The 57,393-nt window shown below is 44.0% G+C and carries 62 protein-coding genes (1 of these 62 only partly in view); 14 read left to right on the forward strand and 48 right to left on the reverse strand.

Translation table 11 applies throughout. The features are described from left to right. The 5 genes from ODZ53_RS09465 to ODZ53_RS09485 form a co-directional block, all read right to left on the reverse strand. Positions 1–170, reverse strand: the beginning of a protein-coding gene (locus tag ODZ53_RS09465; RefSeq protein WP_372676773.1) for a hypothetical protein. The gene continues 244 nt to the left of window position 1, outside the view; 170 of the gene's 414 nt are visible here — the first part of the coding sequence; the start codon lies at positions 168–170; the stop codon falls past the left edge of the window. Positions 171–198: 28 nt separating this feature from the next. Then, entirely contained in the window at positions 199–717 is a 519-nt protein-coding gene (locus tag ODZ53_RS09470; RefSeq protein ID WP_372676774.1) for a DUF4303 domain-containing protein, read from the reverse strand. Between the two features lie 135 nt (positions 718–852). Beyond that, the gene (locus ODZ53_RS09475; protein ID WP_372676775.1) at positions 853–1,350 is read right to left on the reverse strand and encodes an imm68 putative immunity domain-containing protein; all 498 of its coding nucleotides are present in this window, start codon (positions 1,348–1,350) and stop codon (positions 853–855) included. Positions 1,351–1,446: 96 nt separating this feature from the next. Beyond that, entirely contained in the window at positions 1,447–3,126 is a 1,680-nt protein-coding gene (locus ODZ53_RS09480; RefSeq protein WP_372676776.1) for a DUF6138 family protein, read from the reverse strand. 745 nt (positions 3,127–3,871) lie between these two features. Next, positions 3,872–4,654, reverse strand: coding sequence for a hypothetical protein (locus tag ODZ53_RS09485; protein ID WP_372676777.1), 783 nt, complete (start codon positions 4,652–4,654; stop codon positions 3,872–3,874). 223 nt (positions 4,655–4,877) lie between these two features. Here ODZ53_RS09485 and ODZ53_RS09490 point away from each other — a divergent pair, with 223 nt between their 5' ends. From ODZ53_RS09490 to ODZ53_RS09515, 6 genes are all read left to right on the forward strand, one after another. Beyond that, positions 4,878–5,768, forward strand: a complete 891-nt coding sequence (locus tag ODZ53_RS09490) for a hypothetical protein (protein ID WP_372676778.1) — start codon at positions 4,878–4,880, stop codon at positions 5,766–5,768. A 76-nt stretch (positions 5,769–5,844) separates the two neighbouring features. Next, complete coding sequence (locus ODZ53_RS09495; protein ID WP_372676779.1) at positions 5,845–6,456, forward strand: hypothetical protein; 612 nt, start codon at positions 5,845–5,847, stop codon at positions 6,454–6,456. Positions 6,457–6,536: 80 nt separating this feature from the next. After that, positions 6,537–7,004, forward strand: a complete 468-nt coding sequence (locus tag ODZ53_RS09500) for a BglII/BstYI family type II restriction endonuclease (RefSeq protein WP_372676780.1) — start codon at positions 6,537–6,539, stop codon at positions 7,002–7,004. Then, on the forward strand, positions 7,005–8,300 hold the full coding sequence (locus tag ODZ53_RS09505; protein ID WP_372676781.1) for a hypothetical protein: 1,296 nt from the start codon (positions 7,005–7,007) through the stop codon (positions 8,298–8,300). It abuts the gene before it with no gap. Next, entirely contained in the window at positions 8,294–10,090 is a 1,797-nt protein-coding gene (locus ODZ53_RS09510) for a DEAD/DEAH box helicase (RefSeq protein WP_372676782.1), read from the forward strand. The genes ODZ53_RS09505 and ODZ53_RS09510 overlap by 7 nt, the downstream gene beginning before the upstream one ends. After that, entirely contained in the window at positions 10,087–10,938 is an 852-nt protein-coding gene (locus tag ODZ53_RS09515; protein WP_372676783.1) for a protein NO VEIN domain-containing protein, read from the forward strand. The genes ODZ53_RS09510 and ODZ53_RS09515 overlap by 4 nt, the downstream gene beginning before the upstream one ends. Before the next feature lie 98 nt (positions 10,939–11,036). Here ODZ53_RS09515 and ODZ53_RS09520 read toward each other — a convergent pair whose 3' ends face one another. The 4 genes from ODZ53_RS09520 to ODZ53_RS09535 form a co-directional block, all read right to left on the reverse strand. After that, entirely contained in the window at positions 11,037–11,954 is a 918-nt protein-coding gene (locus tag ODZ53_RS09520) for a DNA-methyltransferase (protein WP_372676784.1), read from the reverse strand. A 45-nt stretch (positions 11,955–11,999) separates the two neighbouring features. After that, on the reverse strand, positions 12,000–12,479 hold the full coding sequence (locus ODZ53_RS09525; protein ID WP_372676785.1) for a hypothetical protein: 480 nt from the start codon (positions 12,477–12,479) through the stop codon (positions 12,000–12,002). A gap of 79 nt (positions 12,480–12,558) precedes the next feature. Further along, positions 12,559–13,605: a hypothetical protein gene (locus ODZ53_RS09530; protein ID WP_372676786.1), complete on the reverse strand. Its 1,047-nt coding sequence runs from the start codon at positions 13,603–13,605 to the stop codon at positions 12,559–12,561. A gap of 73 nt (positions 13,606–13,678) precedes the next feature. Further along, a complete protein-coding gene (locus ODZ53_RS09535; protein ID WP_372676787.1) occupies positions 13,679–14,695 on the reverse strand; it encodes a tetratricopeptide repeat protein in 1,017 nt (338 codons plus the stop codon). A 197-nt stretch (positions 14,696–14,892) separates the two neighbouring features. Between ODZ53_RS09535 and ODZ53_RS09540 the strand changes: the two genes are divergently transcribed. Then, on the forward strand, positions 14,893–15,234 hold the full coding sequence (locus ODZ53_RS09540) for a helix-turn-helix domain-containing protein (RefSeq protein WP_106657646.1): 342 nt from the start codon (positions 14,893–14,895) through the stop codon (positions 15,232–15,234). A gap of 129 nt (positions 15,235–15,363) precedes the next feature. Then, positions 15,364–15,636, forward strand: a complete 273-nt coding sequence (locus ODZ53_RS09545) for a hypothetical protein (protein WP_372676788.1) — start codon at positions 15,364–15,366, stop codon at positions 15,634–15,636. Positions 15,637–15,639: 3 nt separating this feature from the next. On the opposite strand, the gene ODZ53_RS09550 is transcribed toward ODZ53_RS09545, so the two are convergent. From ODZ53_RS09550 to ODZ53_RS09590, 9 genes are all read right to left on the reverse strand, one after another. Further along, positions 15,640–17,301, reverse strand: a complete 1,662-nt coding sequence (locus tag ODZ53_RS09550) for a recombinase family protein (RefSeq protein WP_372676789.1) — start codon at positions 17,299–17,301, stop codon at positions 15,640–15,642. A 15-nt stretch (positions 17,302–17,316) separates the two neighbouring features. Continuing rightward, positions 17,317–18,855, reverse strand: a complete 1,539-nt coding sequence (locus ODZ53_RS09555) for a recombinase family protein (protein ID WP_372676790.1) — start codon at positions 18,853–18,855, stop codon at positions 17,317–17,319. Then, complete coding sequence (locus tag ODZ53_RS09560) at positions 18,855–19,088, reverse strand: hypothetical protein (RefSeq protein WP_372676791.1); 234 nt, start codon at positions 19,086–19,088, stop codon at positions 18,855–18,857. The genes ODZ53_RS09555 and ODZ53_RS09560 overlap by 1 nt, the downstream gene beginning before the upstream one ends. Before the next feature lie 152 nt (positions 19,089–19,240). After that, the gene (locus ODZ53_RS09565) at positions 19,241–19,564 is read right to left on the reverse strand and encodes a DUF960 family protein (protein ID WP_372676792.1); all 324 of its coding nucleotides are present in this window, start codon (positions 19,562–19,564) and stop codon (positions 19,241–19,243) included. 3 nt (positions 19,565–19,567) lie between these two features. Beyond that, on the reverse strand, positions 19,568–20,197 hold the full coding sequence (gene radC, locus ODZ53_RS09570) for a RadC family protein (RefSeq protein ID WP_372676793.1): 630 nt from the start codon (positions 20,195–20,197) through the stop codon (positions 19,568–19,570). Continuing rightward, positions 20,184–20,600 carry a hypothetical protein gene (locus tag ODZ53_RS09575; RefSeq protein WP_372676794.1) on the reverse strand — a complete coding sequence of 139 codons (417 nt, stop codon included), beginning with the start codon at positions 20,598–20,600 and terminating at the stop codon, positions 20,184–20,186. The genes radC and ODZ53_RS09575 overlap by 14 nt, the downstream gene beginning before the upstream one ends. Positions 20,601–20,859: 259 nt before the next feature. Next, positions 20,860–21,318: a hypothetical protein gene (locus tag ODZ53_RS09580; protein WP_372676795.1), complete on the reverse strand. Its 459-nt coding sequence runs from the start codon at positions 21,316–21,318 to the stop codon at positions 20,860–20,862. A gap of 342 nt (positions 21,319–21,660) precedes the next feature. Continuing rightward, entirely contained in the window at positions 21,661–23,391 is a 1,731-nt protein-coding gene (locus ODZ53_RS09585; protein WP_372676796.1) for a DUF927 domain-containing protein, read from the reverse strand. Positions 23,392–23,457: 66 nt separating this feature from the next. Next, complete coding sequence (locus ODZ53_RS09590) at positions 23,458–24,135, reverse strand: hypothetical protein (RefSeq protein ID WP_372676797.1); 678 nt, start codon at positions 24,133–24,135, stop codon at positions 23,458–23,460. 132 nt (positions 24,136–24,267) lie between these two features. Here ODZ53_RS09590 and ODZ53_RS09595 point away from each other — a divergent pair, with 132 nt between their 5' ends. After that, entirely contained in the window at positions 24,268–24,777 is a 510-nt protein-coding gene (locus ODZ53_RS09595) for a hypothetical protein (RefSeq protein WP_372676798.1), read from the forward strand. 150 nt (positions 24,778–24,927) lie between these two features. On the opposite strand, the gene rlmH is transcribed toward ODZ53_RS09595, so the two are convergent. From rlmH to ODZ53_RS09610, 3 genes are all read right to left on the reverse strand, one after another. Beyond that, positions 24,928–25,407: a 23S rRNA (pseudouridine(1915)-N(3))-methyltransferase RlmH gene (gene rlmH, locus ODZ53_RS09600; RefSeq protein WP_372676799.1), complete on the reverse strand. Its 480-nt coding sequence runs from the start codon at positions 25,405–25,407 to the stop codon at positions 24,928–24,930. A gap of 4 nt (positions 25,408–25,411) precedes the next feature. Beyond that, a complete protein-coding gene (locus ODZ53_RS09605) occupies positions 25,412–25,678 on the reverse strand; it encodes a CxxH/CxxC protein (protein ID WP_372676800.1) in 267 nt (88 codons plus the stop codon). A gap of 543 nt (positions 25,679–26,221) precedes the next feature. Beyond that, positions 26,222–27,460 (reverse strand): S1C family serine protease, encoded by a 1,239-nt coding sequence (locus ODZ53_RS09610; RefSeq protein ID WP_372676801.1) that lies wholly within the window; start codon positions 27,458–27,460, stop codon positions 26,222–26,224. A 265-nt stretch (positions 27,461–27,725) separates the two neighbouring features. Here ODZ53_RS09610 and ODZ53_RS09615 point away from each other — a divergent pair, with 265 nt between their 5' ends. After that, on the forward strand, positions 27,726–27,962 hold the full coding sequence (locus ODZ53_RS09615; RefSeq protein ID WP_015894069.1) for a hypothetical protein: 237 nt from the start codon (positions 27,726–27,728) through the stop codon (positions 27,960–27,962). Here the strand turns inward: ODZ53_RS09615 and ODZ53_RS09620 are convergent. From ODZ53_RS09620 to ODZ53_RS09645, 6 genes are all read right to left on the reverse strand, one after another. Further along, on the reverse strand, positions 27,957–28,745 hold the full coding sequence (locus ODZ53_RS09620) for an MBL fold metallo-hydrolase (protein ID WP_087350570.1): 789 nt from the start codon (positions 28,743–28,745) through the stop codon (positions 27,957–27,959). The genes ODZ53_RS09615 and ODZ53_RS09620 overlap by 6 nt on opposite strands. A gap of 43 nt (positions 28,746–28,788) precedes the next feature. Beyond that, positions 28,789–29,562 (reverse strand): two-component system regulatory protein YycI, encoded by a 774-nt coding sequence (locus ODZ53_RS09625; protein ID WP_015894071.1) that lies wholly within the window; start codon positions 29,560–29,562, stop codon positions 28,789–28,791. Beyond that, positions 29,549–30,931, reverse strand: coding sequence for a YycH family regulatory protein (locus tag ODZ53_RS09630; protein ID WP_064202766.1), 1,383 nt, complete (start codon positions 30,929–30,931; stop codon positions 29,549–29,551). The genes ODZ53_RS09625 and ODZ53_RS09630 overlap by 14 nt, the downstream gene beginning before the upstream one ends. Beyond that, positions 30,928–32,751, reverse strand: coding sequence for a cell wall metabolism sensor histidine kinase WalK (gene walK, locus ODZ53_RS09635; RefSeq protein WP_372676802.1), 1,824 nt, complete (start codon positions 32,749–32,751; stop codon positions 30,928–30,930). Before walK ends, ODZ53_RS09630 begins: the two co-directional genes overlap by 4 nt. Then, positions 32,748–33,458, reverse strand: coding sequence for a response regulator YycF (gene yycF, locus ODZ53_RS09640; protein WP_007720203.1), 711 nt, complete (start codon positions 33,456–33,458; stop codon positions 32,748–32,750). Before yycF ends, walK begins: the two co-directional genes overlap by 4 nt. A 207-nt stretch (positions 33,459–33,665) precedes the next feature. Then, positions 33,666–35,162 carry a LysM peptidoglycan-binding domain-containing M23 family metallopeptidase gene (locus ODZ53_RS09645; protein ID WP_015894074.1) on the reverse strand — a complete coding sequence of 499 codons (1,497 nt, stop codon included), beginning with the start codon at positions 35,160–35,162 and terminating at the stop codon, positions 33,666–33,668. 173 nt (positions 35,163–35,335) lie between these two features. Between ODZ53_RS09645 and ODZ53_RS09650 the strand changes: the two genes are divergently transcribed. Then, positions 35,336–35,791 carry a hypothetical protein gene (locus ODZ53_RS09650; RefSeq protein ID WP_372676803.1) on the forward strand — a complete coding sequence of 152 codons (456 nt, stop codon included), beginning with the start codon at positions 35,336–35,338 and terminating at the stop codon, positions 35,789–35,791. A gap of 68 nt (positions 35,792–35,859) precedes the next feature. Here ODZ53_RS09650 and ODZ53_RS09655 read toward each other — a convergent pair whose 3' ends face one another. The 10 genes from ODZ53_RS09655 to ychF form a co-directional block, all read right to left on the reverse strand. Then, on the reverse strand, positions 35,860–36,075 hold the full coding sequence (locus ODZ53_RS09655; protein ID WP_007720197.1) for a hypothetical protein: 216 nt from the start codon (positions 36,073–36,075) through the stop codon (positions 35,860–35,862). Positions 36,076–36,206: 131 nt separating this feature from the next. Then, positions 36,207–37,493 (reverse strand): adenylosuccinate synthase, encoded by a 1,287-nt coding sequence (locus ODZ53_RS09660; protein ID WP_015894077.1) that lies wholly within the window; start codon positions 37,491–37,493, stop codon positions 36,207–36,209. Positions 37,494–37,674: 181 nt separating this feature from the next. Beyond that, positions 37,675–39,024: a replicative DNA helicase gene (gene dnaB, locus ODZ53_RS09665; protein ID WP_015894078.1), complete on the reverse strand. Its 1,350-nt coding sequence runs from the start codon at positions 39,022–39,024 to the stop codon at positions 37,675–37,677. A gap of 24 nt (positions 39,025–39,048) precedes the next feature. Further along, a complete protein-coding gene (gene rplI, locus ODZ53_RS09670) occupies positions 39,049–39,492 on the reverse strand; it encodes a 50S ribosomal protein L9 (protein ID WP_015894079.1) in 444 nt (147 codons plus the stop codon). A gap of 26 nt (positions 39,493–39,518) precedes the next feature. Continuing rightward, a complete protein-coding gene (locus ODZ53_RS09675; RefSeq protein ID WP_015894080.1) occupies positions 39,519–41,456 on the reverse strand; it encodes a DHH family phosphoesterase in 1,938 nt (645 codons plus the stop codon). Positions 41,457–41,460: 4 nt separating this feature from the next. After that, entirely contained in the window at positions 41,461–42,369 is a 909-nt protein-coding gene (locus ODZ53_RS09680; protein WP_199929696.1) for a DUF2232 domain-containing protein, read from the reverse strand. Between the two features lie 101 nt (positions 42,370–42,470). Continuing rightward, on the reverse strand, positions 42,471–42,701 hold the full coding sequence (gene rpsR / locus ODZ53_RS09685; protein ID WP_007720187.1) for a 30S ribosomal protein S18: 231 nt from the start codon (positions 42,699–42,701) through the stop codon (positions 42,471–42,473). A gap of 40 nt (positions 42,702–42,741) precedes the next feature. Then, positions 42,742–43,221: a single-stranded DNA-binding protein gene (locus ODZ53_RS09690; protein ID WP_064202761.1), complete on the reverse strand. Its 480-nt coding sequence runs from the start codon at positions 43,219–43,221 to the stop codon at positions 42,742–42,744. Between the two features lie 29 nt (positions 43,222–43,250). Then, the gene (gene rpsF / locus ODZ53_RS09695; RefSeq protein ID WP_064202760.1) at positions 43,251–43,538 is read right to left on the reverse strand and encodes a 30S ribosomal protein S6; all 288 of its coding nucleotides are present in this window, start codon (positions 43,536–43,538) and stop codon (positions 43,251–43,253) included. Between the two features lie 143 nt (positions 43,539–43,681). Continuing rightward, positions 43,682–44,782: a redox-regulated ATPase YchF gene (ychF, locus tag ODZ53_RS09700; protein ID WP_015894083.1), complete on the reverse strand. Its 1,101-nt coding sequence runs from the start codon at positions 44,780–44,782 to the stop codon at positions 43,682–43,684. 215 nt (positions 44,783–44,997) lie between these two features. On the opposite strand from ychF, the gene ODZ53_RS09705 reads away from it, so the two are divergent. After that, positions 44,998–45,621 (forward strand): NAD(P)-dependent oxidoreductase, encoded by a 624-nt coding sequence (locus ODZ53_RS09705; RefSeq protein WP_372676804.1) that lies wholly within the window; start codon positions 44,998–45,000, stop codon positions 45,619–45,621. 63 nt (positions 45,622–45,684) lie between these two features. Here the strand turns inward: ODZ53_RS09705 and pepF are convergent, their stop codons facing one another. Then, positions 45,685–47,595 carry an oligoendopeptidase F gene (gene pepF / locus ODZ53_RS09710; protein ID WP_372676805.1) on the reverse strand — a complete coding sequence of 637 codons (1,911 nt, stop codon included), beginning with the start codon at positions 47,593–47,595 and terminating at the stop codon, positions 45,685–45,687. Positions 47,596–47,951: 356 nt separating this feature from the next. On the opposite strand from pepF, the gene ODZ53_RS09715 reads away from it, so the two are divergent. Continuing rightward, on the forward strand, positions 47,952–48,038 hold the full coding sequence (locus tag ODZ53_RS09715; RefSeq protein WP_017246824.1) for a YjcZ family sporulation protein: 87 nt from the start codon (positions 47,952–47,954) through the stop codon (positions 48,036–48,038). A gap of 218 nt (positions 48,039–48,256) precedes the next feature. On the opposite strand, the gene ODZ53_RS09720 is transcribed toward ODZ53_RS09715, so the two are convergent. The 4 genes from ODZ53_RS09720 to ODZ53_RS09735 all read right to left on the reverse strand — a co-directional run bounded on the left by ODZ53_RS09720 (position 48,257) and on the right by ODZ53_RS09735 (position 50,529). Continuing rightward, positions 48,257–49,036, reverse strand: a complete 780-nt coding sequence (locus tag ODZ53_RS09720) for an Ig-like domain-containing domain (RefSeq protein WP_372676806.1) — start codon at positions 49,034–49,036, stop codon at positions 48,257–48,259. 114 nt (positions 49,037–49,150) lie between these two features. After that, on the reverse strand, positions 49,151–49,360 hold the full coding sequence (locus tag ODZ53_RS09725; protein WP_007720174.1) for a DUF951 domain-containing protein: 210 nt from the start codon (positions 49,358–49,360) through the stop codon (positions 49,151–49,153). Positions 49,361–49,375: 15 nt separating this feature from the next. Then, positions 49,376–50,251 (reverse strand): mechanosensitive ion channel family protein, encoded by an 876-nt coding sequence (locus ODZ53_RS09730; RefSeq protein ID WP_015894087.1) that lies wholly within the window; start codon positions 50,249–50,251, stop codon positions 49,376–49,378. After that, positions 50,248–50,529, reverse strand: a complete 282-nt coding sequence (locus ODZ53_RS09735; RefSeq protein ID WP_173606417.1) for a putative Se/S carrier protein — start codon at positions 50,527–50,529, stop codon at positions 50,248–50,250. Before ODZ53_RS09735 ends, ODZ53_RS09730 begins: the two co-directional genes overlap by 4 nt. 214 nt (positions 50,530–50,743) lie before the next feature. Here ODZ53_RS09735 and yyaC point away from each other — a divergent pair, with 214 nt between their 5' ends. Next, entirely contained in the window at positions 50,744–51,349 is a 606-nt protein-coding gene (gene yyaC / locus ODZ53_RS09740; RefSeq protein ID WP_015894089.1) for a spore protease YyaC, read from the forward strand. Positions 51,350–51,441: 92 nt separating this feature from the next. Here yyaC and ODZ53_RS09745 read toward each other — a convergent pair whose 3' ends face one another. The 6 genes from ODZ53_RS09745 to noc form a co-directional block, all read right to left on the reverse strand. After that, on the reverse strand, positions 51,442–52,341 hold the full coding sequence (locus tag ODZ53_RS09745) for a diacylglycerol/lipid kinase family protein (RefSeq protein WP_372676807.1): 900 nt from the start codon (positions 52,339–52,341) through the stop codon (positions 51,442–51,444). A 165-nt stretch (positions 52,342–52,506) separates the two neighbouring features. Beyond that, positions 52,507–53,220, reverse strand: a complete 714-nt coding sequence (locus tag ODZ53_RS09750; protein ID WP_372676808.1) for a DUF554 domain-containing protein — start codon at positions 53,218–53,220, stop codon at positions 52,507–52,509. A 30-nt stretch (positions 53,221–53,250) separates the two neighbouring features. After that, the gene (locus tag ODZ53_RS09755) at positions 53,251–54,405 is read right to left on the reverse strand and encodes an aminotransferase class V-fold PLP-dependent enzyme (protein ID WP_173606419.1); all 1,155 of its coding nucleotides are present in this window, start codon (positions 54,403–54,405) and stop codon (positions 53,251–53,253) included. A gap of 15 nt (positions 54,406–54,420) precedes the next feature. Continuing rightward, a complete protein-coding gene (locus ODZ53_RS09760; RefSeq protein ID WP_199929702.1) occupies positions 54,421–55,266 on the reverse strand; it encodes a ParB/RepB/Spo0J family partition protein in 846 nt (281 codons plus the stop codon). Then, entirely contained in the window at positions 55,263–56,021 is a 759-nt protein-coding gene (locus ODZ53_RS09765; RefSeq protein WP_015894094.1) for a ParA family protein, read from the reverse strand. Before ODZ53_RS09765 ends, ODZ53_RS09760 begins: the two co-directional genes overlap by 4 nt. Before the next feature lie 506 nt (positions 56,022–56,527). After that, complete coding sequence (gene noc, locus ODZ53_RS09770; RefSeq protein ID WP_372676809.1) at positions 56,528–57,382, reverse strand: nucleoid occlusion protein; 855 nt, start codon at positions 57,380–57,382, stop codon at positions 56,528–56,530. Positions 57,383–57,393: the final 11 nt, after the last annotated feature.

The following is a 57,393-nucleotide window of genomic DNA, read 5'->3' on the forward strand; positions in this document are numbered from 1 at the left end:
CCCGGCCAACGGAGAATCAAGTATTTCTCTCTCGTAAACGGATTTGCTGATACTCCAATTTCCAGTCCGTTCTTTCTTTCAAAATCAAAATAGTCGCTTAACTCAGAAGCAAGACGCTCATGGGAGTAAGGATCGGACGACTTCGCAAGGTAGGCATGTATTACGGACATAATATCTCCCCAATCGTACTGGATGTTCTCAACCGCCAATCCAATTCCGAAATTCTTGAGCAAGTTCATTTCGGTTCAATCGGGCAATCCAATCACATTCCAGTGCATTTGTGTCGTCCGATACAGTAAAGACCAATACTCCCGATTTGCTCATATCGGAGAAAAAACCTTCCTTTTTCAGTGATACAAGCGCAGCCACGCAACACTCATAAACCTTCTCTTTAAAGTCCCTGTGTCTTTCCACCGACTGCATACTCATCACTTCGTTATACAATTGATTGGATATATCTTTAAAGCACTCAGCACCTTCAAATTCATGGTCCCATTCCCCTGGACTCCAGCGATAATAAATCGCATCATCAGGGTCTCCGGCAATCATTTTGTTCAAGTGATCGGTCGAGTTTACCGCCGGACATACGGTGATTGCATCCGAGTCGGAATACAAGGCGTAACCGCAAAAGCTTTGTCCTGCATATTTGTTTCTTACTTGCTCGAATGCAGCCCTCGCAGCCGCCTCGATTTTTAATTGCAGCACTTGAAAATCCATGTTCTCTCCTTTGTCCTACTTTAGTCGAGCCTGCAACGACAGGATTGGAGGAGACTCCCACCCCACCTTCGAGGCAACTCTCCGAGCCCCATGAGCGGTTAAGGCCAAAAATTTTCCGTTACCTGTGGTATGAATTCAGCTTAACGGTGCCAGCTCATCTGCGATCATTTTTGCCTTTTCCGCAAGCTCTCTCATATCATCCACTGGAACAAGCTCGGCTAATTCGTAAGCCAGCGGATCACGGGAAAACTTGTACAACTCATCCCGAAGCAGGTTCCTTTTTTCTTCAGAGGCATCTATATAAAGTTTGCGCGACTCCCTATCCTCATCCAAATCACGCAAATCGACATAGCCTGATTTTTGAGACTCCAACACAATGGCTGACAGATCGAGTAGAGCTGAGCAGGCAATATCAAGTTCTGCTCGAAACGTGCCATTAGCATTCTTTATATCAAATCCAATACTTCCACCGCTTTTCAAGTCTCCCTCGGAAAGCAGGACATCCAGACCCAAGTCCTTTAAAATCTGATCGAGCGTCACATTCGTTGAGTCCAATTGTTCCAAATAGTCGACTAATGCCAGCGAATCATCGGAACCGCCAATTAAATCTCCCCACCATTTGCTTATGTACATGTTCTTCTCCCACTTTCTTTTAAGCATGGTAATTATGCAAATAAGATCGTTTCACTCAAAACCGTACTTATCATTGCCGCTTTCACCGAACCACCGTCAGGCTATCCCCGCCCCCGCCGCCTTTAGCAGACGAATGATCAGCTCCTTACGCGGTCCCTGGGCCTTGCGAGCCAATACAGCCAGCTTCTCCATCTTGCCCCAGATCGGGTACAGCACCCGCTCGGCCTCGTCATCCGACAGCGTCTCTATTTGCTGTACGAATAGCGACAGCTTGTCTTCGCTTTCCAGCTCCGGCTGAATCTTCAGCTTTAGCGAATCGTGGGAGTGCAGCAGGCAGGCGATCAAGGTGGGAGTCGAGCGTTCCGTTATGCCATAGGTTTCGGCGAAAACGGCTGTGAACTTGTCATGCACCAGCTGATGCTCATCATCCACTAGGTCCATGTACGCTTCAACAAGCGGAAAATATCGCTCGGACGAAAGCCCCAGCCCGAACACAGCATAGCTGCCCGGCATTACGCTTTTTTCGCTTTCCGTATCCTCGTACCATTCAAACTCTTCCATCGCCTCACGAGCGTATTCCTCCAATAAAGGATGCAACTCCGAATAAGCCAGAGCATTCGCAAATAAACGGTGCGTGTCCGATTTGGCTAACCCCTTGATGGGCAAATACTCCTTCACACTGGATTTCAACTTGATTTTGTAGCTTTTCGGGAAGTCCTTTCGGAGCAGGGAGAGAATAAACCTAATCGCCCGCTCGTACGCCCCGGCTTCTTCCTTGCGAATAACGATTGTGAAAAGGGAAAAAACATCGTTAGCCTTGCATTCAACTAATTCATGGCGCATATGGACGTCTTCTTGCGAGAAGCTGTCGCTGCCATCCTTCAGCATACGCGTGGCTTTACCGCTACCAAGCTGCTTCGCCAGCTCCAGAAAAGTCTGACCCTTTTTTTTGTTGAAGTCCGGCTCGTAACGAATAATCATCACCGCTCCGTATAATAGAAGGTCGATAGGCTGATTCGGCTCATCCTTGTCCTCAAAAACAGCATCCGGCTTGATCACATACTCATTGGTCCTGTATTCGGAACGGGTGACATCATAGTAACGCGGCAAAAATACATTCTCGACCCAGTCGGTCAAAGCCCTAATGATATCTCTTCGATGCTCCGCGAGAGCCTCAACCTGTTCTTTATTCAACTCCTGAATCCGGTCAAATAAAGTGATCGTCTTTGCGGCTTCCGGTTCGGGGAACAACTGCGGATCAAGGAGATGACGCGCCAAAAAGAAGGTTTCCAGCCTGTTGGTTAGGTTAGAGCCCTTCTCCAATTTTTCCTCCATATAGGACTGAATTCGCTCCAGAAGCTGCCGCTTTTTCTCTTCATATACCGTTTCCAGCACCGTTAATTCCACAAGCCCGTCCATCGTTGCGAAGGTTCCTTGGAAGGTAAAACGGTAGTTGATCAACGGCGACGTTTCCAGCTTGTCCAGCCTCTTCTTTACGATTTCCGCCAGTAGGGGCTGAACCTCATGCAATATCTGCTCCCGCGTAAAGGGTGAAGCTTTCATCGACTTTTTGCCTGCGGCACTCCCCACAGATTTCGAACTTTCAACCCTAGTCCTGCCCGGTCTATAATCCAGCAGGATAAAGTTAAAGATGCCTACTTGCAGTGTGGTGCGTAAGACTACTTCCTCTGTGTCCCTTCTATTTTCCTGTTCGTCAAACCATTTATGTATCGCCGTTTTCATCTCTTCCAGCGCTTCTTTTTGCAATTCGTTCATTGTCTCCCGCCTTTTTCGCATGTTCGATCTTAGCTCAATATAATCATACTATGAAAATGGGAAAGCTTGTTGGAATTGTATACGTCTGCCTGAGATGGGCTAAAGATCAATCTCTAGTCCATTCCTTTATTTTCAGTGGATATAGGGTTTACGGGATAGAGGAGATTTACCTGCGTGATACCGCACGGGAGAATGCTATAACGACTATTCTTCTTGAGTTTATACCCGAAGATAAACATGCATTGGAAAAGATGCAGGAAGTAGAGAGGGAGTATTATAAGTCAATTGGCTTGGGTGAGGTTTATGCACAAATGGAAGATAAGGAAGGCTATAAATGAGTAGAATCGGGCTCGAAAAACACATTATCATTCCGCAGAGCAAAAGGGAGAACGGCATAGAGGCCGTTCTCCCTTTTGTTTATCTGAGGTATGCAACATATGGATTAAAATATATATTAGCCATAGTTATCTGCCTTTTACGATTTTTCGCCATGCTTATGATACGCCTCACCGTAACGGGTCGGACGGTCAATTTTGCTTTCCATTCTTACAAAAAAATGATCAATCATTTATCCTATGGTTCCACCATTTCCGATGTGGCAACTCTAAACCATCTAAATACTGATATTCATATATTCTGACCATGGTATATACTTTACAAGATTACATCATACTATCTTTATACGAATCACGAATCCCCAAACACCTTCAAACTTCCAATCACACTACCCTCTACCACAACTTCATTAACTCCGATTTACGTCTATCTTGCTAGAAACTTCTATAAATAAATCGCGCAGCAAGCCATAAAGTGGATCACTTAAAGCTCCACCCGAGAATTGCGAACTAAGAATAACCGGAACGTTTTCATACTCAATTTTATAAGAATATTTCGCTACATTTAATCGATTACGGATAAAATCTTGTGCCTGACCGTTTGCTATGGTTATTCCTACCGGATTGTAGTATTTAATCTGATTTACCCAAGACCTCCAAATATGCTCTTCCATCGTTTTCAAAATTGAGCTTGTACTAATTTTTTTTGAATCTCGTTCACGAATAAAAAGTAGGTCACTGAATACTACATACTTATCTTCTGCAGTTTTAAGATGCTCATTGAGAAATTCGAAGGCATCAGGTATTTCTTTCAACCTATCTACATATTGTGGATAAGCTTTGAAGAATTCAGGATGTTGCCAAATTTGATACCAACCCTGTGATGCGTAAAATTCCACAGGCTTTTTAAAATAAGTATCATATAAGTACCCTTTTTCACGTAATTTATTCTGCAATTTTTTGAATTTTGTCGATCCATCGTTTAAATGTACTATCGATTTTAGAAAACAATCGCCCATTTCCTTTCCTTTAGCAGTATCATGGTCAGATCCATTCAGACCAAAATGCATCCACATTCTCTTAAAGCCAATTCCATCAATACTAATAGGCATACCCGTAGTCCTGTTGGGTAAGTGCTTAAGAATAGCTGAATTTAAATTCTCGATTTCCTCAGTCAAACGGTAGTAAGGCATTTTTCGCTTTCACCCTCTTCATTATTGCTTCAAGTTAATTATAACCGCTTATTAAAACAAATCTTCCAATTCAATTACCAAAATAACTTTTGTAACAACTCTCTATTATTTTGTATAGTTAATTTAATTAATCTATGTTAACTCCTACATTGGAATGAGTTTTGTAAGTAGGTTGATCAAAAATAAATGGACTCTTTTAAATCTAAATTCTTATGGGGGAAAAATGCGAAAAGTAAGTATACAAGTCATGCCTGATTGGATAAATGACTGGTTTATGTTGGATAACTTCCTAAAGAAGTTAGATTGCATCTATGAAGTAAATGAGATTGAATTGGACTTTTACTACTTACATAATATTCACCCTAAAGGAATTGTTATGTTATTAACAGTTTCGAATAATATTTTTAAACTAACGCAAGCAAAAATAAAAATAATAAACATCAATTCAGAGGTACTTTCCTTTCTTGAACAAGTAAACTTTTTTAAGAACGATTTATTCGACATTGATTATACTAGCGTGGTTTGGGATGAAATTCGTGAAAGGCCATTTTATGAGTCAGTAATTGAGATTACTCAAGTGAATTCTCATGAGGGCAAGATTAGACTTGTTTCCAAGATAAAAGACATGCTTGAAATATGGTTCCCAGAAGACAAATATAGGTCTTTAAAACATAGCACTTTATCTTCAGTGATGGAATTATGCGGGAATAGTTTGGAGCACAGTGAAACTACCATAAATTTCGGAAAGTGCTTTGTCTTGATGCAAAAAAGCATCGAACGCGAATATATCGAAATGAACTTAGTTACAACTGATCTCGGTATTGGTATTAAACTCCATCAAGAAAGACGTTATGGAGTCCTTTACAAAAATGATCATGAATATATTGAAAAAGCTCTCACTGGGACTACTGGCAGGTTGGATGGTACTGGTGGATTTGGACTCCAAACCATCCAAATATTAATTGGAGAGAATTTTGGTGAGCTTTTGATAAGATCAGGTAGAGGGACTGTATCAGTGTCTGACGGATTCCAGTATGCTGAAGGGGAGTACGGTACAATAGGAACACAGTGTGCTATTACATTAAGAAAGCCATTAAATCAGATGTTGACATAAGGATAAAGTCTGGTTTATGATCTTTATAGCTCTTCACCAACTTCCGGTGAACAGTTAAGGAGAGACGTGATTTGAAATGAACACTGATATTATTGTCTTGCAAATTTACGACAATGCTGCATCGATTGGTTTCGATAGTAAAATACTCACATATCGACCAGAAGGAAAAAAGCTGCAACAACATTTACTCCAGATATGTGGTAATCAGGAATATACTGGTTTTATTAATTTGGATTTCCAAAAAATAGAAATATGTGATGTCTCTTTTATTGATGAAGTTGTATTCGAATTTTCACTGAACCTAAGACAAATTAACGGAAACTCGATTACTTTCTTATCTAACTTAGATGAGTACGTATTTGATAGCCTACGTGCCGCCCAATTGCTTAAAGAAGATAAATTATCAAAGAAACTTAATGAAAAAGTTAGGTTGCCTTTGCTTTATTTTAAAAAAAATTATGGTTTTGATATTATTGGTGAAATTGAAGCCGTTTTGGTCGAAACGTTCCAGTACTTGAAAGCGAAGGGTACAATTACTGCACGAGATATTGCTTTTGAGAAAGATATCGCAATTAACAGTGCAAGTAATCGGTTAAAAAAACTTTTTGATTATGGCCTGATTCAAAGGGAAACCGTTACTGATAGTTCAGGAGTATATTATCAATATTTATTACCTACAGTTTTTTAGCTCTCCAATAGGAGAGTTTTATTTAAACAACCGTTCACCAAAACCACGTGAACACCAAATAATTTCTGAGGTGATTTAAAATGAAGTTAATCTTGCATTCACACAATTTTGGCTGCGAAGCAATACCTGAGGAAATTTTAAGTCCGTTAATGAGAAGACTGTCAGAAATTCAATTTGATTTTAAAGAAAAGACTGCTCCGGAATTACGAAAGAAAGTTTTGGAGTGTTTGATTGAGCTCGGTTGGTCAGATCAAGTAAAAGTTGATAAAGAATCAAATATTACAATTACATCTATGAAGAATAATGTAGGTCTTTGTTTACAGCTCGCTAATATGGCTAGATTTTATGCAGATATTCTTAAGCTTGAAGTACTACATCAGAAAGATAAAGCAATTAGTGCCATATACATACTACCATGTAAAGAGGCAGCTTCAAAACTAGGATCTAACATTGTCCAATTTGATAGATTTACTGAAGAACTTAAAATATTTAAGCATATTATAACGATTCCAATTGCAGTCATCGGACTAGAAGGAGAGGATATTTAAATGAAGATGATCCTAGGGTTTCCTTATCCGAAGAGAAAAGAAATGATTAATGGTTTTCATGACAAGAACTTCAAGTATAGAAAACCTTTAAAATTCATGGGAAAAGTGGAATTACGAAATGTATACGAATTACCTATTGATATGATTAAATATCGCTTAGCAAATGGAAGAACACAAGCTGCACAGGAAGAGTATTTATCCAATAATCTTGAATTACCTCCAAATTTCTTCGAACTTGACCTTGAATCTGATATAAAACACCAGATTCAACACGATATTTTAAAAAATATGCTTGAAGATAAGAACATCAATTTGATTGATTTTTTCAAAAAGGAAAAACAAGAAGAACCACTTATTATCGATAACGATGGATTTGTAATTAATGGAAACAGGCGCTTGTGTGCAATGCGAGAGGTTTATTATTCAAACAAAGATTTGTACGCAAGATTTAGCTCCGTTGACGTATTAATCTTGCCCCCTTGTACTGAAAAAGATAAGGATGAATTAGAAGCTACTCTTCAAATTAAGCAAGATATTAAAGCAAACTATAGCTGGTATACTCAGGCATGTATGTTTCGGAAAAGACAGAAGGATAACAACTATTCTGACTCTGATCTTGCTAGATTGTATGCTATGAAAGAATCAGATATTAGGGAAAAGCTTGATATGCTTGGCTACGCTGATGAGTACCTTGAAAGTCGTAATAAACCTAAAAAATACGAGGAATTAGATCAGAAAGAATTTGGGTTTAAACAAATTCGGAAATTTAACGTTGAAAACAAAACCCTTGATATAGCTGAAAAAGACATATTTAAGAACGTCACGTTCATGATGATGGATGATCCCGACTCTTTAGGATTGGGTAGAATTTATGCTGCCGTCAATGACTTAGGAAAATTTATTCATGATGTAGAGGAAGCGTTAATTAAAGAGCTTTCTCTTGAAGGTTATGAAATTAAAGAAGAAGAAGTTGACCAAATTGATTTATTATCCGGGATTGTTGAGTACCCTGAAGAAAAAAAGACACTTAGGAAACTTGCTTTGGCTGTTAATGATCTTGAAAATAAAGAAGATGTTTTAGCAGTTGTAAAAGATGTAATTGAGAGACAGAGAGCTAGTGAAAGCGACAAGAAAAACTCTAAGTTTGTTATTAAACAAATCGGTAAGGCCCAATCCTCCTTAACTGATGCACTTAACCACTATGATGAAAATACCGATTCAAGGGGCATAAATGAACAGCTAGACTCAATTCAACGTTTAGTTAATGATTTGAGAAAGAAGGTTCAATCATGTTAAGAATTATCTATCATACTGAATCCCATAAGATAATTCTATCAATTGATGAACAATCGTTAGCTTGGTTAGAAATACGACGGTTATGTGAGGAAAAATCAAGAGAATATACTAATACATCCGCTACAAGTTTGGAACTCCCTTGGTGGGAGTTCCTATCCATACGTGAGCAACTAAAATATATATTTGTAAAACACCAATTAAAAATAAATATCGATCAATCTGCGCAAGATTTATTGAAAAAAACACTATTAAAGCAACAAGCGTATATTGATGGATGCAAGCAAGAACCTGTGTCAGCCGACCATATCAAGGAAGTATTAATTAAGATTGGCTTTAAAAGGTCACTCACTGAATTGCAGTTACGTAACCTTGCTAAATTATGCAAATTTAGATCCGGCGCTACTTTTTCAGTTCCTGGAGCTGGGAAAACAACCGAGGCGTTAGCTTTTTTTTACTATAAAAAGAAATGTAATACTAAATTAATTATTGTTGCTCCAAAAAATGCCTTCCCGGCTTGGGAACAGCAAATAGGACTATGCCTTGAGAACCCTCCTCAAATTGTTCGGCTCCGGGGAGGGTATCAATCGATAAAAAGCATCTTGAAAAGTGAACCTGACATTGTGATGATTTCATATCAACAGATACCTAATGTCTCTGACTTAATTGCTGACTATATGAGTAAACATGAATTTTTTATGTTTGTAGATGAAAGCCATAGAATGAAACGGGGATCGAAAGGAAGAATAGGAAGTACAATATTAAACCTGTCTCACATCCCTGAGAGTAAGCTGATTTTATCTGGAACACCTATGCCTAACGATATTATTGACTTGGTCCCACAGTTTAACTTCTTATACCCTGAGTTGAATGTTGATAAAGAGAACGTTGTCGACCATATTCAAAATATCTATGTTCGAACTAATAAAAACGAACTGGACTTAGGAGAACGCTTTATCATACCAAAGGTTGTAACGATGACAGAACGGCAGAGAAGATTATACAATTTATTAAAGTCAGAAGTAGCTCGTGAAGCTGAAATATTATTAAAAGCACGCGATCGAAATGTACTAAGGTCAATCGGGAAAAGCGTCTTGCGTCTTATCCAACTAACCTCAAATCCTGCCTTACTGGCTAAGAGCGACTTTAATTATCATCCAATATTAAGAGATGTACTATTGGATGGGGATAGCCCTAAGATAAGATATGTCTGCAATCGTGCAAGAGAACTTGCTAGTCAAGGTAGAAAGACAATTATTTGGTCAAGCTTTGTGGAAAACGTTGAATTGATCGCCTTAAGACTCCGAGATATTGGTGCAGATTATATTCACGGTGGAGTCGATTCCGGTGAAGAAGATGATTCTGAAACTCGGGAAGCCAAAGTAAAAAGGTTTCATGAGGATCCAAATGCTTTTGTATTAGTTGCCAATCCAGCTGCCGCAAGCGAAGGTATTAGCCTTCATGAAGTATGCCATGATGCAATTTACTTAGATAGAAATTATAATGCTGCACACTTTCTCCAATCAATGGATAGAATCCATAGATATGGACCAAATAGGCATATTCCAAAAAACATCGAAATCGTAATTTGTCCGAATACAATAGATGACTCTGTTAATAGAAGGCTGGAAGACAAAATTAATTTAATGGCAGATGTATTAAATGACTCTTCACTTCGAGTAGGCTTTGAATATACGGACGAAATGGATGAAGAACTATTTGATGAAAATCAATTAGATGACGAAGATGTTACCGATATTTTATATCATATGTTTGAAGAAGGTGAGGAATGATGACATTTTCAGTTGGTATATTATATTCCTCACAGAAATTTCTAAAGTTTATTAAAGACAATGACTTGACCAGTTTAGATTTTCCGAAGATGTTTCAAAAATTCTATATTGTAGCGGATGCAAAAACAGTTCTTGAAACGTCATTAGAATGTAAATGGGTAACTTTAAAAGAAAATAATCATTTAAAGCTTACAAAACGTGGTGAAGACATCTTATATTATCATGAGGAATATCAGAGACTTAGGGTTCAACTTGCTCATTTAATTGAAACTTATAAACCTTCCTGGGCTCCCTTGATTACTTTTGGTCGTGTAGAAGCTGTTAAATTTTTTTCGCAGGAAGTTAAACAATGCTTTAATGAAGCTTATTTACTTGATGGTTATGAAAAAGATGTCATAGAGTGGTGGGATAAGCTTGCTCTTGCTGCCAGAGGATTCTACGACGATGTAAAGTTAGAGTTAGGTAGAAAAGGAGAAGCTCTATCAATTCAATATGAAAAAGAGAGAACAGGTTCAGCTGCGCTTTGGCAATCCATAGAATCAAACTTTAGTGGCTTTGACTTACTCTCACAAGTAAATAGATATGACATGACTCCTTTACGTATAGAAGTTAAAACCACAAATTCAAAGCACGAGATAGCATTTATTATTACAAAAGGAGAGTGGGATGTTGCATTAAAAGTTAGTGATTATATTTTTCATATATGGTCATTGAATCCCCAAAGGGAGCTATTTATTTTCAAGAAAAAAGATATGATAAAACATATGCCAGTTAATCACGGAAATGGTCAATGGGAATCAGTCAAAGTGACTCTTACTCGAGAAGAAATATATCATTACAAAGTATAATACCGATGGTGCTAATACAATACCATATAACCTATATGTCGATTTAAACTAGCTTAAAAAAAGTGAAAGGTTGCTTTTACACAACCTTTCACTTTTACTCATTTAAAGGGGTTTGTTGTTAAAGGTGTCCCTGAAGGGGGCTGATATACAGGCTTATCATCACGATAAACAAGTTCATTTCTAATAGCCTGTGATACTCTAGTTGTAGCTATATTAAAGTAAGATGGAAATAGTTCACAGCCGGCTGTTCGTCTTCTATTAAGGACTGCAGCTGCTTGTGTTGTACCCACTCCCATAAAAGGATCAAAAACGAGATCATTTTCATTCGTCATTGATAAAATTAGTCGATTAATAAGAGAGATTGGAAATTGACAGGGATGCTCTGTCTTCTCGATGTGATTACTCTTAACGTTAGGAATCTCCCATACATCTGCGGGGTTCTTCCCGAGAGGATTTGAAGAATATTGACCTGCTTTTTCTCCTTTATACGCTTTCTTTCCAGGGTATTTCTGAGGAACTCTTATTGGATCTAAATTAAAAACGTAATCATCCGTTTTTGTAAACCAAAGTATAGTTTCATACCTTCCAGAAAAACGATTGTTAGCATGAAGACCATGTCCAAAGTGCCAAATTATCCTATTTCGCAATTGCATTCCTCGTGATTTAAAGGAATCATACAAGTATATGTCTAAAGGAAATATTTCATTTTTACTCTTTCTATCTACATAGTTACCTACTTGCCAACAAATACTTCCCTGGTCTTTTAATTTATCTATACATAAGCCAATTATTCTATCTTGCCATGTAATGTATTCTTCAAAAGGCATATTTGTTTCATATTCTTTCCCAACGTTGTAAGGTGGGGAAGTAACTACAAGTTGCAAACTATTTCTTGGCAAGGAATTTAGAAATTCTTCACAGTCTCCTGGAAATAAGGTTACTTGATTCTCTTCAGTGTAAGCTGTAGGGAATATGAGATTGTTATGGGTTAAATTAGCGTCAATGATTTTACTCATAGGTGTACCTCCCTATCTTAATTCTTTATTATACAACTTCAGTAATCACTTCGTCAAAGCCTCATACTGGATATAAAACGGCTCTACCATCTGTTTTACCCATTTCAGAGCATCTGGAACAGTGCCTCCATGAAACTTCGGTGGTCCCTCCATCCAAACTTCTTCCCATATAAATTCAGCTTGTTGTTTCTCGACATCAACAACGAGATATACATCTGTTCCATCGACATATGGTGACGTTCCGGCCTTTGTACTCATACCGAGAATGACTCTGACGATGTCAGTCGGTGTTCCCTGGGAGAGATAATAGTTTTTTGCGGGCTCGTCCATTTGCTCTATGTACCCGATAGTACCTTCAATGCTATATGGAAGGAAGGCCGAGTTTTCAATACTTTCTTCGAAGGGGATTGCTGCAACAGCCAAGACCCAGACATTTGTATCGAATTCTGTACTGTCCGATTTCAAGTCATTCTGTTCAAATTCAGCCTTGATCTTTTCGATAATTAGCTCATGAGCTTGTTTCAAAGTTAATCTCCCCTTAATCAATATAATGTACAAAACAAAAAGTGACCCACACGCTCTAGCGAATGGATCACTATTTCTTTTACCTCTTCTTTGTAAATGTTTTTGTTCCTTGGAAAACGCTGAAGTCCATTGGGTCCGTTTCTAGCTTCGTGGTAATCGTAACCTGATTATTTTCCAATTTTACTGTTCCAGTACCATTTACACCGGTGTAACCGTCGTTAAACGTGAAATTGGTTTCACCCTTATTATTGAACGTTACCTCAATATCACCGGTTTCAGAAAACATCGCGGCATTACTTGTCGATGACCCTAAGCCTATCGTTGCATTAAGTCCAGTCTTAAACGTAATGGAGATATAATCACCCGCGCCATCTTCACCCTGGTTATTCCAAGTACCATTAAACTTTGCCGTGTCTTTCATTAAATCCGTCTCTTCATTGCTATTACTCGCTGTGGAACTAACAGGTTCACTTGATGTTGCAAGTGTTATTGGTTGGCTGGTGCTTGCCGATTCTTTAGAAGCCTCTGTATCATTTTTGTTCGATCCAATAGAGACAGACTTTTCATTACTCGCGCTCTCAGAAGGCTTCGTAACTAAAAGGTCATCTATCGGAATCAATACATTAAATTGGCTTCTTTGCTTTTCTATGTTGCTCGACAAATCTTCAAGTTTTCTACTGAACTCCAGCAATGTTCCAGATGGAAATTTAGCCTGTTTAACCAAATCGGAATATGACCCGTAGAGATCAAACGCTATATCATATGCCTTCTTCAGGTCAGCAGGTGGGTTATTTACGGACTGTATTGCTCTGTCCACTTCTTTGTTTCCATTATTCAACAGATTCATTTTACCTTGCTTTTTAAAAGAATCTGCTTGCAAATTCAAAGCGTGGTTAAAGTCGTCTGTTGTCTGCCCATCAATCTCAACTCCCCCATCTATGGCTGCTCTCCAAACATGAGCATACGTTTGGGTCATTTCCTCTGCTTTGCTGGTTTCCGTTATCATTAAAACCATTGCATTCTTTAAATTCTTGGTGTATTCACTTTTGTTATACTGCTGCCAACCGATAAATCCACCTACTGCCACGATGGCAATTACTAAGAAAACAATTAGTTGCTTTTTCACTATTTTCGCTCCATTCAGTATTAAGTTAGCATTCTCTGGTCTAGGGAATAGACTTGAAGAAATATAATCTTTTTCAAAGTTTCTTCAACTGCTTGATCTTAGTTTGTCCTTGCTTTTGCAAGGTGGCAATTTCCCCAGAAAGCATAACCGCTTCATCCTCGCCTTTTTCGATGTTAGCTTGTAACTCCTGATATTCCTGCCTAATGTCCGGGTCACTCTCATCCAGCTTTTCAAAATCACCTGAATCCCAGGTCTTTTTCCATTTCTTCTCCAGTGTCAGAATGGATTGGTGTTTATCTGCGATTTGGATGTATGTTTTATGGTACTGATCCATCTTGGCCAATAATTGCTCTAGGGTTTGCAATACCTCAGTTGTCTGAAGTGCTTCTTTATAGGCCGGATCAATTTCGGTTGCCTTTGCAACGTTCTTTTTGCTTGAAACTACCGCGTCCTGCATTGCCTCAATGTATTCTCTCGCCTGTTTATGCAGGGTTTCATTCTTCTCAATGGATTCCTCCCGTGAAGCAAGCTCACCATAGGTCAGAATCACGGAAGACCGGATCGCGTGATTGACTTGTTCATACCCGCTCATACTGGCCTCAAAAGGTTCCAGGTTTACTAGCCCGTAATACAAATGTGCTTGGGCACTACTTGGGTCTATTTCAACTACCTGCTCAAGCTGATTTTTTGCCTCTTTATATTTTTCTTGTTCGTACAGGATGATCGCTCGTTCCAGCTTGGTTTGCGCTACCTGATGTGATAGCTCCTTGATCTTATTCTGTGCTGCCTGATAGTTTTTGGTGTCTTCCTTGACTACCTGCTGAAAAGCAGCAACAGCTTCCTCATACCTTTTGGCTTCTAAAGCTGACTGCCCCTGGTTAAACGTTATCTGAGATGCTTCCAGTTCTCGCTTTACTTTGTCTGGATAAGGCGGAATATTGAATACACCTATCGCAAACAACACAAACGATACTCCGACCAGAGCCAGACATTTCTTCCATAACCGATTTCGCTTTATCGCGAAAATAATGGTTCCAAATGCACAAAGGATAAAACCGAAAAAGCCTGTGTTAGCCAGCAGGTCCCACATTATTGACAATCCTCTCTTTTGGTTTTGTTACGTTGAGTCAAGCCATACATAGTAGTTCTTTATTTTAAAAAGTAACACTATAGATAGTAAAATCTTACTAATTATTATCTATGAATGTTATCATCCGGTCAAATAACATCTTCCGTGTGTTAAAATGCCGTAATCTCTGCTTTAAGCTGAGTAAGAGGTGGTACAAAATGGACGATCTCTTGCAAAAGCTGGGCGAACGGTTGCGCTTTCTGCGTAAGCAAAAAGGGTGGAGTCAGGATTACTTGGCTGAACAAGCTGGCTTACACACCAATTACATTGGACAGATTGAGCGCGGCGAAAAGAATCTAACCATCGAGACACTTTACAAAGTAACGTTGGGACTTGGTACCTCACTGGAAGAGCTGTTTCAATCCATTGACCCAAAGGTTCGACAAACCGGTCTTTCCTCGATTATCGAGCTGCTGTCTCAACGATCAGAAGAAGATCAGGCAATGGCACTCCACTTGATCCAAACCGTGTTTCAATGGAATGACCGCCATACAAAGTAAATCCTCCTTCCTGAGCATGATCAGAAGGAGGATTTTTCATTCTTGAAGCCGACTAGGTAGGACTCTGCGAGCTCACTGTGAATTCAAGTTTAGAACATACGTTCCAAACCATAAAAAGGAGAGCTTGCCATGCAGGACTTAGTGCAAAAATACGAGCAAACAGTATCCGAAGAAGATCAACTGATACGAAGCATTCAAACATGCGAAGAGGCCATTACTCTCTTGGTCGATTTCATTTATGCGCAAAATCAGGATTGTCAGACTGAAATCATTCGTCAGGCCATTGAAGCGATTCACCAAACGGAGAGTAAACTGCGCGGTAATTTGTTGCGCACGAGGATTGAAAAAACGCTGTTTTCCGTCCAAATGAAGAAGTACATTCCTCCTGTTCTCACCTCCTAGCACTTAAAGCACGAGGGTGAACCGTTTTGGCTTTGATGTAAACGCAGCTTGCTGTTTTGACAAAAATAACGACCCTTCCGCTTTGCGTGCGGAAGGGTCTACCTTTAAAAAAAGCGTCTGCATTTGTTCATCGAAAGCCAATTCGATCGACACTATCTCTCGTTTCTCATTGATATGAATCTCGTTAATCATCAGCCGGAGCAAGGTCTTTTTCTGTTCAAGGGTCGCTAGCTCCACAAGGGCGTCAAATTGCTTCAATATCTGCGAAATATAATCCGCAGAAATTGGCTCGGCACTGTCTGTACCCAACTCGTATTCGATTTCTGATTGACGACGATGCAGCATTTCCGTCTCAGTCGTGAGCTGATCCAAGCGGGTCACAAACATCTCGCGGTCGATTGCATCTTCTTCATACAAGGCAAAGTATTTCTTTCGCTTGTGCTCAATTGCGGTGAGGCTTGCCTCGATACTGCATTTCTCTTTTTGAAGCGGTACTATCGAGTTCGTTTTTCGATTGTTAATGGCGTCAACAAGATTTTGCAGAAATTGCGGGTTAGAAATCACGTAACGGATACGATCCAATACATGTTGCTCTGCATAGTCCGCTCCTACACTGTTCGCATGGCATACAGCCGTCCCTTTGTTTCGGAAGTTGCTGCATGAATAGTACCTGCGTATGATCACCGTTCCATTCTTCAACTTGTTCTTGGTACGATTCGCTACCATTGGTGCTCCACACTCTGGGCACCGAATAAGGCCCGTTAGTAGGTATTGGCCATCAAATACACGAGGATTAACCTTGGATTTCTCCGCATGCAGAATCTGAACCTTCTCCCACAGCTCTCGCGGGATAATGGCTTCATGATTACCTTCCGCAATAATGGTATTGTCACTTTTGCCCTTCCGCCTATGTTCATTCCAGTTCTCGAAACGGTTGTATCGGATGATCCCCGTATAGAGTGGGTTGGTCACAATCTCCTTGATCGCGGTCGTACTGAATGGATTTGCCTTTTTGGTTTTATATCCATCGTGGTTAAGTTGATTGGCGATGGCTCGGAGACCTTTGCCAGAAGCGTACAAGTCAAATATCCTGCGAACCAAAGCCGCTTCCTCTGGCACGATCTCCAAACTTGTGTCTCGGCTTCGTTTGTCCCCTTTGGACACGCTTCGGTAACCCAGGGCTACGCCTCCATTATGGCTGCCCGTTCTTGCCCGTTGCTTCATGCCCATTTTTACGTTCTCGACAATTGTATTCCGTTCCAGCTCGCCGACAGCCCCCAGCATTTGCAAGGCAAACTTGCCCATCGCTGTTTCTGTTTCAAAGTTCTCGGTGAAGCTGCGAAAGACTGCCTTGTATTTGCTAAAGTGATCAACCATTTTCAAAAGGTCTATCATTTTACGCGCAAGGCGATTTATTTTCCATACGACAATTTCATCGATATGCCCATCTTCCACATCTTTGAGAAGCCGCTGCAATTCAAAGCGACCCTCAATTGACTTACCGGAAACACCGCGATCTACGTATTCCTTGTATATGATCTTATTGTTAAGCATGCAATAATTTCGGAGTGTTTCGATCTGTGCATCTATACTGTAGCCATGTTCCGCCTGTTCTTCCGTACTTACGCGAGCATAAATGGCGACACGAACATTTTTTTCAATCATGCTATTATCTCCCTTCTAAGCTGGCTGCTCCAGTTGCTTTCGTAATGCATCCCCGATATGAAGTGTGACACTCTCCATTTCCCGTCGAATGTTGATGGTGATTTTATCGACCAAAGAACGTAACAGTGTAGTCGTTTGGGTCTGATCCGATGCCAACAAGTGGACTTTCAGTTGGTTCAGTACATCCTGAATAGTATTTACGGGCAGGAGCTTGCTCTCTTTTTCACGGATTTGTTGGAAGAGCTCATGTTGTTGACCCGAAAGCACTTGTAGCTGCTCTTTCAGTTCCCGTAAACGAGTGATCAACTCGCTTTTTTCCAGATCGTCTTCTTCAAACAGGACAAGATATTTTTGACGACGCAACTTCACTTGCTGCATCTCTTTTTCTGCTTTTTCCAGTTCAAGCCGTAATGGGGCTATCATTTGTTCCTGTTTGCGGTTCGTATTCTCAACAATGTCGCGGATCAGTACAGGATTTGAGAGAAACTCTCCGATCCTTTGCAAAACTACTTGTTCAATGACATCAGCCCGAATGTTGTTTGGTTTACATACACTACTGCCTTTATTGGTGTACCGATTACAGCTGTAGTAATGATAATATTTGAATCGATTTTCCATCCGTTTTTTGATGTGCTTAGCAACCATGCTGCCGCCGCATGCAGGACACTTTAATATACCCGTAAGTGGATAATCCCGCTGGACAGCCTTTTCGCGCTTCTTTATTGAACCAGAATACTTATCTTGAACGCGTTCCCACAGCTCAAGAGGTATGATTGCCTCATGCAGACCGTCACTAGTAACAACCTGCCCCTCCAGTGAGGAATATCGCACCTTGCCAATGTAGACAGGATTTCGGAGGATGGACCGTACTGTTGAAACGGAAAATGGTTTTCCTCTTTTCGTGGTGTACCCTTCACGATTCACCTGATTTACAATGGCCTTTAACCCTTTTCCTTCGTCATAAAGTTGGAACAAGTAGCGAACAATGCTTGCCTCCTTCTGCTGAACAGAAAAGCGTGTCTGACCTGTTCCCTCTGGAACAATGTCATACCCCAGGATTTGCGAATTGCAGTAAAAGCCATCTTTCGCCCTTTGCAGCATCCCCAGCTTTGTATTTTCGATAATGGTATTTCGCTCTAATTCCGCTGTCGCGCCAAGCATATGCACAATAAAAGATCCAATAGGTGTCCGGCTGTCAAAGCTCTCGCTGAGGGAATGCAACGTGCCCCCGTTGGAATGAAGAGCTTCCACAATACCCAGCAAATCCACAGCATTACGGGCAAGGCGATTGACTTTCCAAACAATCACTTCAGTAAAACAATTGGCTTTGACATCGCTTAGAAGTGACTGCATCGCTTCTCTGCCTTGAACAGACTTACCGGATACCCCCGCGTCGATGTACTCTTTGTAAATAATTTTTCGACGAAGCTGGCAATATTGACGCAATAACTCCAATTGAGCCTCGATGCTATATCCATGCTCTGCTTGCTCTTCTGTACTTACCCTGACGTAGAGGGCAACACGGTCTGGTTGATTGGGCAGTATCATCTCCATCAGGCAACCTCCTCGTAGTCGTGAGTACCGAGCAATTGAGCCGTTAGCTCTCGGTTCATTTCATCGTCTGCCTCTTGATCTAGCTTCTGGAGAAAGAAACTCCAGTCTGGTTGCGGATTATCTACGACTTTGTCTTTTGGTACAAGTTTGCTTGCATGGTTCAAAATCATGTCAGAGAGGATATCCAGCATGAGAGCATATCTTTGGTTTGGGCTGTGTGTATGAGTAATCAAGGTGCATTCTCCTTTCGGTAAGCGCTACCCTCCCATAGTTAACAGAAGGGTAGCGACAGCTAGTTACACTGTTACAGGTTTAAATGATGCTACTTTCTCTTTGCATAACACCTGAATGATGATCTTCACTACCAACAGCACAATTCGCATGATCAAGCAAAACATATACTCACCGTCCTAGTATTCGTATGGGTACAGCATCGTGTATCATCAATGATCCATATCGTAGTTTGGATAGCAGATTTTATCTGAGGGGTAACGCTTTCGATTTGCAGGCAGGGCTGCTCTTGCCAGTTGCACACGCGCTGCATGGCTTGTCCATTAATGGAAATAACGCTTAAATTGAACACCTGCAGATAATCCAAGGCATGGCCTTGCTCGATACGGTCATCGAGTATCTCCCATAGAAGGCGTTGGATATCTCCCCCTACTTCTTCAACAATAGCAACAGTCGCGTAACGTTTTTTCTCTCGCATTCTCTACAGCACCAATCCTTGTTCCTTGAAGCTATAGTAGGAGCCGGTACCGACAATGACGTGGTCGAGTACGGAGATACCAAGCGCTTCACCTGACTCTACAATCCGTTGGGTAACCTCTCTGTCTTCAAAAGAAGGTGCAGGATCTCCCGATGGATGATTATGAACTAGAGCAACAGAACTAGCGAGAAGCCGAACAGCAGGTGAAAAGATTTCTCTTGGTGTGATTACCGTTGCGTTTATCGTTCCTTGTGTAATGGTCTCCATGTGCATGAGTCTGTTTTTGGTGTTGAAATACAGTACACGGAATTGCTCGACACGCAGCAGCTGCATGTCGGAAACGAGGTCCATAATGTCTCTGGGTGATCGTACAAAGATTTTTGTCTTCTGCTCTCCTTGGATGATTCGGGATACCAGTTCAGCAATTGCCTTTAGCTGGAATGCTTTTGTTTTCCCGATCCCTGGAATTTGTTCGAGTTCCTGTCTGTACGTATAGAAAAGCACTTCTTTTAGGGACCCGTACCGCGTCAACAAATGTTGGGCAGATGTTTCGGAAACAATGGATGCAAGAAGTTGGTCGTCTCGCATTTGGCTGTAGCATATATTAGACGAGGACTTGTTACAAAGAGTCATTATTATTCCCTCTCCCATCATGCTCTGCCATTTCTTGAAGCCAAGTTTCCGTTTCAGCATCATGGATACCCACTAATGTGTAGAACAACATCACATAATCATTGTTGTGCAGTACCCCGATCCGATAGAGAGGCTGAATTTCTGTTGTAACGAGTTCCACAAACTCTGGGATAGATTGGCGCAGTCCATTCGTAAGCCCAACAATCTGCAAATTATGGTCACCTGCTTCGATCACAACCATGTAGCCATCTCTTTCAAGAGACCAGCCCTCTAATGGGTGATCACATCCGAGTGCGTGGTAGAGTCCTTGAAATTCTTCTTCCAGGTAGTTCATGTAGTCAAGTGGTAGAACATTTGCTTGACGCAACACGGTTACGTCAGTCATTGTCATAATGATCCTCAAGGTTTAACTCCTCCTGTCCATCTAATCGTTATAAATGGTCTGAATATTCATTAAAATAATATATTCTTATAATCTGTTTTATAACGATTTATCATGTTATGAAAAGGTGGAGTGTCTCGAATAACTATAGGTTTTGATCTTAATTCGATACTCTGAAAATCCCCCCTAAAACAGGGTGTATTTTCACCGGTTGGTAATTCTCCCCACGTAGTCAGCATTTCGGTTATTTTGAGTCTTGGAGGACATAGGCAAGTTATCACTACCTATAATCAGTTGTCTCAATAGAAACAGAAGATTCTAATAGCTTTGAACTAAACGAAAGTACATTTGTAATATATTTAATCTCATTTTTAATATCAAAACTGATATACATATAGTCTCCTTCACCTGCAATATCACAAGAAGATGAGTTGATCATAAAGAGCTCTTTTTCCATCCAAATTACTATCTGGTTTCGTATGAACTCTTTAATTTCATCTGTTATTTGTTTACTGTGGACAGGAATGGGAAATATCCATCCACATTTAATGAACGTATCCCCTGGTGTTACATAGTAAACCCTACCTGTATCGAATAATTTACTTGTTAAGAAATCAATCAAATGTTTCTTAAATTCCCCTGACTTTATTTGGCTAAATAATTGACCTTCGAATCCCTGAATTGACAATGTAACCTTTAATAAATCAGAACCTAAAGGTAGTGAGATAACTGGTTTCATAGCATATTAATCTCCTTTTCCAGTAATTTTCGCTGCAACGAATATAAAGTACAGTTGCTCGACTTTAATACGATTAACTTTCGGATTCACACTTTAAACGAAACAATGTCCCGCTTTTTCGATATAGGTGGTGTCAGGAAAACCATAAGTTTCTTAGGTTTCTTGTTAAAATCACCCTGTTACCAAGCTCCTTTGTAGTCGAGAGAAAAACTATCATGGCGTTATCTCTCATTTCTTATCTCATTACTAGAAGTAGTGTAAGAGGGTGATTTTTGAATTACGGCAGGAAAGATATATTCTCTTTCCTACCCACTAATTTATACACAGGGGGTAGTTAGTTGTTTAATCAGGACTGGACTCATCGTCACGGAATAATTCTGCTGTTGGGTTGGGGCGTGATCTTATTTTTCTAGAATTTGCTCCGTCCCTGGGTAGGTCAGCTTGCTGAAGGCGGACGACGTAGACTCTATTATCAATGCCACGAAGAATGGTTTTCTTGCGTGTCAATTTGCCATTTTCATGATCAAGTAGCTTTTTTGCTTTCCAGTTCCTGAGAATAACAGTTACGTCCTCAAAATTGCCTTCTCTCATCATAGATTCAAAAACATTCGTGAGAATGTAGACCTCATAAGGTCTACCATCTTTCTCAACCAACTTCCCCCAACACTCGTAACTACCCCCGAATGTACCGTCAGTTACAAATTTCGAACGATTTTTTGTAACGGACTCTAGAAAAAAGCTGTACGCTTTTTCACCAATGTCCCGTTGATCGCTTGTTTCCTTCACCATCTCCATCAACATATCTAAGATACTATCGATGTCTAAAGTAAGCTCTAAGGCTTCTCTTGTAATCTCGGCTGTTACCATCAAAATGGCTAATTTATCTGAAATTCGCTGAGAGAAGTGATCAGGGTTATCAATACACTGCCCAATCAATTCACGCCACTGGTTCCATTTCTGGTATATGGTATCGTCACCAAGAGCCATGATATATTTTACAAACTCAAATCCTGCATGACCGTAGTTTTGGAGCAACCCTTCCTTCAAAGCATCGGCATTTTGTGCAGATGTGGTCCAATTAGTATTACCGATCTCGAAAAGTCTCATCTGAATACCAATGTTTTGCTTACTTTTAGTCTGTAGGGAATGTTCAGCTGTCGATAAAATGACTCCCTCCCATCCTCCCTGCTCGCGAAGTTGGCTTTCACGATCCAAACGTTGCTTTTCTTGACCACTGGCTAGTAGATACACAAACTTGGAAAAGTCACCACTGTGCATAGATGCCTCATCAAACGCAATTGGCACTCCATAATTGTTACGTAGGCTTGCGAGCATAGCGTTTTGTGTACCATTCCATGTTTTTATTAATCCGCCCTCTTTGGTGTGCGGATAGCCAAAGGACGCAGTAGCTACTCGCAGAGCCGTAGTTTTCCCCTGAGAGCTATCACCATAAATATGGAAGACTATGACCTCTAATCCAGTATATCGAGCGATTAGCGAAGAGATGGGCGCGGACAGGCCTAGAACTAGTGCTAATTCCAAAGGTGTATGCCCGATAGCATGTTCTTGCATAAGAGAATGCCACCGTTTGTAGGTTCCTTGTGGTTGAAGTAGCAAAGGGCCTTTATAGTTCGAGTCAACCCCGATGGCTTGCCAATGTTTAAAAATCAACTGTTCGTCTACTTTATCGAATCCGATACTTTGATGTGTATAAACGAGTGGAGCAGTTTCTTCTTGTTTGCTAAGGAACATTAATACATCCATTTTTTTGTGGTCAACTACATCTACACCATATTGAAGCAATTCGGTAATCTTGTTCCGTGCGAGAACTCCTCTAGCAATCTCAATCGTCTGGGTATCTCCCATATAATTGAATGAAAGATGAAGTGTTACTTGTTTTGTATTTATATCCTTTTGAATAGCTACGATTTCAGTTCGGCGAGCAATCTCTTTTATCTTTGTCTTGCCCTTCATGTCAGTTTCTACTTTCATAATCTTGTTACCCTGTATAAAGTATGGGAAAAAAGGTATTGTGGCAGGTAGATGTACGGTTTGCTCGTTATTCATTGTCATAAAGATAGCCTCCATTAATGAAGAAATAAAAGGCCGATGGGCTAGTCCATCGACCTTTGCATGTTACTACGATTGAAGTTTAAGGTATGCATAAAGTTGCTCGGCGCACCCTTTATTTTTAATATCCCATGTCAAAATAATCTTGTTGATATCTACTTCTACAGAGATGGGTTGTTTGTCTAGTCGTCCAAGAAAGGTAGTGATGTGATGTAGCCAGATGTCATGTTGGTCACTAGAAGCATCAGATATCCTTATCTCCTGAATCATATCGACACTCACCTTGCAACTATTCTGCTCATACGTATTAATAGGCAAATATACAGTTGGCAGTGGCTTAACATAGTAAGGTTTACAAGGGAATGTATCCTTTGAATGATAAAGTACAAGACGTAGATTCACGTTTAAATCGAAATAGTCATCAACATTAAGTTCATCTTGAATTTCGTAGTATAGGTTGATTATATCTTTTTCAGAACGAACGGTAGTTGGGAAGGCCAACTCCCAAACTGCCTTAACCCCTTCTGTATGGTCATCTGAGATGACAATTTGGTCTGCTGGAAATTCGGCCTCATGAAAATAGGTTCGAAACACTTCTACATCTTGTAAATTTGCAAGGCACATCTCCAAATGGCACTCGAACCCTGTAACGATAATGTCGCCTTTTTCAAGGAGAGTGTAGAACTCGAGGGTTTCATTGGGTGTAAGGCTGTAAGAGTTACTACTAATAACAATGGCTTGTTGCATGACAAATTCCTCCTTATGATTTAAAAAGTGCTAAACGTACCCAAAACAATAGGGAACGGCGGAAGGACTGAAAAACCTAGATTAAAATGGTTCGGCCCATTATTCCATGAAATTGGATATCATTTAGCCTATATGGATTTGTTCTATGTGATCTTTCCAGCCGAATGTTGTACCATTATAAATAGGGAACCACAAGGCGGTGAGTATGTTTTGGTATCTGTGGTGATAAAACGGGAGATTTGCCTTTTATTTTTTCATAAGAAGAAGTCACAACGAGCGATTGCGAGAGAGTTAAGAGTACATCGAAATACCGTGAAGATGTGTGTAGAAGAGATGAATGAGGCATTAACTAGTAGAGAAATATTAAAAGAAGAGGTGACAAACTGGCGAGAATTAATATTGGTACTCGTTCAGCCGTCTGTTTACCCTGTAGAGCACAGGAAGAAGCAAAAGGTGACCAATGAGATCATTGAGATGATAAGAAATCGATGGGAAAAACAAGACAAGAAAAATAGGATGCAGATTTTTTTGGATATGAAAAGAGAGTTCGGTACATCCATAGACGTTAATGGAGAATACCAATCCTCAAGTTTTTCTATTGGTTATTCCACTTTTTGTGAAATTGTAAAAAAATTTGATTAGAGGGTTCATTTCAGACAACTCCATTACCAATTATTTTATTTTACCAATAAGAAAAGGCTTATCTCTAAGCCTTAGGTTTGTTATGTTCTCGCCATTTCAGTTGTAATACTTGTAACGCTACTAGGGCATGTTATCAAAAAAAATTATCCGTCACTTATGATACGGTTCCCCCCGACTAATCCGAAACGCCCGATAAACCTGCTCCAGCAGCACCAACCGCACCAACTGATGCGGAAACGTCATCTTCGAAAACGAAAGCAACGCATCCGCCCGCTTCAACACCTGATCAGCCAACCCCAACGATCCGCCAATCACAAACGCCACCTGACTTCGCCCATGCAAAGCCAGCTTGTCCATCTCCGCAGACAGCTTCTCCGACGACCACATTTGCCCATCGATCGCCAGCGCAATCACATACTGATCCTGCTTGATCTGCGCCAGGATGCGCTCGCCTTCCTTGCGCTTCACCTGCTCCATCTCCGCCACGCTCATCTCTTCCGGAGCCTTTTCATCATTGACCTCGATCACTTGCAACTTGCAGTAAGCAGACAGACGCTTGCTATATTCATCAATGCCCTCACGCAAATATTTCTCCTTCAGCTTCCCTACTGTAATAATCGAAATCTGCATGATCCTACATTCCCTTCTCTTTCAAAAGCGCAATCTGCCCAGGCTCTCCACATTCCCGGCAACGCTTGTCTACTCCATCGCCCTCAATCGCCTGTGCCGCATACGTATCCGGCGCCGCCTCAAAATCATTTACGTAATCATCCAACTCCTGCTCCAAATGCTCCATGCAAGCAAAACGCACTGGGTATTCCTCTAACAGCTCAACTTCTTTGCCATCTATCTGAATGCTCTTCATCTTCATGTCCATATCAAATGCCTCTTTTCCGTTCATTAATGTCGCTTCCTATTCTACCCCAGAACCGCAACAAAACAAATGAATCCACCAAAAAGACATCGATGAGTTTGCACACATAAGCCTTTGTATTTTACAGCTTTTATTTTGAAAGCCTCGACCAACCTTTAAGAGCTGTAGAGAGAAAAAAGAAGAAAACAGCGAAAGTCTTTGGGATACCATCCGAAGCGCAATGGAAAAAGGGAAACCTGCCTTTAGCGTCCACCTCTGAGACACTACGTAGCTGCGCGACTTTGGACGCGGGTTTCACTTTTTACATGGAGCTGGGCAGAACCGCCTCACAGCAGGTATCCCAAGAACTTGAGCGTTTTCTTCTTTTTTCTCTCCTCCACCGAAAGCCCGGCAAACGAAAAAAAGAGAGCGCCGTATCAGCTCGGCGCTCTTAAGAAGGGATCTATTTAAAATAGATAGAGGGGGGAACTTAGGATACTGCATATATGCAAACGGGACAAAATGCATCCCGGAATTGCCCGTCAACGTTTGTTTCCTTCACATACCTGCCCACAAAATGGTCAGTGCTTCTTACTGCTGTGGCGGAGCGGTCAGCTTCACTTTGGCAGTCTTTTGGATACCGTCACGATAGTACGTAACGTCCATCGTATCGCCCGGCTTTTTGTTCATCGTCAAATACTTCCGCAGCTGAGCGCTGGTGGAAATGTTCTTGTCATCCAGCTTGACAATGACGTCGAATTGTTTCAAGCCTGCTTGACCCGCAGGAGAGAATTTGCCTACTTCTGTTTGGACGACAACTCCAGTATTCACATTGTCAGGCAGATTCAAGGTTTCTTTCCATTCGTAGCGCGGCACATTGGCCAAGTCGAGTGGCTGCACACCGAGGTAAGAACGTTGCAGCGTGCCTTTTTCCATCAGCTGGTCCACGATTACTTTGACATCATTGATCGGGAGGGCAAAACCTAACCCTTCGACACCTGTTTTGGAAATCTTCAAGGTGTTAATCCCGATGACCTGACCCTCGATGTTTACGAGGGCACCACCGCTGTTACCAGGGTTGATCGCTGCGTCTGTTTGAATAACGTCCAGCTCCCAGTCGTCCTGGCCATCTTCGTTAAAGTCCATGGGCATGGAGCGTTCTTTGGAACTGATGATGCCTTGTGTAACGGTCCGGGAGAACTGCATACCCAATGGGTTCCCGATAGCAATGGCCGGTTCGCCCACCTGTAAGGTAGAGGAATCCCCAAATTCAGCAACATCCGTAACCTTGGAGGCGTCGATTTCCAGTACAGCCAGATCGGCGTAACCATCGGCGCCGACTACTTTCGCCGATACTTTTTCCCCTGTTGGCAGGGCGACTTCTAGCTTTTGCGCCTTATCGATTACGTGGTAGTTGGTAACGATGTAGGCTTTCCCGCCTTTTTTCTGAAAGATGACACCAGAGCCTTGGCCCTGCTCTACATCCGTCGAGCTCTGCATCCAACTGTTTCTGCGCTGACCGATGTTAATCACACCAACAATCGCATTTTCTACTTGTTTCACCGCATCTACTGTACCCGATCCCACACTCACAGATACTGGCTTAGCAAACAGGCTAGAGGCGGAGGAGGAGGCATTGCTGCTTATCGCATTTTCTGTTCCAGGCTTAACCATATTAATATATCCCGCATTGGAGAGAGTCGGCAGCGTGAGCAGGACGACCATCCCCCCAATTACCGCGGACGTTACTGACGTCACGACCAGACGTCCAATGTTTGAACCGCGTTGTTTTTTTCGCTCCACGTGAGTGAAATCATCATAAAAACCCATGATTCATACCTCTCCTTTCTATCTTCTACTTTTACTAGCTTTGCAGGTTTTTCATGCTCGTATACACAATGACATGCGCCGTATTTGGTTTGCATGATTGATTCCGTTGATGTCTGTTCCTTTTGACACCCTTAGTATACGACCCGCTTTCGGCAAAATGGCGTGAGAATTATGGAAAGGTTGTGGAATACAAAAAAGCTCCCGGAATATTTCTCCGAGAGCACGGATATGATAGATTAAAAGCTTTTAGAAAGGATTGATAGACTTGAAAGAAGTCCACCTCATCGCCAAACTGGCTGATCTTCAGGAAGTAGACTACCACAATACGCTTGTCCTGCATGCCTTAATCGAGCTGCTCGTAGCCAAAGGACTGCTGACACATGACGAGCTGACTGCCAAAGTGAATGAGCTCGATACACAATTAACTTTCCATATCGATACGTATGCGGAGCTCACAGAGCGCATCGCCAGTCGTCAAGCAGGGATCAAACCAATCTTATAGCTCTTCCAGCTTGGTAGGTCGATCCGGGTACGTATCGCGCAGATGCACATCGTTACCAACAGACAGCCCCCGCTCCTCCAAGATGTTTTTGACCGTCAGTCGGGCCAGATCAATCATGTTGTTTTCCTTACTCAAGTGAGCGAGGTATACACGCTCTGCTCCACCTGATAGACAATCGAGCAAAGCATCGCCCGCCGCTTCATTGGACAAGTGCCCGACATCACTCAAGATACGTCGCTTGATGCTCCATGGATACTGGGACATGCGCAGCAGCTCAACGTCATGATTGGACTCGAACACATACGCATCTGCTCCACGAATCGTCTCCTTGATCCGATCGCTGACATACCCCAGATCTGTCGCGACACTGAGCTTTTTCTTGCCATCATAAAAACAGAAGCCCATGGGCTCGGCGGCATCATGCGAGATTCCGAATGACTCGATGCCCAAATCCTCCAACTCTTTCTTTTCCCCCACAGAAAAGAAGCGGCGCTGATCTTCCTTGATCGTCCCGATTTGCCCATCCAGCTCCGACCATGTCTTTTCATTGGCGTAAATCGGCAATCCATATCGCCGCGCCATGACGCCGACTCCTTTAATATGGTCGACGTGCTCATGGGTGACGAGAATGGCGCTAAGCTCAGCTGGATTGACACCAATGGTCTCCAGTGCCGCTTCTGCTTGCTTTCCTGTAATCCCTACATCGATCAATACGGAAACACGGTCTGTTGCCACATAAATGGCGTTACCCGTACTCCCGCTTGCTAACACACTAAATCTCACCGAACATCCCTCTTCCCGTATCTATCCCAGGTTGTCTATCTATTCAGCGCTGCGTGACCATCGGACGCTCTAAAGCTCCTGTAATCGCGTTGACAAAATGCCATTTGCCATCGTGAACCACACGCCATACAGGTACCAGCGTCTGAATATCTGCATCGTAAGAACCGTAATAACCCAGGCTCACATTTTCAATCCGTTCTCCTGGTGTAATGATTTGCTTGTCCACCAGAGAGCGTAGGGCCGCATAACCAGAGATCACCTGTCGTTCCCCCTGTTGCTTGCGAAGGTGGAAAAAGGTCTGCCTGTAGCCAAGTACCGCTCCGTTGTCCAAATACATTTCTAACGGTGCAACGAATACTGGCATTTTATCATAGACCTGCCAATACAAAAGCCGCGCTTGATTCGATTGATACGGATCGGCTACGTATTGATCGGAATAAATCAGCCTCGGCCCAATTTGACGCAAGAGCTCCTGAGGATTCAACTGACCACGAATCTGCATCGGTGGGTTCAGCTTGGCAGCCAACGCCATTTTTTCTACCGTTGCCTGAAGCTCTGATATCTCATGCAAGGAAATCGGATTAATCCCGACATACTCCGCATCCAAATTGGACATTGCCGGTGTATCCTGTGGCACTTCTGTATCCAATGTGATATTTTGCTGATTCAAGTACAGCTCTGTATTCCATTTCTCACTTTGTGCGACTTCCTTATCATTCCACAGGCTAATGCGCGTCACATACACCTGATACAGGAGAAACAAATCGAGGAGAAGAAAGGCCCAGATCAGAATCGTCTTGGTTCTACTCCAATCCATGCGCCTTCCCTCCTCCCTGCTTGGTGTGCGCAGAAATATACAGGCTCGCCTGATTCGCCAATTCCACAACCCAGATTGGCATCAAGTCCACGTTTCCCTCGCCTACTTTGGTATGGTAAGCCAAATAAGCGTTCGTGATTTTTTCTGTGTCCGCCAGTTTTTTGTCACGAATATATTGATACAGCTCCGGACCGGACATGATCGTCCACTCTTTATTGTCGATATACTTGTCCAAATCCAGCAGCGATCGGCTCATCGTCACAACCTGGCCTGCCTCTGAGGTCATTTGGATCGTATCGATTTGCTTGGCCTCGCCCTCACTAATCAAGGGATACGCCCCCACATACTGGCGGAATGTGATCAAGTCTTTTTCATTGTAGCTCTTCTTGATTCGTTCAAAATGATACTCATCAAGCCAGCCCAGGTGTTTATTCATAAAGGTAACGGCACTCTGCACTTTTTCTTCATCAGACAGCTGCTGATCACGCTGTTGATACGCCGGATCAGTAAACGTGAACGCCTGCTGTTCCGATCTCAATTGAATCGATCTGCTGCCATCTGTAAAAATAACCGTTTTGTCCCGCTCCATGATCTGTCTGACGAGCGATTGATCGATAAAATAAGACTCGATTAGTCTATCATTCGTAACAGGTACGTAGCTGTAGCGGAATTGCTGCATGCGCATCTGATTCTTGGGCAAATAGTAAGTGCTCCACATCAGCGCCGATCCTTCCAAATCTACGAAGCTTCGCTCTGGTTTGACGATTTTCATGATTTGCTCAGGCATTAAATCACCAGAAGCCAAATACGATTCTCTCAAATCCTTAGGGCTGATCGATGTTCGAGAACGCATCATGCGACCTTCCTCAGTCGACAAAAACAACGCGTAGACGACATCCTCGTCCTTCTCGTAATACAGCCACAATCGGTCAATCCCTTTCATTCGGTTGTCAAACTCATCCCGAAAGGTTACCAGCCGACCTACAATTGACAAGGGAACCGTGCTCCGAAAGCGCACTTCCAACCCCATCTTTTCCCGGGCAATATCTTCCCATTTCTCATTGGAGATGGTGAGCGGAGAAAAATCGAGGAAGATCCATTTCGACATTTCTCGCACGATCAAACTGTAAGGAGCATCGGTTGCGGATGCTTTCGTATGGCGATCTTCCCCATAGTGAAAAACAACGGATTCCGGCGTAACGAGCTGTTCCAGTTGTTTTTCCTGAACGGGCTTAGACTGCGTGTACTCTGCCGGTTCAATAAATTGAAGGTTAGGTTGATTCGACCACAACATCGCTGTCAAAACAAAGCTGGCTAGCACTAGCAGATTGAGTAAGACGGTCTTGGCAGGCTCTAGCATCCGCTTCATCCCGTTTTTCCTCCTTGGGCAAATGGCACCCAGAACGTGACTGTCGTTCCCACGTTCCATTCACTCGTAATCTCGATATCTGCACCGTGTGCCTGTACTAATTCGCGGGCAATCGCCAATCCCAGACCAGTTCCACCCTGGCCGCGCGAACGCGCCTTGTCTACGCGGTAGAAGCGCTCAAAGATTCGCTTCAGATCGCGGCTCGGAATGCCAATTCCTGTGTCGGTGATAGAGATTTGAACCCGCCTTTGCTTGTGGTTCTCTTTTGCCATGAGAACCACAGTGCCTCCTTGAGGCGTATACTTGATCGCATTGGACAAAAGATTATCCAATACTTGATTGATCGCATCCGGATCAATGTAAACCAGCGGAAGCTTGCTCGGCATATCCAGACTGAGCTGAACCTCCTGTTGCTCACTGAACATGGAAAAACGATCAGCAGCATAGTGAAGCAATCGATTGAGGTCCGCTTCCTTGCAATGCAGACGGACCCCTTGCGAATCAAAACGCGATAGCTGCAACAAATCGTTTACCAAGCGAATCATGCGCTCTGTCTCCGACGACGTAACCTTCAAGAACCGTTGGGACAGCTCCGGCTCTTCTACTGCACCATCCAGGAGCGCTTCCACGTAGCTTTTAATGGTCGTCAGTGGTGTCCGTAGCTCATGCGATACATTCGCCACGAATTCACGGCGCTGCTGCTCCAGTCGCTGCTGCTCCGTCACATCGGCTACAACAGCAATGATCCCACCCATTTTTTTGCTATCGTGCTGCAAGGGCGTAAACGTCACACGCAGGATGACTTCTTCCTTATTCGGCAGCGTCATCTCAATGATAAGCGGTTCTTCCTGCGCGTAGAGCGACATCTCATCTTCTGGCGGCAGACCCAACAGATCGTACAAGGTGCGTCTCTTGAGAAGGACGTCAGCCATTGTCACCTGCAACATATCTTCTGCGGCCCGATTAAACAGGATGATCTGTCCATTTCGGTTAGCGGCAATAACACCGTCCGTCATGTTGCTCAAAATTCCTGCGAGCTTCTCACGCTCTTCCTCTTGCTGCAAGATGGCTTCCTGCAAACGCAAGGTCATATGATTAAAGGCCATACCGAGTTGGCCAATTTCATCATCGCTATAGATACGTACACTACTGTTAAAATCCCCGTCTGCCACCAATCGTGCCTGACGGGTCATCTCCTTCACAGGCTTGGTGATGGTGCGGGCCAATACGACCCCGAGCACCGCCGTAATGACCATCGCGATCATCGTACCTGTCCCCAAGATGCCGTTCATTTTACCAATCGTCGAATAAGTGCCTTCCATCGAAGCGACCATGTAGACCGCACCGTATACAATCTGATCGCCCTTAACAGGTAATGCCAATACTTTCACCCGCGCCCCCGTCTTCGGGTCGATCCGCATCGATTCACTGCGCGTCCCGAGCAAGGCAACCGTCACCTCAGGCTGCGAGGTTCGCTGTCCAATTGTACTTTTGTCCTCTGTTGTCGCAACCACCGTTCTTGTCTGATCGATGACCTGCACATTGGCTCCATTGATTTTTACTAGGTTGTTGATCAGGTTGTCGATGTACTGACGATTTTGTTCGGTGTTGGATTCCTTCCCATCATGCGGGCGCAAATCGCTTTCCAGCAAACTCGCTAACAAACTGGCTTGTCCATTCAAGGCCTCGGAAAAGTTGTTGATGTAGTAGCTCTCGACTTCCCGGGCAAAATACGCGCTAATAAATTGCATCGCAAGCAAAATCAACAGCATGTAAATGATGACCATTTTCCACTGAACAGTTTTGAACAGCCGCCTCATCCAGGCTGGCCTCCCATGCCGGGATTACGTAATGTATAGCCCAAACCACGCCGTGTGATAATGTACTTCGGCTGGCTTGGATCATCCTCGATTTTTTCACGCAAACGACGGATGGTCACATCTACCGTCCGCACATCGCCAAAATAGTCAAATCCCCAGACCGACTGCAGGAGATGCTCTCGCGTCAAAACTTGTCCTTGATGGCGAGCGAGGTACACCAGCAGCTCAAACTCACGGTGCGTCAGTTCTAATGCTTCTCCCACCTTTTCGACGGTATACGAGTTCAAATCGATTTCCAGCTCATGCACGCGCAGTACATGCTGGCTATCCTTCTCTTCCACTTTCGAGCGGTTACGGCGTAAATGGGCCTTTACACGGGCTACCAGCTCACGCGTACTAAATGGCTTCGTCACATAATCGTCCGCGCCCAATTCCAGCCCGAGTACTTTATCCAATTCAGAGTCTTTAGCAGTCAGCATGATGATCGGAACATCATACGTTTGGCGAACGGTTCGGCATACGTCCATTCCGTCTCTGCCCGGAAGCATAACATCTAATAAAATCAGATCCGGTCGCTCATCCTTGACCACGACAAGTGCCTCATCACCATCGTAGGCACATACGACCTGATATCCTTCTTTTTCAAACGTGAATTTCAAAATATCTGCAATCGGTTTTTCATCGTCAACTACGAGGAGTTTAGCCATCCTGCGCCCTCCTTTTTCTGTAAGTACGTGTTCAACAGTCTTTTTGTTTCCTCTCAAACTGCCTCTTCAAGGATTCCACTTCGACCGTCACTATTCCTCTACAATACACCATGTATGCCACCTAAAGAAGAGCTTGGCATTCAATCCCTGCCAGCAAAAAAAGGGCCCCTCCTAAGAGTTGCCCTTTCCTATCCATAAATTACTAGTCTATTTTAAGTAACGAATCGGGTTTTGATTTCGTCCATTCTGTAGAACCTCAAAATGCAGGTGGACGCCGGTCGATTGCCCAGTAGAACCCTTTACGCCGATTTTCTTTCCTTGGCTAACAACATCGCCGGCCTTCACATTAATAACACTCATGTGACCGTACAATGTCTTCATTCCATTGCCGTGGTCGATGATAACCGATTTTCCATAGTCACCATTCCAACCAGCGAATGTGACACGTCCATTGTCTGCCGCCATGACAGAACCAGCACCGGCAATATCAATCCCTTTATGCATGCTTCCCCAGCGTTGTCCGAAGCCGCTGCTGATATAACCGCTAGCAGGCCAGCTCAAACGACCTGTACCGCGCGATGGGATAACTTTTGTACCGCGCTCCATAATTTGGGTTACAGGCTGCACAGTTACATCTTGTTTGATGACTTTGCGATTAACGACTTGTCCATTTTCTTTCACAACTTCGTACTTAACTGTTTTACTGCCGTTTTTACCTTCTTGTACGACCTTCGTTTCGCCTTTAGGAACCTTGTCATTGTTTTTAATTTGGGTATTAAAAGCAATAACCTCTTGCTGATCTACTTCTTCTTTGACTTGTACAGTAACCAGTGGACGCACTGCGGTTACATTGATTTCTTGTCCTAATTTAAGGACGGTATTTTCCGTAACACCTGGGTTGTTCGCGTAAATATCTTTTGATGTAATGCCGTATTTCTTCGCGATGCAACCGATACAATCGCCTTCTACGACCGTGTGCTTCATGTCCTTGAAGGTGCCCTTTACCAGCAATTCCTCAAGTTTTTCGGCAGACAAAATTTGAGATGCATCAACTGTTTCGGTTTGCATCTCTACGTTTTCTTTAAATGCGACTTCTTTTACCGGATTTGGTTTGACTGGGACTGTGGATGCTGCTGCTACAACAGCCTTATTCCCTGTCGTTGCAGGAACTCCGGAGTATTTTTGCTTCACTTCAGCCAGTACTTGATCTGCCGATTGCTGATCGGGCATGTAACCTACCACTTTACCGTCAATCGTCAGCTTAACGCCCTGAACCTTGATATCCGCTACGGATGCCAGAGCTTGTACAGCAGCATCGTTATTGAACGGTGCCTTGAACTCACGCTCTTCTTCGAATGTGATATAGTCAGCCAATTGCAAGTTGAGACCTGTTTTTGCCTTTTCCTCTTCCAGCTTTGCTACTGTCCAGTTATGTATCACATTTGGATCATTTACCACGCCAATCTCTTTGCCGTTTACACTGACATGGTAGACAGAATTGACATTGCTTGTGTAATAGTATTGTGCAGATGCTCCAGCAGCAATCGTCAAAACTAGACCTGCCGCAATTGAAAGCGACTGTTTTTTATGTGACTGGATGTAAGAGCTTGTACGTTTCATTGTACGTTTCGCCAGATCACTGCAATCCCGAACGATTCGTGATGACCGTTCCTGCAGCTTGGCCTTCCATTCCGACCAATGCATAACTTGTCCCTCCTGAAAACAGATACAACTTGCTCGTTCCATTTCCTGAAAATTTTTAATTTATCGACTAGGTCGTAAATCCCAAAATTTAGTTTCCATTTATCTGCCAAATTGCCTAAAGAAACCAACTATGTCGACTTTACCATAAGATTAACGACAACATCAAGTGTAAATTGCTGTCGAATAAAAAAATAGACATAGAGTCACTATATGTACAAACAATTGGTAGTATTTATTATATCTGGAGGCTGATATACGTGAAGGAACGTAACATTCTTGCAGGATTTCACACCGAAGATGATGCCCAAAAGGCAGAAAAAGCACTTCGACAAGCTGGTTTTTCCACCATTCAGATCGACAGAATCGGACAATTCCCTGGTGACGGAAATGAACAGATCCTGAATCCCATATCCGGAGATTTTCCCAGCTTGGGCAACCTTACACTGGCAGCTGACTTCCCAAGCGGCAGGGATGCAAGTGTCATGGCCGCAGTAGATCCAGACGCCAGCGGCATGGCTGATCGAGGCGATGACAATTTGAATCGCAATGTCTTGTTAACGGCAGTCGTACCAGAGGAACAAGGTGATCTTGCGACGGAGATCATCCGATCATATGGAGGCATGATCTAAAATAAATATAGCCATCTTCCCTTAACTGACTAGGAAAGATGGCTTATTTCGTTATGAACATCTGTGACTCACACCTCTTGCATCGAGGTAACGTCTTTTAACGCAAGTCTGCGTATTTTCGTTTTCTCGGCGTCATTTGGTTGTTTGTAAGTGGTGATAAAGCAAAGATAGCCATTATTGAAATGAGTCATGGTTCCCTTGATGACGACGCCATTGATCATCTTTACCTGTACATTTTTGCCCAGCAGCTTCATGGCCTTTTGGTCAAATCCAAAACCCATCATCATGATCACCTCTCCATTTCTCCCTATGTCTAACCATATGCCCAGAGGGTGCCGTTTCGTGTCTGTCCCTTGTAAAAAAAGAAAGCTGCCGAATACTCGACAGCTTTCTCTTCTATTATATAGCCGATAGCTTATCCGTAAATGCCACGAACAACGACTGTTTGTTCACGATCTGGTCCTACGGAGAAGATCGACATTGGAATACCAGTCAGTTGCGTAATGCGCTCGATGTAGTGACGAGCGTTTTCTGGCAAGTCGTTCAGATTGCGAATGCCTGTGATATCCTCTGTCCAACCTGGCAGTTCCTCATAAACTGGCTCGCATTTCGCCAGCAGGTTGAGGTTCGCCGGGAACGACTCGATGATTTCTCCATTGTATTTGTACGCAGTGCAAATACGCAATGTCTCAATGCCAGACAATGTATCCAGCTTGGTAATCGCCAAACCGGTGATACCGCTGACACGACGAGCATGACGAACGACAACACTGTCAAACCAGCCTACGCGGCGTGGACGACCTGTTGTTGTACCATATTCGAAACCAACCTCACGAATATGATCGCCGGTTGCATCATTCAACTCAGTCAGGAACGGACCATCACCTACACGTGTTGTGTAAGCTTTTGCCACCCCGATTACTTGGTGAATCTTGGTTGGTCCTACACCAGAACCAATAGTCACGCCACCCGCAATTGGGTTGGAGGACGTTACGTAAGGATACGTACCTTGGTCAATATCGAGCAATACGCCTTGTGCACCTTCAAACAATACGCGGTTGCCGCTATCAATGGAATCATTGAGGACAACAGATGTATCGGTTACGTAAGGACGAATGATTTCTGCCAGAGCCAAGTATTCATCCAAAATTTCTTTAAGCTCAAAGCCAGTTGTGTTGTACAGCTTCTCCAGCAGCATGTTTTTCTCTGCCAGGTTGCGCTCGAGCTTACGAGCAAACTCATCGCGATCCAACAAATCAGCGATACGAATACCGATACGCGCAGCTTTATCCATGTAAGCAGGTCCGATACCTTTACGGGTCGTACCAATTTTGTTAGCACCGCGGCTATCTTCCTCTACGCCATCCAGCTTGATGTGGTATGGCAGGATCACATGCGCGCGATCACTGATTTTCAAATTGCTTGTAGAAAAACCGAAGCTGTGAATGTACTCCAGCTCTTTTACCAATGCCTTCGGATCGATTACCATACCGTTTCCGATTACGCAGGTCTTGTCACTATAAAAAATTCCGGATGGAATCAAATGCAGCTTATACTTGTTACCATCAAAAATAATGGTATGGCCTGCGTTGTTACCGCCTTGATAACGAGCCACTACCTCTGCACTTTCAGCTAGATAGTCTGTAATTTTACCTTTACCTTCATCGCCCCACTGGGTTCCGACGACAACGACTGTTGACATCGAAAAACACCTCCTGATATTATCATGTCTTTTCGGGCCTGAAACAATCTAAGTTTACTAAACGAGACTTCCTATGTCAACGCTAAATACGAACATTCATATAGTTAATTCTTAATATGTTCGGCAATTCAATATAGAAAAAAAAGCCGGAATTTCTCCGGCTTTTCTTCCATTCCAACTATTAACCCGCTTGATTTCGAAAGCGATGATCCAAGTTAACGAATTTGTTGAATTCCTTCAAAAACGCCAACTCTACCGTTCCGGTCGGGCCGTTACGCTGTTTGGCGATAATGACTTCGATGACATTCTTGTTTTCTGATTCCTTGTCATAGTAGTCATCCCGGTACAAGAAGGCAACGATATCGGCGTCCTGCTCAATCGACCCCGACTCACGGATATCGGACATCATCGGTCGCTTGTCCTGCCGTTGCTCTACACCACGGCTCAACTGCGACAGGGCGATAACCGGCACGTTCAGTTCACGCGCGATCCCTTTAAGCGTACGAGAGATCTCAGATACTTCCTGCTGACGGTTATCTCCTTTGCCTCGTCCATGAATCAGCTGAAGGTAATCAATCAGGATCAGGCCCAAGCCTCTCTCTGTCTGAAGGCGACGGCATTTTGCCCGGATGTCCTGTACAGTAACCCCTGGTGAATCATCGATGTAAATCGGCGCTTTCGCCAGCGTACCGATTGCCATCGTCAGCTTTTGCCAATCGTCTTCCTCCAGTGTACCGGAACGCATCCGGGACGCATCCAGATTGCCCTCCGCACAAATCATACGCTGAACCAGCTGAGAAGCACCCATCTCCAAGGAGAAGATGGCTACGGTCTCACCTGCACGGGCTGCTACGTTTTGCGCGAGATTCAAGGCAAAAGCCGTCTTCCCTACGGAAGGACGGGCCGCCAAGATAATCAGGTCACTTCGTTGCAATCCTGCTGTCATCTTGTCCAAATCAGTATATCCCGTAGAAATCCCGGTAATATCACCGCGTCGCTGACTCAAAAACTCAATCCGCTCATACGTTTCCAGAAGGGCATCCCGAATCGGTGTAAAACCGCCACTGTTGCGATTTTGGCCGATCTCCATGATGTACTTCTCCGCATCCGCGATGATCTGCGTGACATCATCCTCACGGGAGTAGCCATCATTGGCGATCTTGGTAGCTGTATGAATCAATCGACGAAGCAGTGATTTTTCTTCTACAATTTTTGCGTAGTATTCGATGTTGGCAGCCGTTGGAACTGAACTGGCGATTTCCGTGAGATACGTAACCCCGCCGACTTCATCCAGCAGCTTGTGATCCTGTAGATCAGCTGTAACCGTAACCAGATCGACAGGTTCGCCTTTTTCATACAGGTCCACCATCGTTTGAAAGATGCGCTGATGCGCTGTCTTGTAAAAATCCTCCGGACGGAGAATCTCAATGGCCGTGATTAAAGCTTCCTTAGACAAGAACACGGCACCCAGTACCGATTGTTCCGCTTCCTTGTTCTGTGGCGGCACACGATCCAAAAACAGGTCGCTCACGTCACACCCCCCACAATTGAGACATTATTCTTCCACAACGTGTACTTTCAGAGTCACCGTTACTTCGTTGTGCAGTTTTACTTTGATTTGCGTCACGCCCAAAGCACGGATTGCATCCATTTCGAGCTTACGCTTGTCTACTTTGATTTTATACTGATCTTCCAGCGCTTGTGCTACTTGTTTGCTGGAAATTGCACCGAACAAGCGACCACCTTCGCCTGCTTTTCCAGTTACTTTCACTGTCAGCTCTTCCAGCTTTTTGCCCAACTCCTGAGCATCCAGCTTTTCTTGCTCCTTGCGCTTATCTTCGCTGCGCTTTTGAGCGTCGAGCGTTTTCACGTTGCTATCTGTCGCTTCTTTTACCAGCTTCTTTGGCAACAAGAAGTTGCGTACATAGCCCTCTGACAAATCCTTAACTTCGCCTTTTTTCCCTTGGCCTTTTACATCTTGAAGAAAAATGACTTTCATCATCGTTTCCCCCTTTATATTTTGGCCTATACGACCGAGTCAATCGCTTCTTTCAAACGACGTGTTGCTTCTTTAATTGATATGCCTTGAATTTGTGTCGCAGCACCAGTGAGGTGACCGCCTCCACCCAGCAGTTCCATGATGGACTGAACATTGATGTCGCCTAGAGAACGTCCACTGATCAAGATCGTATCGTCGGATCGCTCTGCAACAACAAACGACGCCTGGATACCTGACAAGGTGAGTAGCTGCTCAGCAGCTTGCGCCACCTGTACCTGCGTGTAATCCTCAGACGGATCGCCTATGGCAATCGCCATGTTGTCACGGTACGTTTCCGTATTCATGATGATTTTTGCCCGCTTCACATACTGCCCCAGATCTTCCTTCAACAGACGCTGGACAGCCGCGGTATCAGCCCCGTTACGGCGAAGGAAAGACGCCGCTTCGAAGGTCCGCGAACCTGTGCGGAAGGCAAAGCTTTTGGTATCCACCACAATCCCTGCTAACAGTGCCGTTGCAATCAGATTGTCGATATTCAATCGCTCGCTCTGATATTGCAAGAGCTCCGTAACAAGCTCGGCCGTCGAAGAAGCATACGGTTCCAGATACAAGAGTACTGGCTCAATGAACTCCTCCGAACGTCGATGGTGGTCGATCACCACAATTCGGCTCGTTTCCGTCAACAGCTTCGGCTCAATCACCAGCGATGGTCGATGTGTATCGACGACTACTAGCAATGTGCGACCGGAGATGAGTCGGATTGCCTGTTCTGGCGTAATAAAGGTCTCAGCCAACTCTTCATTGGCATAAATCTCTTTCATCAGACGCTCGACAGAATGATTGCCTTCATCCATGACAATATAAGCCGTTTTGTTGTGCAACTGCACAGCTTTTAATACACCAAGTGATGCCCCGATGGAATCCATGTCAGGCTGTTTATGCCCCATGACAATGACGTGCTCGGCCTCATGAATGAGATCACGCAAAGCATGTGCAATAACACGAGCCCGGACACGTGTCCGCTTTTCCACCGCATTCGATTTCCCACCGTAGAAAGTGAGCTTGTTGCCAATCTTGACAGCGCACTGGTCGCCACCGCGCCCTAATGCGATATCCAAGCTTGATTGCGCCATTTGTCCCAGCTCAATGTAAGTGGTAGCCGCCGCTCCAACCCCGATACTGAGCGTAATCGGAATCTTGTTGTCAGCCGTCATCTCCCGTACTACATCGAGAATGTCAAATCGCGATTCTTCCAATTTATCAAGTGCTTCCCGTTCCATCAGAGCCAAAAACTTGTCGGCTGTGATTCGGCGAAGATATATGCCATGTTTGTTGGCCCACTCTGTAATCACACCAGCCACGCTTGTAGAGAGCAGCGTACGGCTCTGATCATCCATGACTTGTCCAACCTCGTCCAAATTGTCGAGGTGAATGATGGCAAGTGCAGCCTTTTCTCGATGGTAACGAGTCGTCAATTCTTTGAAATCCGTAATGTCCTTGAAATACAAAAGGCGCTCATCGGACCGAACAATGACTTCGTATACCCGCTCGTTATAAGTAAACTCCAGCCGTTTTTGCTCCGGCTTCCAAACCAGTTGGGGGAATACCTCTTGAAGGCTTTTCCCGATCATGGTTTCATCCCCGGACATATGCGTCATATACGGGTTTACCCACTCAATTGCCTTTTCCTCGTTGTATAAAAGAATTCCGATCGGCAGTTCCTGGATAACGCCTTCTCCCGCCTTCTTCACGCGATGGGTGACCGTCGCCAAGTAAAGGCGCAAGTCTCGTTGGAACCCCTTTTCTGCTTGAAGAGCGTAAAGAACCAAGCCAATCAAGCAAACCATGCCGATTGCCCCGTACATCCAATGGAACAAGGTCAAAATCCCCAACAACAGCAAGCTAAAGCTGAGTGCCAGGACCATGTGCATCCCGTACCAACGCTTTAACAGGAACTTGGGCATTTCCTCAGCCCCTCTTCACTCTTGTTTCCAGTTTTTCACGCAAACGAATTCCTAGGTCAAATATCCCTACTAGACTAAGTATAGTACTTAGGGGTGGAAAAATAAATAGACAGACAACGAGCACGGGAGTCAGTCTCTTCCAGCCGTATAAATAGGCTGCAAACAGACAAAAACTCAAGCCCTGCAAAACAAAAATCGCATCCAGCATGACTTTCAGGTTCATCAAGGCGATTTCCCAGAACGTTCCCTGCATGCTTTCGGCAAACAACAAAAGACTGATCATCGCAATGAAGTAGTAATAAAGCAATGATCGTGGGAAGCTCCATTCCCGAATTGGCTTCAATGCTGGAATCGGTCTGCGCAGACGTCGTCCAATCAGACTCGCCAATCCATGAATAATGGCGGTCGATAAAAAGCTGAACATGACAAGACTCGTAGGCAAGACGATTTTGCCCAGTTCAAGAAGCTGATCAAACTGCTCTTTTGGCACCATCGCTGGACGTAGCTTAGCAACTTCTTGCGTGATGGCATTAAAATCAACGTTCATCCCGAATGCCATAAATGCCATCATGGAAACGACACCTAAAAAGGCAACGCCTGCCCCTGCCACAATCGCCGGAAAAGCCGTTCCTTTTCTCGCATAAAAAATCCCCATGACTGAACCCCAAACCGCACTTGAAAAAGCAAGTGTAGCCGCAAACGGACCCGTAATGATCCAGCCCAGAAACGTAAAGGCAAGGGAAATCCATACCATGTTACGTACTGTTCGATTTACTGCCAAAAGGATAAAAGGCAGAGGTATCAGGAAACTGACGAGTCCTCCCAGTATGGTATATGTACCGAGAAACAGCAGCACCAGTGCGATACCCAGCATAAGGGCATTTTCAGCCAAGTGTTTCGTTTTGGACGGCATGTCAGCACCTCATTATTCATGTCTCATGTACACTTTCCATAGAAAACTATGGAAAAAAGAGGGCCACGCAATTGTGCCCCCCTTTTTATAGCTTTTGCAACTTATTCAGCAGTGTAAGGCAACAGTGCTACTTGACGGGATCGCTTGATTGCGATTGTCAGTGCACGTTGATACTTCGCAGAAGTACCAGTTACACGACGTGGCAAGATTTTGCCGCGCTCGCTGATGAACTTTTTCAGCAAGTCAATATCTTTATAATCGATGTGCTTGATTTTGTTCACTTTAAAGAAGCATACTTTACGACGCTTATTAGGACGTCCTTTGCGTGCCATGATAGTCCCTCCCTCTTAGGAATATGAAAGTTATACGATACTAGAACGGCAAGTCATCATCTGAAATGTTGATCGGCTTGCCTGCACTCGCGAAAGGATCACCAAACGGATCGTAGTCATTATTTCGTTGACCGGATGGTTTGTTACCGCCACCCATGCCAGGTCCTGGATCGTATCCTGGATTGTCTCCGCCGGATTCATTGCCTCGACCGCCCAAAAATTGAACGTTCTCCGCAACGACTTCCGTCACGTATACCTTTTTACCTTCTTTATTATCATAGGAACGTGTTTGCATACGTCCTTCGATGGCTGCTTGTCTACCTTTACGCAAATAGCTTGCGCACAGATCGGCAAGTTTTTGCCAAGCGACAATGTTAATGAAGTCCGTTTCTTTCTCACCCGCTTGATTGGTGCGGGGACGATTGACGGCCACAGTAAAAGTAGCAACGGCAACGCCATTTGGCGTGTAGCGAAGTTCAGGATCTTTCGTCAGGTTGCCGATGAGAATGACTTTATTCATCTTGGTTCCCCCTCTGATCGCGACAATGATTACTTCTCATCACGAACAAACATAAAGCGGATTACGTCATCACTGATTTTCATCAGACGCTCAGCTTCCGCAACAGCATCGGAGTTCGCTTTGAAGTTCATCAAAACGTAGTAACCTTCACGGAACTTGTTGATCTCGTACGCAAGACGACGTTTACCCATTTCTTGAAGCTTAGAGATTTCGCCACCATAGTTAGTTACAACATCGCTGTAACGAGCTACATTGGATTTTACTTTCTCTTCTTCAAGGTCTGGACGCAATACATACATTACTTCGTATTGGCGCATACCTTTTCACCTCCTTATGGACTTTAGCGGCCCTGTTCGGGCAAGGAGCGAGTGCTAAAACGAAACGCACAAAACATGCACTCCATAAATACTCGCATTATCGTATTATAGCAAAACACCTATAACGAATCAAGAATTTCGTATTAAACATTGAAACGGAAATGCATAACATCTCCATCTGCCACTACGTACTCTTTCCCTTCAAGACGGTACTTCCCACGTTCTCTCGCTACTGCCACGGAACCAGCATCTACCAGATGATCATAAGCAATCACTTCCGCACGAATGAAGCCGCGCTCGAAATCGGTATGAATCACGCCTGCCGCTCCCGGAGCCTTTGTACCCTGACGGATGGTCCATGCGCGAACTTCTTGTACACCTGCAGTGAAATAAGTTACTAATCCCAACAGTTTGTAAGCAGCACGAATCAAGCGATCGAGACCAGACTCAGTAAGACCGAGCTCTTCCAAAAACATCTCTTTGTCTTCGCCCTCGAGTTCAGCGATTTCCGCCTCTACTTTCGCGCTGATGACAACCACTTCTGCACCCTCACTCGCTGCATGCTGACGAACTGTCTGCACATGCGGGTTGTTGTCTGCATCGTTAATGCCGTCTTCCGCTACGTTGCACACGTACAGCATTGGCTTGATTGTCAGCAGATGCAAATCGCGAATCCATTTGCGCTCTTCGTCATCAAGTTCAACACTGCGAGCAGATTGACCCTCTTCAAATGCTGCTTTCAATTTTTCCAGCACGTCCAGCTCTTGCTTGGATTCCTTGTCGCCGGATTTCACTTTGCGTGCAATACGGTCAATACGACGATCAACAGAGTCCAGGTCAGCAAAAATCAGCTCCAGGTTGATTGTCTCGATATCGCTCAAAGGATCGACACGACCTGCTACGTGCGTGATGTTCTCATCTTCAAAGCAACGAACAACATGGGCAATCGCGTCCACTTCACGGATGTGACCCAGGAACTGGTTGCCAAGTCCTTCACCTCTGCTCGCGCCTTTTACCAAGCCTGCGATGTCTACGAATTCAAACGCAGTTGGAACTACCTTGTTCGGTACAACGATTTGTGTCAGCTTTTCCAGACGCTCGTCTGGCACCTCCACGATCCCTACGTTCGGGTCAATCGTACAGAACGGGTAGTTAGCCGATTCAGCGCCCGCTTGTGTAATGGCATTAAACAATGTCGATTTTCCTACGTTAGGAAGACCTACAATCCCGCATGATGCACCCATCTATATACACTCCCTTATCATCATCCTGATATCCTTTTAAGTATATAGATTTGGTTTTCAGATTACAATTGTCTCCTTGTGGAAGCTTTTTTTTACTTGCCTCATCCTGTCTCTTAATCATAGCTCCATGTGGTGGGACAAAAAAAGAAATGATAGACTAGACAAACAGAATCTGTTTGCTACGGTAAAAGAAAAGGTAACGAGGTGACTAAAAAATGAAACTCTTACTCCTTGGTGCCACTGGTCGCGTAGGAAGCCATATCCTCGACTATGCATTAAAAGATGGGCATGAAATAACTGTTCTCGTTCGGTCCGCAGACAAGCTTCTTCATCTGGCTGCTGAAAATCTCCGTGTTCTGACCGGAAACGTCCTCGATCAAAAGGATGTTGCATCAGCCATGCGTGGAGTCGACGCGGTCATTAGCGCGCTCGGGACAGACAAGGCAACGACGTTATCCGTAGGAACTCCCTATATTATTGAAGCAATGAAGCGAGAAGGTGTTTCACGCATTATTACGGTGGGCACCGCCGGCATCTTGCAAAGCAGAGTTTCTCCTGACCTGCTCCGCTATCAATCCAGTGAGTCCAGACAAAAATTGACGCGTGCTGCCGAGGAACATCACAAGGCATACTCGCTCTTGGAACAGTCTGAGCTCGATTGGACTATTGTTTGCCCGACCTATTTGCCTGATGGCGAGTATACAGGCACTTACCGGGTCGAGGCTCACCAGTTGCCTATAGATGGGATGCAAATTTCCGTGCCAGATACAGCGGAGTTTACGTATCAGCAGCTTTCTCTTTCCGAATACATTCGAGCGCGAGTAGGCATTGCCTATTGATACATAAAAAAAACAGGTTCCTCTCCGTAATGGAAGGGAGCCTGTTTTGCTTCTATTGCTTCTTTACTTCTCGTTTACCAGCTTTTCCAGTTCATTCAATGTCTCTTCAAAGATTTCCATCGCTTGCTCGATTGGCTGGGACGTGGACATGTCCACACCTGCTGCTTTCAGCACCTCGATAGGCGGAGCAGAGTTACCCGCTTCGAGGAAGTTTTTACGAACTCGATCCACAGCTGGCTGACCTTCATCCATGATTTGCTTCGCTAATGCTTGTGCAGCGGCAAAGCTCGTCGAGTATTGATAGACGTAGTATTTATAGTTGTAGAAATGGCTCACACGTGCCCATTCCATACCGATTTCCTCATCGGAAACCATGTCTTTTCCGTAGTACTTCTGGTTGATATCGAGGTAGATCTTCTTGATCGCTTCCGCATTCAGAGATTCTCCCGCTTGCTCCTTCTCGTGAATCGCCCTCTCAAACTCCGCGAACTGCGTCTGACGGAACAACGTGGAACGGAAGTTTTCCAGATAGTGATTCAAGAGATACATCTTCTCTTCTTTCGTCTTCGCCTTCGCGTACATGCTCTTGAACAGCAGAGTTTCATTCATGGTAGAAGCCACTTCTGCCGTGAAGGTTGGGTAGTTGGACGAAATATAAGGTTGATTTTTGTTCGTATAATACGACTGCATAGCGTGTCCCATCTCATGGGCGATGGTGTACACATCATCGAGCGTACCTTGGTGGTTCAACAGTACATATGGATGTGTATCATAAGCACCCCATTGGTAGGCACCCGTGCGCTTGTCATCAGTGGAATAGACATCTACCCATCCGCCATCCAGGCCGTCAGACATTGCCTTCACATAGTCATCACCCATTACTCCCAAACCATTAACGACGATTTTCTTTCCTTCGTCGAAGGAAATATATTTGTCATCAGATGGAACGATCGGCACGTAAATGTCGTACATGTGCAATTCCTTCACGCCAAGCATTTTCTTTTTCAAAGAAATGTAGCGATGCAGCAATGGCAGATTATCATTCACCGTGTCAATCAGCTCATCATACACCTTCGTCGGTACGTTGTTCGGTGTTAGGCTTGCTTCGAGCGCAGAATCGTAATTGCGTACCGCTGCGTAGAAATTATCGCCCTTTACTTTGGCAGCCAATGTTGATGCAAACGAGTCTTGGAAATCGATCAGAGCCCCATAATAGGCCTTGAACGCTTCTCTGCGCACATTTTGATCTTTGCTTTCCATATAGGAAATGAAATTGGCACGAGTTAACTGAACTTCCTTGCCTGTCTCATCTTTGATTTTAGGGAACCTCACGTCTTTGGACAGCATGCTGTAAATGTTGGTCGGTGCACCTCCCAAAGGAGACGATTTCGCCAAGAGCTGCTCCATATCCGCAGAGAGTGAGTACGGCTTCGTTCTTAGCATGTCCTCGATAAACAGTTTGTAAGGCTCAAGCTCCTTTTTAGACAGCAAGCTCTTTATTTTGCCATCGGGAATCGCAACGATTTCAGGCTGTACCCATGAAGTTTTTTCTGTGACAAGCGTGTACATTTTCTCAGCTCGGTCTCCCAGCTTTTGCAGCTCAGGATTCGCGGAGTTTACATCGAGAGACATGTTTGCGTACACGTATGCTTTGTCATTTAAGCGCATCAACTCAACATAGTCATCGAATGCTGCCTGCATCGCACCAGACGATGTACCCAGCTTGCCTTTGTGTTTTGTGAAAGCGTTTGCCAAAGATTCAACCTTTGCAACATCCTTTTCCCATTCCTTAACAGTCGGATAAATATCATCCAGCTTCCACTTGTACGCATCTGGGATCTCAGCGCGAGTTTGATAAGAAGGCTTTTCAGCAGCAAGAGCTACCGCCTGCGTGCTGTAAGGAATAAATGGTACAGATACTGTCGACAATGCAATGGCCAAAGCCGTAACTGATGCAAATACTTGCTTCTTCAAATCTCAATCGCCCCTTTTCTTCTATCTATTTTTGCCAAAATTATAAGTGTGTAATTATATTTTCACCTGCCAAATTCCTTCTTACTAATAAAAATTTTTAAAATATTCAATAATAACCGTCGATTTATCCAGAGAAAATCCCCTTTTGTGGATAAGTCTGTGGATAAGTATTTACTAACAACTTTTTGTCTCCTACATCGTTTGCAGACACTTCTTTTCTTCGTAAAAAGTTGTCCACATTTTCTGTGGATATGCTGTGCATAACTTATTTTCTTGGAACCAGGGCATCCGCCTATACCCCGTTGTGGGTTTCTACATAGCATGAGTATTGAAACTACGGTAGGAGGTGTTAGCAAGTGGGTATCTTTAACGGTTTCGACGATTTCGCGCTGATCTTGGTTCTGTTCATCCTTCTCGTTATCGTAGGTTGTGACTGCGACTAACCTACTCCGCTGCCATCCAGCCTATCTGAAGGTAAGCTTGCATCCTCAGCAGCCTTACCTTCTCTAATTCCACATAGATCATAGCCAAGGCAATGCAGCCTAGGGATAATGATCAGTCATAACCTAAGTACCTTCACCGGGAGATACATTTGATCGTACAAAAGGAAAAAGGATGCGCCTCTATTGGCTGCATCCTTTTTTTTACCCACATGCTTGAACTACTTCGATCCGGTCTGAAAAGTTATCCACTGCGCTTGATTTAAATTACCTGCTGTATCCTTAACCAAGCCCGCAATGAGACTTACCTGATATCTCGTATGTGGCTGCCATTTTCCTTTTGGCTTCACAGACAACATCCGCTTGCTTTTGTTCCATGTAATTGTGTGCGGAACGACAGTCCCTTTTTCATCTGTTACACGAACTAATGGCCCGGCCGTTTTGCTGGATAGGGCTCCACCATCAACCAAAATAATCTCTTCTGCAAACTGGAGTGTCACTTTATCCTGGAGCTTTACATTCTTAGCTCCGTGACCAGGCAATATGACTGCTTGTGGAGCGATATTATCCACAGGTTTTTTCGTTTGAAACGTGCTAGCCAGCTCTGGATTCAAATTGCCTCGGTGATCCTTCACTTTTTTGGCCAGCAAGCTAACTCGATAGGACGCCCCTGCTTCCAGATTTCCTTCCGGATCAATTGTCATGCTTCGATCTGTTTTGTTCCATTTCGCCGTAAAACGAACCTTCTTTTTTTTCGCGTCCGTGAGCGAAATAATCGAGAGACCAGACTTGTCGGAGAGCTCTTGCCCATTTTTTAACGAAACCGGCCCCGAAAACGTCAGTGTAATGATTTGATTCGGGTCTATTTCCGCCGATTTGTCAGCCGGGGATATTCTCACTCCCCATTCGTTTGCCGACTTTGCCCACACTCCCTGTGATGGAAGTAGGAAAAGCGCAAGCACTACTACCCATTGCAACCACCGAACACTCATCTTTTTCATCGAACCCCTCCCGTCTAAAACGACAAAGCCGCTCCGTGAAGCATATAAGTGCGTCGCTTCATCGTTTACAGGCATTGTAGAAAAAGACAGAGGGGTTGATCAAAGAAATATGGTTTATGCTTGCGGTTCTTCCTCCGCTCGAATCAGTATCTTTTTCAGCTTGCGTTCAAATTCTAGTCGTCCAATCATCACACTATGATCGCAACCCGTACATTTGATTCGCACATCCATGCCCATGCGTATGACCTTCCACGCATTCGTGCCACATGGATGCGGCTTTTTCATCTGTACGACATCCCCCAGTCCAAATTGCTTGCGTTCCATATCTCTTTCTCCTCTCTACACTGTTCCCTTTCCAGACACCGCGACGATTTTTGGATACGGAATTTGAATGCCGCGGTTGGTTAATTCCGTTCTGATCTTCGCACGCAAATTTCGATTGACTCCGTGATGTGTGTTCGGCTTACACTCAGCCGTAACCCGGATGATGACTTCAGAAGGCCCCAGTGCATGTACTCCCAAAATCTGTGGCTCAGCTACGATATCCGTCAATTCTGTCTGAGCCGATGCCAATACTTCTTTGAGCACAGACTCAACTTGATTCAGATCTTCTTCATATGCTACAGATACGTCGACAACCGCTAACGTATTTTGCAATGAAAAGTTGGTCACTTGATTAATCGTGCCGTTTGGAAAGATGTGTACCTCCCCCGTCCAGCTTCGCACCTTTGTAATGCGCAGACCAATCTCCTGCACCGTGCCTGTCAAGTTGTTGATCGTTACAACGTCCCCTACAGCAAATTGATCCTCAAAAATAATGAAAAATCCCGTAATAATATCACGCACGAGACTTTGCGCCCCGAAACCAACTGCCAGCCCCAGTACCCCTGCGCTTACCAAAACGGGGCGCAAATCAATGCCCAACAGCTGCAAGATCATGAGAATCGCCAAAAAGTAGATGCCGTACTGAACGATATGGTTGACGAGCACCCGCATAGTGTCAACTCGGCGTTGATCCATTTGAATCTTGCTTCCGTGGCGGTGCTGGAACACTTTATTTACGCCTGATTGCACAACAGAAACGACGATTCGCGATAACAGGATGATCGCGACTATTTTCAGTACAGCCATCCCTATATTTACCCACATATCTGCATCTGTCATATACGCATGTACCTGGGCATAAATCCTTTCAAAGAAACCAGCTTGCTTCATTCCTCCCGCTCCTTCTGCTCCCCGCTTTCGTCCACTTCGCTATACTGGCCGAAAAACTGACGGAAGTATCCTCGTATTACCACTTGCTGTTCCATCATGATCGCTTTCGCTCGTAAGTAATCCGACAGTGAGAACTCAATGGAAAGGGCACAGCCTGCCGTTATTTCTTTTGGCGTTGGTCTTGTATCGATCTCAATATCTTCGTACTCCAGCAGCATTTCTGCCCGCAAGGCTTGCTGCGTGGAATCAAATGCGATCAGCACTGTCTCTCCTCCCATTTCACTCCCCCTCATCTCTTTCACACAAACTGCTATAGGCTCCTCTTATTTTACCTGTTCGTTTTCATGCATGCCAGCCTCGCTGAGTTTTCAAAACCTACGTAACTTTCCCATTAGCAGGTATAAAAATGTCATATCGGTACGATACTGTGAATACTTTTATATAACCTTTTACAGGTTGGTTTAAGCCAAGTCGGCAAGAGTGGGGGTTTCCATGAGTACATCCGATAATCGCAAGGATTATTCTTTGCCACCTTTTAAAGTGGAATACCGCAGTGAAAACGCAGACGAGCATCTCGCCGGTCACCTTGCCCAGCGCTTTCGCTTAAATCGGTTCGATGACGACCTTGTCATTGTATGTATTGGGACAGACCGTTCTACTGGTGATGCTCTAGGCCCATTAGTAGGAACCAAGCTCATCGCGCAGTCACCTCGTTTTTTGCAAGTGTACGGAACGCTTGAGGATCCTGTACACGCCATGAATCTTAAGGAAAAGTTAGAGCTCATCCAGGCGAATCATCCGACAGCTACACTTATTGCGGTCGATGCCTGTTTAGGTCAATTTAGCCATGTCGGAAACATCAATGTGATGAATGGTCCACTAAAACCAGGGGCTGGTGTTAAAAAAGAGCTACCTCCTGTTGGTTCCTTCCACATTACCGGGATTGTCAACGTAGGAGGATTTATGGAGTATTTTGTCCTTCAAAATACCCGCCTCTCCATCGTCATGAACATGGCAGATACCATAGCTTCCGGACTGGCAAAAGCCGTAACACTGGCTTCTACGCCTAGTCGATTCGATAGTGTCTTATATGATTGACCGTTTCTTTCTGCAAAAGGTTCCATCCCTCTTTAGAAAACTTACTTTTTGATCTGTTCTCTCCCTCAACGGATGACAGGTCTATTTTTTTTTTACACATAAATCGTCAGGCACTTTTCGATCACTTGGGCACTGATCGGTGTTGGCGCTACGCTTTCCCCATCTGCATGGACAGGTAGCTGTCCCGCTGCATGTATCGTTACATGCTTTCCCCTATAAAAGCAGACACCCGGATGATGACGGTGAGCTCCTGTGAATATTTTCGGAAAAGCGGCTAACAATCCGAGCCGACTCACACCACTTACTACGCAAATATCCGCAATTCCATCGTCCGGTATAGCATCTGGACAAATTAGCATTCCGCCTCCGTAATTCGGAATATTGGCAGCGACGACTAGCCATGCAGCCTCTAAACGAGCCTCAATACCATCAACGTTCAGTACGATGTCACGTGGCTGATACGTACATACGACGCGAATCACCGATATAATGTAGGCAAGTGCACCTAACTTGTACCGATTCAGCCAAGCTTTGTACACAGCTTGATCCGTTACCTTTGCTACCTGTGCATCGAATCCGGCCCCGATTGAATTCGCCGCTACTTCCCCATTCAATAAAATCAGATCGATTCGCTTTTCCCCTTTTTCCGACAGAATTCGCTCTAATGCCTGTAATGGTTTCATCGGAATTCCATGTCCGCGAGCGAAATCATTCCCGGAACCAGCCGGCACCAATCCAAATCGGCAATCTTGTTTCGAATCGTATATCCCATTTATCACGCCTCGGACAGTTCCATCCCCTCCGACAGCAATGATTGTTTTTACTCCCTCTTTTTGAATCAGCTCTTTTGATAATTTTTTGTCGTCCCCCTCTCCTGATGTCAACCTGACATGAAAAGGCGCTCCCAGACGTCGTAGCGTCGGCTCAATTTCCCTCCATACTTTCAACCCTGTGCCATTACCCGATACAGGATTGACGATAACACCCAACATAATCATTCTCTCCCCAACATGCTGTCGTACTCTACTGTCACGTCCCACTTATCCATCCTTGCTCGCAATCAAGTTTTTGTATCATATTATCGCATGCTATTTTTATCGATGATAGTTGATTTTTCATAAAAAAAACTCCTCCCGAAGGAAGAGCCTCTGTGCCAACTATGAAAACAGCTTTGAAATCCAATCGATAAAGGGAACACCGACTGCTGCGATCACTAATGCTGGCATCATGTTGGCTACCCTGATCTGTTTGATCTCCAAAACGTTTAACCCAATGGCAATAATCATCAAGCCACCTACCGCCGTTACTTCTACCAGGATCGCATTCAGCATCGTTTCGCTCACCACACTGTAAATGCTTGTAGATAATAACGCAATCATGCCTTGATATAAAAACACGGGCACTGCCGAAAAGATGACACCGATTCCTAGTGTTGATGCGAAAATGATCGCAGAGAATCCGTCTAGCATTGCTTTCATAAACAGTACTTCGTGGTTGTTACGCAAACCACTGTCCAATGAACCGAGTACAGCCATGGCTCCAATACAGTACACCAGCGTCCCCGTGATAAAACCAGTGGCGATACTGCCTTGACTCCCCCCGACTTTCCTCTCCAGCCAATGCCCCAGATTGTTTAAGCCTTTTTCAATCCCAATCCATTCACCTATTACTGTTCCTAGCACAATACTGATAATCACGAGTAAAAAGTTATCCGATCCCAGGCACATTTTAATACCCAATATGAATACGGCCAGAGCAATTCCTTGCATGACGGTTTGTCGCATCGACTCCGGAATTCGCTTCAACATTCTGCCTAACAATGCTCCTAAGATGATTGCTCCGGCGTTGACCAATGTTCCCAGCAAGATCACTTGCGCTGTCCCCCTACAGATGCCTTACCCTTACACAAACGCTGCTGCTATTTCCCGAACAGCGTTATGAAGCGCTTCTACATCTTTCTCTGAGTTGAAAATTCCAAAGCTGGCTCGAACGGCTCCACGTTGTTCGGTACCGGCAGTCTGGTGACCCAATGGCGTGCAATGAAAACCCGATCTGGTTGCAATCCCGTATTGTTGATCCAGGATAAACGATACCTCGGCTGCATCCACCTCTCCGATATTAAAAGCAACCACGCCCACACGTTCGATCTCAATCCCCGGTCCGTAGACATGTACACCCTCGATTTGCTGCAATCCAAGGATCGTTTGTTTCACCAATTCCCATTCGTGCTGACGAATGTTGTCTACACCTTTTTCCATGACAAAATCAACGCCTGCTTGTAGCCCTGCCAAACCAACCGTATTGAGTGTCCCGCTTTCGTATCGGTCTGGACGAGTTGTCGGTTGATCAATGGCTTCAGACTGACTGCCTGTCCCCCCATGAATCAAGGGCTCGAGATCAATATCACTACTTACGTACAAACCACCTGTACCTTGTGGACCGTAAAGCCCTTTGTGCCCAGGAAAAGCAAGCATATGAATATTCATTGCCTCTACATCAATAGGCAAAACACCAGCAGACTGAGAAGCATCCACCAAAAACGTAATTCCGTGCTCTTTTGCCAGTTTCCCTAGTTCAGCAACAGGCAGGATGACACCTGTCAAATTGGAAGCATGGCTCACAACGATTAACCTCGTTGAGGGCGTAATTGCCTTGGCAAAATCCTCTACATAGAATTGATGGTCTTCTCTTGGCTCTACAAAAGTAGCTTCTACTTGGTTGTTTTTGCGCATGAACTCGATGGGACGTCTTACCGAATTATGCTCAACAGACGAAGAAATAACATGATCGCCTGCTTGTAAGAACCCTTTTATCGCCTGATTAAGCGCTTGAGTGGCATTGAGATAAAAAAAGAGGTTATTCGGGTTTTGAATCCCAAACAACCGCGACACTTGCACCCGTGTCCGAAACACAGCTTTACTCGCTTTCATCGCCAGTGCATGTCCACCTCGGCCAGGATTTGCAGCAAAATCCTCGATGACCTCCGCCATCATTTCTTTAACTGCTGGTGGCTTCGGCCATGTAGAAGCTGCGTTATCCAAATAGATGATCGCCATGACTACCTCCTGGACTTACTTCTCTATATTCAGCATTTCGATGATTCGCTCCAAGTCTTCCTGTGAATAGAAGTCAATTTCAATCTTGCCGCGCTTTGACCCTTTTTTAATCTTGACCGATGTCCCAAAACGGCTGCGCAGCCGTTCCTCCATCTCGATCAAAACTGGCTCGTTTTTCGCTGACTTTTTCTTTTTTGTTTCACGTGAAACATTGAGCTGCTTCACGAGCTCTTCCAGCTGACGAACACTCAATCCTTTTTCCACCACGTCATTTGCAAGCTGTTGTTGTACTTTCTTATCCGTTACTCCAAGCAAAGCACGTGAATGCCCCATGGATAGTTCAGCTGCCGATACCATTTTTCGGATCTTCTCTGGCAGTTGCAGCAAACGAAGCATGTTGGCTACATGCGGTCGACTCTTCCCTATCTTTTGTGCAAGCTGTTCTTGCGTATAGTCATGGTGGGAAATCAGCTTGTCATACGCTTCTGCCTCTTCGAGTGGATTCAGATTTTCCCGTTGCAAGTTCTCAATCAGGGCAATCTCCATTAATTGCTGATCTGTGTACGCTTTTACTACTACCGGAACCTCTTTTAACCCTGCTAGCTTTGCAGCGCGCAATCTTCTTTCACCAGCTACCAGCTCGTAACCTTTGATGCTTTTCCGAACAATTAGTGGTTGGATGATTCCATGCTCTTTGATCGACTGTGCCAGTTCCTCAATAGCTGATTGCTCGAATTCTTTCCGGGGCTGATAAGGGTTAGGACGAATCTCATTGATGGAAACCTCTTTTACCTGTTCCCCTTCTTCGATGAGATTGGAAGTAATAAGCGCATTCAGCCCTTTTCCCAATCCTCTACTCATACCCCTACCACTTCCTTCGCCAAATCAGTATAGACTTCCGCTCCTCGTGAGCGTGGATCGTACGTAATGATGGCTTGTCCGTGTGATGGTGCTTCACTCAAGCGTACATTTCGAGGAATAATTGTCTTGTATACTTTGTCCTGAAAATATTTTTTCACTTCTTCAATCACTTGCAGGCCGAGATTCGTACGTGCATCGAGCATCGTCAGAACGACGCCTTCGATGGCAAGCTGCGAATTCAAGTGTTTTTGGACCAAACGAATGGTGTTCAATAGTTGGCTTAATCCTTCTAGCGCATAGTATTCACACTGGATTGGAATCAAGACCGAATCAGATGCTGTCAAAGAATTTACAGTCAAAATCCCTAAGGATGGCGGGCAATCGATGATGACGTAATCGTACTTGTCCTTGACAACTTCCAGCGCCTTTTTCAGACGAACCTCACGAGAAATCGTAGGAACCAGCTCAATTTCCGCACCTGCCAATTGAATGGTGGCAGGAATGATCATTAATCCTTCAATTTCAGTTGGCAAAGTCGCATCGACAGGGTTGATATCATTGATCAGGACATCATAAATGCAGTACTTAACATCTGCCTTATTTACCCCGATCCCACTGGTTGCATTTCCTTGGGGATCAATATCAACCAGCAGCACCTTTTTCCCCAATGCGGCCAAACAAGCGCTTAGATTGACGGACGTAGTCGTTTTCCCGACGCCGCCTTTCTGGTTCGCAACCGCAATGATTTTTCCCAACTTCTCCACCTCTTTTTTGTCGTGTAGGAAAGCTTGTGGCTCGACCAGTACACTCTCCAGTACGTCTTTCAAAGTCATCTTCTGTATCCTCATCTAGTTAGTCATTCGAGTCTATTTACGATTTGCTCGTATTCTTGTAAAACGATGATCTTTTATACAAATTCCTTCGTCCGTTGCCATTCAGTAACCTTTACATCGCCTGTACATGATAAGACGAAAAAAGCCCCTGCAAAGTCATCCTCATTAATTATCGAGTATACCTGCAAGTATGCACAGGTTGGTACTCTCCATGTTATCAGATTTGCCGCTTGGTCGTACGCTGTTTTTTTTAGATAGTGAGACAAAAAAGCCTGATTTTTGTCCCGAAAATGCAGATTTACCTAGCCTTTTCGCAGGAAATGCATATTTCTGGAAATCAAATAGTACTAAAAGCCTCATTTTCCTATAAATAATCAGCATTTGCCCAAAAAGAAAGGCGACCTTGTCGCCATGTTTGTTACGATCATTTATTTCCCTGTTTCCTTGTTTTTTGGAATGCGGATCGTGAATTGATAGAATTCATCATGATCTTCTTCTGCTGTTTCTACAGGTAGGCCTGTCTGGATCACCATATCGATCGATTGACGTACAGTATTAATCGCAATCCGCGTATCTCTTGAGAATGCTTTCCAGCGTGGCTTCGCATCTTTTTCCGATTTAGGGTTCTCGGCCAGTTCTAGAAGCTGCTTCACGCGCACTTCCGTCTGCTTCACATTCCATTCCCGCTCCAAAATCTCCAACAGGACTTTATTTTGTAATTCTGGATCTTTTAACGGAATCAGAGCCCTTGCATGACGCTCTGTTACTTGTCTGGACAACAAGGCATCTTGAATTCCTTGTGGTAAATGGAGCAAGCGCAGTTTGTTTGCAATTGTCGATTGTCCTTTACCCAAACGTTGAGCAAGACTCTCTTGCGTCAAATTGTGCAAATCAATCAGCTTTTGATATGCGACTGCCTCTTCAATAGCTGTCAAACCTTCTCGTTGCAAATTCTCAATCAATGCGATAGAGGCTGTTTGCGAGTCATTAAACTCTTTGACAATCGCAGGAATCCTCTCCATGCCCAATTTTCTAGTTGCGCGCAAACGTCGTTCCCCAGCAATCAATTCATAACGACCGTCGCGAACTCGCACGACAATCGGTTGAATGAGCCCATGAGTTCGTATCGTTTGACACAACTCATCAATTTTCTCGTCATCAAATACAGTACGAGGTTGATATGGATTCGGTACAATCTCCTCGACTGGTATTTGTTTGATTTCTTCGTTATCTGTCTTGTCCGTCAAGCCAAAAATCCGAGAAAATGAATCTTTAACTGCCATAGAAAAATCCC

Source organism: Brevibacillus sp. BD137 (assembly GCF_041644655.1).
Taxonomy (GTDB): domain Bacteria; phylum Bacillota; class Bacilli; order Brevibacillales; family Brevibacillaceae; genus Brevibacillus; species Brevibacillus brevis_D.

Excerpts from the sequence above, each read along its gene's own strand:
- ODZ53_RS09470 (WP_372676774.1), bottom strand. The coding sequence starts at position 717 with ATGGATTTTCAAGTGCTGCAATTAAAAATCGAGGCGGCTGCGAGGGCT.
- ODZ53_RS09475 (WP_372676775.1), bottom strand. The coding sequence starts at position 1,350 with ATGTACATAAGCAAATGGTGGGGAGATTTAATTGGCGGTTCCGATGAT.
- ODZ53_RS09480 (WP_372676776.1), bottom strand. The coding sequence starts at position 3,126 with ATGAACGAATTGCAAAAAGAAGCGCTGGAAGAGATGAAAACGGCGATA.
- ODZ53_RS09485 (WP_372676777.1), bottom strand. The coding sequence starts at position 4,654 with ATGCCTTACTACCGTTTGACTGAGGAAATCGAGAATTTAAATTCAGCT.
- ODZ53_RS09490 (WP_372676778.1), top strand. The coding sequence starts at position 4,878 with ATGCGAAAAGTAAGTATACAAGTCATGCCTGATTGGATAAATGACTGG.
- ODZ53_RS09495 (WP_372676779.1), top strand. The coding sequence starts at position 5,845 with ATGAACACTGATATTATTGTCTTGCAAATTTACGACAATGCTGCATCG.
- ODZ53_RS09500 (WP_372676780.1), top strand. The coding sequence starts at position 6,537 with ATGAAGTTAATCTTGCATTCACACAATTTTGGCTGCGAAGCAATACCT.
- ODZ53_RS09505 (WP_372676781.1), top strand. The coding sequence starts at position 7,005 with ATGAAGATGATCCTAGGGTTTCCTTATCCGAAGAGAAAAGAAATGATT.
- ODZ53_RS09510 (WP_372676782.1), top strand. The coding sequence starts at position 8,294 with ATGTTAAGAATTATCTATCATACTGAATCCCATAAGATAATTCTATCA.
- ODZ53_RS09515 (WP_372676783.1), top strand. The coding sequence starts at position 10,087 with ATGATGACATTTTCAGTTGGTATATTATATTCCTCACAGAAATTTCTA.
- ODZ53_RS09520 (WP_372676784.1), bottom strand. The coding sequence starts at position 11,954 with ATGAGTAAAATCATTGACGCTAATTTAACCCATAACAATCTCATATTC.
- ODZ53_RS09535 (WP_372676787.1), bottom strand. The coding sequence starts at position 14,695 with ATGTGGGACCTGCTGGCTAACACAGGCTTTTTCGGTTTTATCCTTTGT.
- ODZ53_RS09540 (WP_106657646.1), top strand. The coding sequence starts at position 14,893 with ATGGACGATCTCTTGCAAAAGCTGGGCGAACGGTTGCGCTTTCTGCGT.
- ODZ53_RS09545 (WP_372676788.1), top strand. The coding sequence starts at position 15,364 with ATGCAGGACTTAGTGCAAAAATACGAGCAAACAGTATCCGAAGAAGAT.
- ODZ53_RS09550 (WP_372676789.1), bottom strand. The coding sequence starts at position 17,301 with ATGATTGAAAAAAATGTTCGTGTCGCCATTTATGCTCGCGTAAGTACG.
- ODZ53_RS09555 (WP_372676790.1), bottom strand. The coding sequence starts at position 18,855 with ATGGAGATGATACTGCCCAATCAACCAGACCGTGTTGCCCTCTACGTC.
- ODZ53_RS09565 (WP_372676792.1), bottom strand. The coding sequence starts at position 19,564 with ATGCGAGAGAAAAAACGTTACGCGACTGTTGCTATTGTTGAAGAAGTA.
- radC (WP_372676793.1), bottom strand. The coding sequence starts at position 20,197 with ATGACTCTTTGTAACAAGTCCTCGTCTAATATATGCTACAGCCAAATG.
- ODZ53_RS09580 (WP_372676795.1), bottom strand. The coding sequence starts at position 21,318 with ATGAAACCAGTTATCTCACTACCTTTAGGTTCTGATTTATTAAAGGTT.
- ODZ53_RS09585 (WP_372676796.1), bottom strand. The coding sequence starts at position 23,391 with ATGACAATGAATAACGAGCAAACCGTACATCTACCTGCCACAATACCT.
- ODZ53_RS09590 (WP_372676797.1), bottom strand. The coding sequence starts at position 24,135 with ATGCAACAAGCCATTGTTATTAGTAGTAACTCTTACAGCCTTACACCC.
- ODZ53_RS09595 (WP_372676798.1), top strand. The coding sequence starts at position 24,268 with ATGGATTTGTTCTATGTGATCTTTCCAGCCGAATGTTGTACCATTATA.
- rlmH (WP_372676799.1), bottom strand. The coding sequence starts at position 25,407 with ATGCAGATTTCGATTATTACAGTAGGGAAGCTGAAGGAGAAATATTTG.
- ODZ53_RS09605 (WP_372676800.1), bottom strand. The coding sequence starts at position 25,678 with ATGAACGGAAAAGAGGCATTTGATATGGACATGAAGATGAAGAGCATT.
- ODZ53_RS09610 (WP_372676801.1), bottom strand. The coding sequence starts at position 27,460 with ATGGGTTTTTATGATGATTTCACTCACGTGGAGCGAAAAAAACAACGC.
- ODZ53_RS09625 (WP_015894071.1), bottom strand. The coding sequence starts at position 29,562 with ATGGATTGGAGTAGAACCAAGACGATTCTGATCTGGGCCTTTCTTCTC.
- ODZ53_RS09630 (WP_064202766.1), bottom strand. The coding sequence starts at position 30,931 with ATGAAGCGGATGCTAGAGCCTGCCAAGACCGTCTTACTCAATCTGCTA.
- walK (WP_372676802.1), bottom strand. The coding sequence starts at position 32,751 with ATGAGGCGGCTGTTCAAAACTGTTCAGTGGAAAATGGTCATCATTTAC.
- yycF (WP_007720203.1), bottom strand. The coding sequence starts at position 33,458 with ATGGCTAAACTCCTCGTAGTTGACGATGAAAAACCGATTGCAGATATT.
- ODZ53_RS09645 (WP_015894074.1), bottom strand. The coding sequence starts at position 35,162 with ATGCATTGGTCGGAATGGAAGGCCAAGCTGCAGGAACGGTCATCACGA.
- ODZ53_RS09655 (WP_007720197.1), bottom strand. The coding sequence starts at position 36,075 with ATGATGGGTTTTGGATTTGACCAAAAGGCCATGAAGCTGCTGGGCAAA.
- ODZ53_RS09660 (WP_015894077.1), bottom strand. The coding sequence starts at position 37,493 with ATGTCAACAGTCGTTGTCGTCGGAACCCAGTGGGGCGATGAAGGTAAA.
- rplI (WP_015894079.1), bottom strand. The coding sequence starts at position 39,492 with ATGAAAGTCATTTTTCTTCAAGATGTAAAAGGCCAAGGGAAAAAAGGC.
- ODZ53_RS09675 (WP_015894080.1), bottom strand. The coding sequence starts at position 41,456 with ATGCCCAAGTTCCTGTTAAAGCGTTGGTACGGGATGCACATGGTCCTG.
- ODZ53_RS09680 (WP_199929696.1), bottom strand. The coding sequence starts at position 42,369 with ATGCCGTCCAAAACGAAACACTTGGCTGAAAATGCCCTTATGCTGGGT.
- rpsR (WP_007720187.1), bottom strand. The coding sequence starts at position 42,701 with ATGGCACGCAAAGGACGTCCTAATAAGCGTCGTAAAGTATGCTTCTTT.
- ODZ53_RS09690 (WP_064202761.1), bottom strand. The coding sequence starts at position 43,221 with ATGAATAAAGTCATTCTCATCGGCAACCTGACGAAAGATCCTGAACTT.
- rpsF (WP_064202760.1), bottom strand. The coding sequence starts at position 43,538 with ATGCGCCAATACGAAGTAATGTATGTATTGCGTCCAGACCTTGAAGAA.
- ychF (WP_015894083.1), bottom strand. The coding sequence starts at position 44,782 with ATGGGTGCATCATGCGGGATTGTAGGTCTTCCTAACGTAGGAAAATCG.
- ODZ53_RS09705 (WP_372676804.1), top strand. The coding sequence starts at position 44,998 with ATGAAACTCTTACTCCTTGGTGCCACTGGTCGCGTAGGAAGCCATATC.
- ODZ53_RS09720 (WP_372676806.1), bottom strand. The coding sequence starts at position 49,036 with ATGAAAAAGATGAGTGTTCGGTGGTTGCAATGGGTAGTAGTGCTTGCG.
- ODZ53_RS09725 (WP_007720174.1), bottom strand. The coding sequence starts at position 49,360 with ATGGAACGCAAGCAATTTGGACTGGGGGATGTCGTACAGATGAAAAAG.
- ODZ53_RS09730 (WP_015894087.1), bottom strand. The coding sequence starts at position 50,251 with ATGAAGCAAGCTGGTTTCTTTGAAAGGATTTATGCCCAGGTACATGCG.
- ODZ53_RS09735 (WP_173606417.1), bottom strand. The coding sequence starts at position 50,529 with ATGGGAGGAGAGACAGTGCTGATCGCATTTGATTCCACGCAGCAAGCC.
- yyaC (WP_015894089.1), top strand. The coding sequence starts at position 50,744 with ATGAGTACATCCGATAATCGCAAGGATTATTCTTTGCCACCTTTTAAA.
- ODZ53_RS09745 (WP_372676807.1), bottom strand. The coding sequence starts at position 52,341 with ATGTTGGGTGTTATCGTCAATCCTGTATCGGGTAATGGCACAGGGTTG.
- ODZ53_RS09755 (WP_173606419.1), bottom strand. The coding sequence starts at position 54,405 with ATGGCGATCATCTATTTGGATAACGCAGCTTCTACATGGCCGAAGCCA.
- ODZ53_RS09760 (WP_199929702.1), bottom strand. The coding sequence starts at position 55,266 with ATGAGTAGAGGATTGGGAAAAGGGCTGAATGCGCTTATTACTTCCAAT.
- noc (WP_372676809.1), bottom strand. The coding sequence starts at position 57,382 with ATGGCAGTTAAAGATTCATTTTCTCGGATTTTTGGCTTGACGGACAAG.